51 protein-coding genes and 1 pseudogene (1 of these 52 running past the window's edge) are annotated in these 56,351 nt (G+C 72.5%); 27 read left to right on the top strand and 25 right to left on the bottom strand.

Annotated elements, in window-relative coordinates; all coding sequences use genetic code 11:
- The 4 genes from OG985_RS41025 to OG985_RS41010 form a co-directional block, all read right to left on the bottom strand.
- Positions 1-716, bottom strand: the 5' portion of a protein-coding gene (locus OG985_RS41025) for a DUF1206 domain-containing protein (RefSeq protein ID WP_371673468.1). 124 nt of this gene lie to the left of the window's left edge; the window shows 716 of its 840 coding nt (coding positions 1-716); it begins with the start codon at positions 714-716; its stop codon lies off the left edge, out of view.
- Positions 717-953: 237 nt separating this feature from the next.
- Positions 954-1,187 carry a DUF5133 domain-containing protein gene (locus tag OG985_RS41020; protein ID WP_371673467.1) on the bottom strand — a complete coding sequence of 78 codons (234 nt, stop codon included), beginning with the start codon at positions 1,185-1,187 and terminating at the stop codon, positions 954-956.
- A gap of 20 nt (positions 1,188-1,207) precedes the next feature.
- Positions 1,208-2,068, bottom strand: coding sequence for a SigB/SigF/SigG family RNA polymerase sigma factor (locus tag OG985_RS41015; protein ID WP_371673466.1), 861 nt, complete (start codon positions 2,066-2,068; stop codon positions 1,208-1,210).
- Between the two features lie 223 nt (positions 2,069-2,291).
- Positions 2,292-2,735, bottom strand: a complete 444-nt coding sequence (locus OG985_RS41010; RefSeq protein ID WP_371673465.1) for an ATP-binding protein — start codon at positions 2,733-2,735, stop codon at positions 2,292-2,294.
- A gap of 233 nt (positions 2,736-2,968) precedes the next feature.
- Between OG985_RS41010 and OG985_RS41005 the strand changes: the two genes are divergently transcribed.
- The 3 genes from OG985_RS41005 to OG985_RS40995 all read left to right on the top strand — a co-directional run bounded on the left by OG985_RS41005 (position 2,969) and on the right by OG985_RS40995 (position 5,552).
- Entirely contained in the window at positions 2,969-3,190 is a 222-nt protein-coding gene (locus tag OG985_RS41005) for a hypothetical protein (protein ID WP_371673464.1), read from the top strand.
- A gap of 137 nt (positions 3,191-3,327) precedes the next feature.
- Positions 3,328-4,827: an aminotransferase class I/II-fold pyridoxal phosphate-dependent enzyme gene (locus tag OG985_RS41000; RefSeq protein ID WP_371673462.1), complete on the top strand. Its 1,500-nt coding sequence runs from the start codon at positions 3,328-3,330 to the stop codon at positions 4,825-4,827.
- A gap of 269 nt (positions 4,828-5,096) precedes the next feature.
- Complete coding sequence (locus OG985_RS40995) at positions 5,097-5,552, top strand: cyclic nucleotide-binding domain-containing protein (RefSeq protein WP_371673461.1); 456 nt, start codon at positions 5,097-5,099, stop codon at positions 5,550-5,552.
- Between the two features lie 70 nt (positions 5,553-5,622).
- On the opposite strand, the gene OG985_RS40990 is transcribed toward OG985_RS40995, so the two are convergent.
- Positions 5,623-6,921, bottom strand: coding sequence for an MFS transporter (locus OG985_RS40990; RefSeq protein ID WP_371673460.1), 1,299 nt, complete (start codon positions 6,919-6,921; stop codon positions 5,623-5,625).
- Positions 6,922-7,001: 80 nt separating this feature from the next.
- A complete protein-coding gene (locus OG985_RS40985) occupies positions 7,002-7,724 on the bottom strand; it encodes a TetR/AcrR family transcriptional regulator (protein ID WP_371673459.1) in 723 nt (240 codons plus the stop codon).
- 191 nt (positions 7,725-7,915) lie between these two features.
- Here OG985_RS40985 and OG985_RS40980 point away from each other — a divergent pair, with 191 nt between their 5' ends.
- Entirely contained in the window at positions 7,916-9,136 is a 1,221-nt protein-coding gene (locus OG985_RS40980) for a saccharopine dehydrogenase family protein (RefSeq protein WP_371673458.1), read from the top strand.
- 108 nt (positions 9,137-9,244) lie between these two features.
- A complete protein-coding gene (locus OG985_RS40975) occupies positions 9,245-9,496 on the top strand; it encodes a WhiB family transcriptional regulator (RefSeq protein ID WP_371673457.1) in 252 nt (83 codons plus the stop codon).
- 12 nt (positions 9,497-9,508) lie between these two features.
- On the opposite strand, the gene OG985_RS40970 is transcribed toward OG985_RS40975, so the two are convergent.
- The 5 genes from OG985_RS40970 to OG985_RS40950 all read right to left on the bottom strand — a co-directional run bounded on the left by OG985_RS40970 (position 9,509) and on the right by OG985_RS40950 (position 14,779).
- Positions 9,509-9,958: a DUF6098 family protein gene (locus tag OG985_RS40970; protein ID WP_371673456.1), complete on the bottom strand. Its 450-nt coding sequence runs from the start codon at positions 9,956-9,958 to the stop codon at positions 9,509-9,511.
- Between the two features lie 70 nt (positions 9,959-10,028).
- Positions 10,029-11,861, bottom strand: a complete 1,833-nt coding sequence (locus OG985_RS40965) for an ATP-binding protein (protein WP_371673455.1) — start codon at positions 11,859-11,861, stop codon at positions 10,029-10,031.
- A complete protein-coding gene (locus tag OG985_RS40960) occupies positions 11,858-12,556 on the bottom strand; it encodes a response regulator transcription factor (protein ID WP_371673453.1) in 699 nt (232 codons plus the stop codon). Before OG985_RS40960 ends, OG985_RS40965 begins: the two co-directional genes overlap by 4 nt.
- An 18-nt stretch (positions 12,557-12,574) precedes the next feature.
- Positions 12,575-13,324 carry a L,D-transpeptidase family protein gene (locus OG985_RS40955; protein ID WP_371673452.1) on the bottom strand — a complete coding sequence of 250 codons (750 nt, stop codon included), beginning with the start codon at positions 13,322-13,324 and terminating at the stop codon, positions 12,575-12,577.
- Positions 13,325-13,366: 42 nt separating this feature from the next.
- On the bottom strand, positions 13,367-14,779 hold the full coding sequence (locus OG985_RS40950) for a M1 family metallopeptidase (RefSeq protein ID WP_371673451.1): 1,413 nt from the start codon (positions 14,777-14,779) through the stop codon (positions 13,367-13,369).
- Positions 14,780-14,951: 172 nt separating this feature from the next.
- On the opposite strand from OG985_RS40950, the gene OG985_RS40945 reads away from it, so the two are divergent.
- Positions 14,952-15,302, top strand: a complete 351-nt coding sequence (locus OG985_RS40945) for a DUF488 domain-containing protein (RefSeq protein ID WP_371673450.1) — start codon at positions 14,952-14,954, stop codon at positions 15,300-15,302.
- A 22-nt stretch (positions 15,303-15,324) separates the two neighbouring features.
- Here OG985_RS40945 and OG985_RS40940 read toward each other — a convergent pair whose 3' ends face one another.
- Both OG985_RS40940 and OG985_RS40935 read right to left on the bottom strand, forming a co-directional pair.
- Positions 15,325-16,998, bottom strand: coding sequence for an FAD-binding dehydrogenase (locus OG985_RS40940; protein ID WP_371673449.1), 1,674 nt, complete (start codon positions 16,996-16,998; stop codon positions 15,325-15,327).
- A 17-nt stretch (positions 16,999-17,015) separates the two neighbouring features.
- Positions 17,016-17,642, bottom strand: coding sequence for a TetR/AcrR family transcriptional regulator (locus tag OG985_RS40935; RefSeq protein WP_371673448.1), 627 nt, complete (start codon positions 17,640-17,642; stop codon positions 17,016-17,018).
- Between the two features lie 133 nt (positions 17,643-17,775).
- Here OG985_RS40935 and OG985_RS40930 point away from each other — a divergent pair, with 133 nt between their 5' ends.
- Together OG985_RS40930 and OG985_RS40925 are read left to right on the top strand one after the other, a co-directional pair.
- Entirely contained in the window at positions 17,776-18,402 is a 627-nt protein-coding gene (locus tag OG985_RS40930) for an alpha-ketoglutarate-dependent dioxygenase AlkB (protein WP_371673447.1), read from the top strand.
- 91 nt (positions 18,403-18,493) lie between these two features.
- Positions 18,494-19,102, top strand: a pseudogene (locus OG985_RS40925) (acyltransferase family protein); the annotation flags it as partial.
- On the opposite strand, the gene OG985_RS40920 reads toward OG985_RS40925, so the two are convergent.
- A complete protein-coding gene (locus OG985_RS40920; RefSeq protein ID WP_371673446.1) occupies positions 19,042-19,212 on the bottom strand; it encodes a hypothetical protein in 171 nt (56 codons plus the stop codon). The pseudogene OG985_RS40925 and the gene OG985_RS40920 overlap by 61 nt on opposite strands.
- An 83-nt stretch (positions 19,213-19,295) precedes the next feature.
- On the opposite strand from OG985_RS40920, the gene OG985_RS40915 reads away from it, so the two are divergent.
- Both OG985_RS40915 and OG985_RS40910 read left to right on the top strand, forming a co-directional pair.
- The gene (locus OG985_RS40915) at positions 19,296-20,042 is read left to right on the top strand and encodes an MBL fold metallo-hydrolase (RefSeq protein ID WP_371673445.1); all 747 of its coding nucleotides are present in this window, start codon (positions 19,296-19,298) and stop codon (positions 20,040-20,042) included.
- 28 nt (positions 20,043-20,070) lie between these two features.
- A complete protein-coding gene (locus OG985_RS40910; RefSeq protein WP_371673444.1) occupies positions 20,071-21,306 on the top strand; it encodes a DUF4032 domain-containing protein in 1,236 nt (411 codons plus the stop codon).
- A gap of 19 nt (positions 21,307-21,325) precedes the next feature.
- Here the strand turns inward: OG985_RS40910 and OG985_RS40905 are convergent, their stop codons facing one another.
- The gene (locus tag OG985_RS40905; RefSeq protein WP_371673443.1) at positions 21,326-22,198 is read right to left on the bottom strand and encodes a universal stress protein; all 873 of its coding nucleotides are present in this window, start codon (positions 22,196-22,198) and stop codon (positions 21,326-21,328) included.
- A 58-nt stretch (positions 22,199-22,256) separates the two neighbouring features.
- Between OG985_RS40905 and OG985_RS40900 the strand changes: the two genes are divergently transcribed.
- From OG985_RS40900 to OG985_RS40880, 5 genes are all read left to right on the top strand, one after another.
- Positions 22,257-22,610: a VOC family protein gene (locus OG985_RS40900; protein WP_371673442.1), complete on the top strand. Its 354-nt coding sequence runs from the start codon at positions 22,257-22,259 to the stop codon at positions 22,608-22,610.
- 122 nt (positions 22,611-22,732) lie between these two features.
- Complete coding sequence (locus tag OG985_RS40895; protein WP_371673441.1) at positions 22,733-24,409, top strand: FAD-dependent oxidoreductase; 1,677 nt, start codon at positions 22,733-22,735, stop codon at positions 24,407-24,409.
- Entirely contained in the window at positions 24,406-25,863 is a 1,458-nt protein-coding gene (locus tag OG985_RS40890; RefSeq protein ID WP_371673440.1) for an ATP-binding protein, read from the top strand. The genes OG985_RS40895 and OG985_RS40890 overlap by 4 nt, the downstream gene beginning before the upstream one ends.
- Positions 25,860-26,210 carry a UBP-type zinc finger domain-containing protein gene (locus OG985_RS40885; protein ID WP_371673439.1) on the top strand — a complete coding sequence of 117 codons (351 nt, stop codon included), beginning with the start codon at positions 25,860-25,862 and terminating at the stop codon, positions 26,208-26,210. The genes OG985_RS40890 and OG985_RS40885 overlap by 4 nt, the downstream gene beginning before the upstream one ends.
- 65 nt (positions 26,211-26,275) lie before the next feature.
- The gene (locus OG985_RS40880) at positions 26,276-29,233 is read left to right on the top strand and encodes an AAA family ATPase (RefSeq protein WP_371673438.1); all 2,958 of its coding nucleotides are present in this window, start codon (positions 26,276-26,278) and stop codon (positions 29,231-29,233) included.
- A 27-nt stretch (positions 29,234-29,260) separates the two neighbouring features.
- Here OG985_RS40880 and OG985_RS40875 read toward each other — a convergent pair whose 3' ends face one another.
- From OG985_RS40875 to OG985_RS40855, 5 genes are all read right to left on the bottom strand, one after another.
- On the bottom strand, positions 29,261-30,478 hold the full coding sequence (locus tag OG985_RS40875; RefSeq protein ID WP_371673437.1) for an SGNH/GDSL hydrolase family protein: 1,218 nt from the start codon (positions 30,476-30,478) through the stop codon (positions 29,261-29,263).
- Entirely contained in the window at positions 30,475-32,844 is a 2,370-nt protein-coding gene (locus tag OG985_RS40870; RefSeq protein ID WP_371673436.1) for a glycoside hydrolase N-terminal domain-containing protein, read from the bottom strand. Before OG985_RS40870 ends, OG985_RS40875 begins: the two co-directional genes overlap by 4 nt.
- A gap of 21 nt (positions 32,845-32,865) precedes the next feature.
- Positions 32,866-34,692, bottom strand: a complete 1,827-nt coding sequence (locus OG985_RS40865; RefSeq protein ID WP_371673435.1) for a carbohydrate-binding protein — start codon at positions 34,690-34,692, stop codon at positions 32,866-32,868.
- A gap of 43 nt (positions 34,693-34,735) precedes the next feature.
- Positions 34,736-35,908, bottom strand: coding sequence for an ROK family protein (locus OG985_RS40860; RefSeq protein WP_371673434.1), 1,173 nt, complete (start codon positions 35,906-35,908; stop codon positions 34,736-34,738).
- A 383-nt stretch (positions 35,909-36,291) separates the two neighbouring features.
- On the bottom strand, positions 36,292-38,097 hold the full coding sequence (locus OG985_RS40855) for a M4 family metallopeptidase (protein ID WP_371673433.1): 1,806 nt from the start codon (positions 38,095-38,097) through the stop codon (positions 36,292-36,294).
- A 322-nt stretch (positions 38,098-38,419) separates the two neighbouring features.
- Between OG985_RS40855 and OG985_RS40850 the strand changes: the two genes are divergently transcribed.
- The 7 genes from OG985_RS40850 to OG985_RS40820 all read left to right on the top strand — a co-directional run bounded on the left by OG985_RS40850 (position 38,420) and on the right by OG985_RS40820 (position 47,326).
- Positions 38,420-39,688 (top strand): serine hydrolase domain-containing protein, encoded by a 1,269-nt coding sequence (locus OG985_RS40850; RefSeq protein ID WP_371673432.1) that lies wholly within the window; start codon positions 38,420-38,422, stop codon positions 39,686-39,688.
- A 114-nt stretch (positions 39,689-39,802) separates the two neighbouring features.
- Positions 39,803-41,266 carry a CAP domain-containing protein gene (locus tag OG985_RS40845; protein ID WP_371673431.1) on the top strand — a complete coding sequence of 488 codons (1,464 nt, stop codon included), beginning with the start codon at positions 39,803-39,805 and terminating at the stop codon, positions 41,264-41,266.
- 76 nt (positions 41,267-41,342) lie between these two features.
- Positions 41,343-42,020, top strand: coding sequence for an AIM24 family protein (locus tag OG985_RS40840; protein ID WP_371673430.1), 678 nt, complete (start codon positions 41,343-41,345; stop codon positions 42,018-42,020).
- Positions 42,021-42,235: 215 nt separating this feature from the next.
- Entirely contained in the window at positions 42,236-43,282 is a 1,047-nt protein-coding gene (locus OG985_RS40835) for a tetratricopeptide repeat protein (RefSeq protein ID WP_371673429.1), read from the top strand.
- Positions 43,279-44,316, top strand: coding sequence for a polyprenyl synthetase family protein (locus OG985_RS40830; protein WP_371673428.1), 1,038 nt, complete (start codon positions 43,279-43,281; stop codon positions 44,314-44,316). Before OG985_RS40835 ends, OG985_RS40830 begins: the two co-directional genes overlap by 4 nt.
- An 81-nt stretch (positions 44,317-44,397) precedes the next feature.
- A complete protein-coding gene (locus OG985_RS40825; RefSeq protein ID WP_371673427.1) occupies positions 44,398-45,357 on the top strand; it encodes a threonine/serine dehydratase in 960 nt (319 codons plus the stop codon).
- Positions 45,358-45,688: 331 nt separating this feature from the next.
- Complete coding sequence (locus tag OG985_RS40820; protein WP_371673426.1) at positions 45,689-47,326, top strand: serine/threonine protein kinase; 1,638 nt, start codon at positions 45,689-45,691, stop codon at positions 47,324-47,326.
- Here OG985_RS40820 and OG985_RS40815 read toward each other — a convergent pair.
- Positions 47,318-48,763, bottom strand: coding sequence for a serine hydrolase domain-containing protein (locus OG985_RS40815; RefSeq protein ID WP_371673425.1), 1,446 nt, complete (start codon positions 48,761-48,763; stop codon positions 47,318-47,320). The two genes, OG985_RS40820 and OG985_RS40815, sit on opposite strands and share 9 nt — an antisense overlap.
- A gap of 96 nt (positions 48,764-48,859) precedes the next feature.
- Here OG985_RS40815 and OG985_RS40810 point away from each other — a divergent pair, with 96 nt between their 5' ends.
- The 3 genes from OG985_RS40810 to OG985_RS40800 all read left to right on the top strand — a co-directional run bounded on the left by OG985_RS40810 (position 48,860) and on the right by OG985_RS40800 (position 51,499).
- Positions 48,860-49,831, top strand: coding sequence for an LLM class F420-dependent oxidoreductase (locus OG985_RS40810; protein WP_371673424.1), 972 nt, complete (start codon positions 48,860-48,862; stop codon positions 49,829-49,831).
- A 131-nt stretch (positions 49,832-49,962) separates the two neighbouring features.
- A complete protein-coding gene (locus OG985_RS40805) occupies positions 49,963-50,994 on the top strand; it encodes a hypothetical protein (RefSeq protein WP_371673423.1) in 1,032 nt (343 codons plus the stop codon).
- A gap of 79 nt (positions 50,995-51,073) precedes the next feature.
- On the top strand, positions 51,074-51,499 hold the full coding sequence (locus OG985_RS40800; protein ID WP_371673422.1) for an SsgA family sporulation/cell division regulator: 426 nt from the start codon (positions 51,074-51,076) through the stop codon (positions 51,497-51,499).
- A gap of 116 nt (positions 51,500-51,615) precedes the next feature.
- Here OG985_RS40800 and OG985_RS40795 read toward each other — a convergent pair whose 3' ends face one another.
- Positions 51,616-52,080, bottom strand: a complete 465-nt coding sequence (locus tag OG985_RS40795) for a DUF6328 family protein (RefSeq protein ID WP_371674635.1) — start codon at positions 52,078-52,080, stop codon at positions 51,616-51,618.
- Between the two features lie 190 nt (positions 52,081-52,270).
- Here OG985_RS40795 and OG985_RS40790 point away from each other — a divergent pair, with 190 nt between their 5' ends.
- Entirely contained in the window at positions 52,271-52,696 is a 426-nt protein-coding gene (locus OG985_RS40790; protein WP_371673421.1) for a hypothetical protein, read from the top strand.
- Positions 52,697-52,815: 119 nt separating this feature from the next.
- Positions 52,816-53,163, top strand: coding sequence for a hypothetical protein (locus OG985_RS40785; RefSeq protein ID WP_371673420.1), 348 nt, complete (start codon positions 52,816-52,818; stop codon positions 53,161-53,163).
- Positions 53,164-53,178: 15 nt separating this feature from the next.
- Here the strand turns inward: OG985_RS40785 and OG985_RS40780 are convergent, their stop codons facing one another.
- The 3 genes from OG985_RS40780 to OG985_RS40770 form a co-directional block, all read right to left on the bottom strand.
- The gene (locus OG985_RS40780) at positions 53,179-54,162 is read right to left on the bottom strand and encodes an aldo/keto reductase (RefSeq protein WP_371673419.1); all 984 of its coding nucleotides are present in this window, start codon (positions 54,160-54,162) and stop codon (positions 53,179-53,181) included.
- A 62-nt stretch (positions 54,163-54,224) separates the two neighbouring features.
- Positions 54,225-54,845: a TetR family transcriptional regulator gene (locus OG985_RS40775; RefSeq protein WP_371673418.1), complete on the bottom strand. Its 621-nt coding sequence runs from the start codon at positions 54,843-54,845 to the stop codon at positions 54,225-54,227.
- On the bottom strand, positions 54,842-56,323 hold the full coding sequence (locus OG985_RS40770) for an MFS transporter (protein WP_371673417.1): 1,482 nt from the start codon (positions 56,321-56,323) through the stop codon (positions 54,842-54,844). The genes OG985_RS40775 and OG985_RS40770 overlap by 4 nt, the downstream gene beginning before the upstream one ends.
- Positions 56,324-56,351: the final 28 nt, after the last annotated feature.

Here is a 56,351-nt window from a genome sequence, read left to right as displayed (position 1 = left end):
ACTCCCTTGGCCCGGTCGGGTTCGTAGTCGACGGCGGCGCGCACCGCGAAGACTCCGGCCGCGGCGAACACCGCTCCGCGCGCCACGCCGCCCCCCACGCCGGTCACGTCCACCAGCCGCCGCATCCGCCGGCCCATCTCGCCGAGCTTGAGCTTGTCGTGGTACTTGCGGCGCAGTGCCTGTACGGCGATCCAGATCCCGGCCGCGACGACCGCGAGCCCGCCCGCGCCCACCAGCCACTGCCCGGCGGGCAGCTCCAGGGCCCTGGCCGTGACGTCCCGGGACTGCTCGTCACTCGATCCGCCCCCGCTCTTGCCGGCCCCGGCCGCGAACGACAGCACCGAGTAGGCGACGAAGGCGTAGAAGACGAACCGGACGGCGGCCAGCGCCCGCTTCTGCGGCTTACGGCCGTCCGGCCCGTCGGCGCCGAAGAGGACCTGCGACAGCCGCCACAGGGCCATGCCGGCGAGTCCGACGCCCAGCGCCCACAGCAGTACGGCGCCGAAGGGTTTGTCCGAGATCTCGGCGAGGGCGCCGCCGCGGTCGGCCTGGCGCTTCCCCTCCCCGAAGGCGATCTGCAGGGCGAGCGCACCGACCAACAGGTAGATCACGCCCCGGGCGGTGAATCCCGCCCGTGCCGCGCCCTCCGTGACCGAACCGTTCGCCGCCCTGTGGGCCCGGCTCCGGCCGGTCCGCGCCAATGTCTGCGTGTTCATGTCTGCCTCCCCGAGACCTGATGCCCCGGCTTCGGGACCACACACCCGGCGCGCCCGGCGGGGCGGCCGATCCCCTCTCCGCGTCCGGCGGGTCGGGGTTTCCCGGGCGGACAGCCGTGTGCCCGCGGGTGAGCGATCGGTCGTGCGTGATCGGCTCGCCCGCGGGCACACCCGCGCGCTCTCGCCCGTGCGGTCGCCCCGGCGCGCAGGGGGTGCGCCGGGGCGACCGGGAGGCACTCACTCGGCCAGCGACGCGGATTTCGCGGCGGGGACGGTGGCCGCCTCGATCAGACTGTGTGCCGCTTCCAGGGCCTGGGTGACCTCACGTGTGCCGGTCGACACGCAGAGCGTGTAGGCCAGGTCCCGCGCGCGGGGGCTCGGTTCTCTCGCCGCGCGTGCGGCCTCCTCGGCCCGCAGTGTCTCGTAGTCGTCGACCAGCCGGCGCAGGAAGCCGGGGTGGGGGATCAGCATCGGTCCCGCTCCTTTTCCGCTCACGCGACCGACCGTCCACCGGCGTCGCGGCGGCTGCCGCGCTGACCCAGCACGTCGTCCCGGACCCGGGCGCAGCTGCGGGTGATGAGCCGCGAGACGTGCATCTGGGAGATGCCCAGCTGGTCGGCGATACGGCTCTGGGTCATGTCCTCGAAGAAGCGCATGTAGAGGATGGCCCGCTCGCGTTCGGGCAGTCGGCGCAACCCCTCCTTGGCGGCCTCACGGTCGACCACGGTGTCGAAGGACGCGTCCGAGGCACCCAGGGTGTCGGCGAGGCTGTACCCGTCGTCGTCGGCCGACAGTTCGGCGTCCAGGGACAGCGTGCTGAAACTCTCCAGGGCCTCCATGCCCGCGCCGACCTCTTCCTCGGTGAGGCCCGTGTGGGCGGCGATGTCGGCGACGGAGGGCTCGGGGGTGCCCGGTGTCTGGGTGAGCTCGCGGCGGGCCACCCGGACCTTGTTGCGCAGTTCCTGCACCCGACGGGGCACCCTGAGGGCCCACATCCGGTCCCGGAAGTGCCGCTTGACCTCGCCGGTGATGGTGGGGACGGCGTAGCTCTCGAAGGCGCCCCGGTCCGGTTCGAACCGGTCGATCGCCTTCACCAGACCGAGGGCCGCGACCTGCTTGAGGTCCTCGATGGACTCGCCGCGGTCGCGGAACCGGCCGGCGATCCGGTGGGCCATGGGCAGCCAGGCGGTGACGAGTTCGTCTCGGAGTATGTCCCGCTCCGGCCCGTCCTCGAGTGCGGCCAGACGGGTGAAGAGGGCGATGGTGTCGGGGGCGTCGTCGTGCCGGCGCCTTGTGGGGGGAGCCTGTTCGGCGGGCGCGCCGGACTGGCTTGTCGACATATCGATGAGCATGCGGATTCGCTCCTGAACGGTGGTTTCAGGGGGACTGGCCGCGAGAGCATCGCTGCCCGGATCGCCTGGAGGGCCTCCGGGGCAGCCACACTGCTCCCGCTGGGGCGCCTCCGGTCCGAAGCACGAATCTGCGTCTGCCCCTAACCCGTAGGGGCAAACTCCGCTTCACCACGAAAAATGTTCCGGCGGACACGGCAGACGCCGGGAGGAAGACCCGACGGAGTCAGGGCAGCGGCATGACGGCGGTGATGCGCTTGCCGCCGGAGGGCAGGTCGGTCACCCGGATGTCGTGCGCCAGCCGGCAGACGATGGGCCAGCCACGCCCGCCGGCCCGCCATCGCCCCTGCTGGTCGACCGGCGACACGGCCACCGGCAGCCGGTCGCTGCCGTCACTCACGGAGACGCTGACCCCGGGTCCCACGACATCGACGTGGAAGTCCGTGACACCGCCGCCGTGCAGGATCGCGTTGGTCGTGAGTTCCGAGGTGACGAGGAGGGCGTCCGAAAGGGCGTCAGGGTCACAGGGGACGTGGGTGGCGCGGCAGCGTTCCGTGACGGCCAGCTCCACGGCCCTGCGCGCGTCGGCGGGTTTGCACGGCCCCACGCACCCACAGCGGGCCACGGCCGACGGTTCGCGCGCGGATTCGGTCCTGTGCTTCTCACACATTCCTTCAGCTCCCTGATCGGTATGCGAAGCGGCCCCGGCCACACCGGCGGCGACGGCGTCCGGGCGACGGGCACTCGCGGACACGGCGATCGACTCGCCTCGGCGGGTGTCCCACCTCGGGGAACCCCGCAGGCCTCTCCCTGTGCGGCTGACCTGTCCGCGCACCTTGAAACGTCACTTCACCCAGGTGCTCGCGGGCCATCCGGAAGCGAAATGCGGGTAGGCGGAACCCCATGACCGATGTGGTGGATTCAGACGAGCTGTTGCGGCGCATCCAGCGGGCCAGGGCCTGTGCGCGGGAGGAGGAGCAGGGATGGCGGGCACGGAGTGTCGACCTGCGACCGGACGATCCGGAAGCGGCTCGTGAGGCAGCCGTGCGGACTCTGGCCTACGAGGCCGTGGTACGGGTGCTGGACGAGGTCCTGACCCCGGGCAGTCGCCCGGCCGGGGCCTGACCGGCCGGTCACGCCGGTCGTGCGGCGTGCCGGGCGCGCCCGTGCGCCGGGGGTCCGGTGTGCGGGCGGGTTCGCGGGGGCCGGGGGTCCGGTGTGCGGGCGGGTTCGCGGGGGCCGGTGCAGGGCACCCGGACGCCATGGCTGCTGATCACACACGCGCACCTGTGCTGGAAGCTCTGGACGAGTACCACCGCAAGGGACGGCTGTCGTTCGCGCCGCCCGGTCACAAACAGGCCCGCGGTGCCGACCCCGCGGTGCGGGAGGTGCTCGGCGACGCGGTGTTCCTGGGCGATGTGCTGGCCTCGGGCGGTCTCGACGACCGGCTCACCCGGGGCCGGGTGCTGGAGCGCGCCGAGGAGCTGATGGCCGACGCGGTGCACGCCGAGCACACCTTCTTCACCACGTGCGGGAGCTCCCTGTCCGTCAAGGCGGCGATGCTGGCGGTCGCGGGTCCGCACGAGAAACTGCTGATCGGCCGGGACGCCCACAAGTCCGTCGCGTCCGGTCTGATCCTGTCGGGCATCGAGCCCGTCTGGGTCGAGCCACGGTGGGATCCACGGCTGCATCTCGCCCACGCCCCCTCCGCCCAGGACTTCGAGCGGGCGTTCGAGGCTCATCCCGACGCCAAGGGCGCGCTCATCGTCAGTCCGACGCCGTACGGCAGTTGCGCGAACCTGGAGGCCGTCGCCGAGGTGTGTCACCGGCGGTCGGTGCCGCTGGTGGTGGACGAGGCGTGGGGCGCGCATCTGCCCTTCCACCCCGATCTGCCGTCCTGGGCGATGGACGCGGGCGCCGACATCTGCGTGACCAGCATCCACAAGATGGGCAGCGGTCTGGAGCAGGGTTCCGTCTTCCATCTGCGGGGTGACCTCGTCCCGCCGGAACTTCTGAAGATGCGCGCGGATCTGCTGGGTTCCACCAGCCCGTCGGTGCTGATCTATGCCGGGCTCGACGGCTGGCGCCGGCAGATGGCCCTGCGGGGGCACGAGCTCATGGGCGGCGCGCTGGACCTGGCGGCCCACGTCCGGGCCGCCGTCGAGGAGATCGACGGCATGCACGTCAACGACCGCGAGGACTTCTGCGGGCCGGGACTGGCGGACGACTTCGATCCGTTGCCGGTCGTCATCGACATCAGCGGGCTCGGGCTCACCGGGTTCCAGGCCGCCGACTGGCTGCGCGAACACCGCAACATCGACGCGCACCTGACCGACCACCGCCGGATCGGCGCGCAGATCACCCACGGCGACGACCGGGAGACGGCCGAGGAGTTGCTCGACGCGCTGCGGGACCTCGCACATGCCGCGCCGGAGCTGCCCCCGGCCCCGCGAGTGGACGTGCCGCCGCCGTCCGAACTGCGGCTGCCCCAGGCGCTGCTTCCCCGGGACGCGTTCTTCGGCCCGGCCGAGCACGTGCCGGTGGGCGAGGCGGCCGGTCGGGTCGCGGCGGAGATGATCACGCCGTATCCACCCGGGATCCCCGCCGTCCTGCCTGGTGAGCGGCTCGACGAACCCGTCCTGCGCTATCTGCGCACCGGGCTGGCCGCGGGCATGAACCTGCCCGATCCCACCGATCCGGACCTGGACACGATCAGGGTGGTGGCGTCGGGCTCCGAGTCAAGCCTGTTGCGGACAGAGTGAAACAGGTCACGTGACCGGGTTTTCGGTACACACGACGCCCGTAGATGGTTTACGGTTCATTCATACGTGGCACGGGGTCGACCGTACAGTCCCCCGTTCGCCACCGCATACGGCCCTGGCTGGTCTCCCCCGTCCAGCCAGGGCTTTTTCATGCCCTCGCGACGCACCCTCCCGGCACTTCTGTCCGCCGAGGTGCCCCGGACGTCGCCAGCCGCTGAAATGGGCGTAGGGAAAGCACCGGAACCGATCCCGGCGAGGAGCCCCGCCTCATGACCAAAGCGACGAAACTGCTGACCGTTCTACCACCACCGCAACGACAGCGACTGATGGCGCTCGGCCGGGAGGTCGCCTTCCCCGAGGACACCCGCATCTTCGAGGCCGGAGGCACGGCCGACCGCTTCTGGGTGATCCGCTCGGGCGCGGTCTCCCTCGACCAGCAGGTGACGGCCGTGCAGCGGGTCACGGTCGCCGGCCTGGGCGCGGGCGACCTGCTCGGCTGGTCCTGGCTCTTCCCGCCGTACCGCTGGGACTTCGGCGCGGAGGCCTTCAGCCCGGTGCGCGCCTACGAGTTCGACGCGGCGGCCGTGCGCGCACTGTGCCAGGAGGATCCGCAGCTCGGGATGACGCTGATGCAGAGCGTCGCCGAGATCCTCGCCCACCGGCTGGAGACGACCCGGGGCAAGCTCATGGAGCACTACGCCCTGCACCGGCGCGACACCCGGTAGGGCATGACACGGCTGCGGGCCGGTCCCCGCCGGGCGACCGACGCGGCGGGGCGACAGCGGCGGTGGGAGGTCAGATGCGGTAGCGCCGCAGCGCCGGGACCGTGCAGGCCAGAACCAGCATGAGGACGACGACCAGCAGTCCGCCGCCCGCGACCGCCGGGCGGGCACCGAACGCCGAGCCGGCCGTGCCGTGCAGGACGTCGGCCAGTCGCGGGCCGCCCGCGACCACGACGGTGAAGACGCCCTGCATACGGCCGCGCATCTCGTCGGTGGCGGCGGACAGCAGGATCGCCCCGCGGAAGACCATGGACACCATGTCGGCGACCCCGGCCAGGGCGAGGAACACCACGGCGAGCCACAGGTTCCCGGTCAGCCCGGAGCAGGTGATGGCCAGGCCCCAGGCGACGACCGCGCCGATGACCATCCACCCGTGCCGCCGGGCCCGCGAGAACGTGCCCGAGAGCAGTCCGCCCACCACCGCCCCGATGGGGATGGCCGCGAACAGCAGGCCCAGCGCGAGCCCTTCGCCGTAGGGGGCGAACGTCTGGGCGGCGAGCTGCGGGAACAGGGCACGCGGCATGCCGAAGACCATCGCGATGATGTCGGCGAGGAAGGACAGCAGCAGCACCTTGTGCGCGGCGATGTAGCGGAACCCCGCCACGATCTCCCGCAGCCCCGCGCGCCGGGCGGTCGCGGTGGCCGGAGGCGGGAGCGAGGGCAGCCGGTAGACCGCCCACACCGTGACGCACAGGGCCAGCGCGTCGATGAGGTACAGCTCGGGCAGGCCGATGACGGGGATGAGGACGCCGGCCAGCAGCGGCCCGACCACCTGGCCGGTCTGCATGACGGTCGAGCCGAGGGCGTTCGCGGCGGGCAGTTCGTCGCCGGGAACCAGGCGCGCGATGGAGGCGTTGCGGGCGGGCGCGTTCAGGCCCCAGAACGCCTGCTGCACCGCGAGCAGCAACATCAGCGCGGCCACCGATTCCAGTCCCGTCACGGCCTGCAGCCAGAACAGCAGCGAGGTGACGGCTATGCCGATGTTGGTGACCAGCAGCAGCTTGCGCCGGTCCACGCTGTCGGCCACGGCCCCGCCCCACAGCGCGAACACCACCAGCGGCAGCAGGCCGGCGAGGCTCGCGGCACCGACCCACGCGGAGGAACCGGTGATGTCGTAGATCTGCTTGGGTACGGCGACGGCGGTGAGCTGGCTGCCGACGGCCGTGACGATCGTCGAGGACCACAGCCGGCGGTAGGCCGGGCGGCGCAGCGGACGGGTGTCCATCGCCCAGCGGCGCCATCCGCGCCGGGGCGCCCGCACGTCCGCGGGCGCCGCCTTCTGCGGTTCGGTGCTGCTCTCGCTCGTGTCCACGGACTTCCTGGTTGCTCGTTACATCTATCGCGTCGGTGCCACTATCGCAGCACTTTTCGATCGCCACGGACCGTTTCCGATCACTGAGACGCCGCCCGGGAGACGATCGACTCCAGCTGGGCCGCCGCGCTGTCCAGCAGCATCTCCAGGGCCGTCGGGTAGGCGCTGGTGACCATGCGGCTCGCGAGCAGCGGCGCCGCCTCGGCGATCCGGGGGTGGGTGGCCCGGGGCAGCCGGGCGTACGTCGAGCGCCACATGTCCTCGTCGGCACGCTGCGAGGCCGTCGGCAGGGCCAGCGAGGCGGCGTCGAGGGCGGCGAAGGCCAGCGTCTGGTCGATGAAGGCGTGGTAGATGCGCACCGTGTCCGGCGTGGGAAAGCCGGCCCTGCGCAGTACGTCCAGTACTGCCTCGTCGGCGGCCAGTTCGTGCGAGCGGCCGGTGACCCGGTTCGCGGTCAGCAGCGCCGCCTGGGGGTGGGCGACGTAGGCGGCGTGGATGCGCAGGCCGACGGCGCGCAGGTCCGGGCGCCACCTGCCCGTCGGTCGCCAGCCGGCCAGGGCCTGGCCGATGAGCGCGTCGCCGATGGCGAGGGTCAGGTCGTCCATGCCCCGGAAGTACCGGTAGAGCGTGCTCGGGTCGGCGTCCAGGGCCAGGCCGAGACGCCGGGCGGTGAGCCCGGCACCGCCGTGTTCACGCAGCATGCGCAGCGCGGTCTCCACGATCAGCCCCTCGGACAGCACGGTGCCACCCTTGGTCGGCCGGCGCCGACGCCTCCTGTCCTCGGGCACCACCGGTTTCGCCACCTCGGCCGACCTCCTTCACACCGCCCTGCGGCGTGCCCCGACGCGGGCCCCGCGCGGGCCCGACGCGTGCTCCGTACGGCTGCTCTGTCCGCGCCCTTATGCCAACGCCATTGACCTTACGCGAGGGGGCGGCGTTGTATCTCCGGCCAGGGGCCCCACGTCCTCGACCTCGACTGTCAGGAGTTCCAGTCATGCGCGTACTGCTTGTCGGAGCCGGCGGTGTCGGTACCGCCATCACCCGGATCGCGGCCCGCCGGCCGTTCTTCGACGAGATGGTGGTGGCCGACTACGACCCGGCGCGCGCCGAGGCGGCCGTCGCCGCCCTGGGAGACGCGGGGGCACGCTTTCGTGCCGAGCGCGTGGACGCCGCTGACGAGGCGGCCGTGGCGTCGCTGCTGCGACGGCACGGGTGCGACGTCCTGCTCAACGCCACCGACCCACGGTTCGTGATGCCCCTGTTCGGGGCGGCGCGCACGGCGGGCGCCACCTACCTCGACATGGCGATGTCCCTGTCCCGGCCGCACGCCGAGCGCCCGCACCAGGAGTGCGGCGTCAAACTCGGCGACGCGCAGTTCGCGCAGGCGGCCGACTGGGAGAAGGCGGGCGCGCTGGCCCTGGTCGGCATGGGCGTCGAGCCGGGCCTCTCGGACGTCTTCGCACGGTACGCGGCCGACGAACTCTTCGACGAGATCGAGGAGATCGGCATCCGCGACGGCGCCGACCTGACCGTCGACGGCTACGACTTCGCGCCGTCCTTCAGCATCTGGACCACCATCGAGGAGTGCCTCAACCCGCCGGTGGTCTACGAGGCCGACCGCGGCTGGTTCACCACCGAGCCGTTCAGCGAGCCGGAGGTGTTCGACTTCCCCGAGGGCATCGGCCCGGTGGAGTGCGTGAACGTGGAGCACGAGGAGGTGCTCCTCGTGCCGCGCTGGGTCGACGCGCGCCGGGTCACGTTCAAGTACGGCCTGGGCCGGGAGTTCATCGACACGCTCAGGACGCTGCACCTGCTGGGCCTGGACGGCACCACCCCGGTGACCGTGCCGAGCGCCGCCGGCCCGGTGTCGGTCTCCCCCCGGGACGTCGTCGCCGCCTGTCTGCCCGACCCGGCGACGCTGGGCGAGCGGATGCGCGGAAAGACCTGTGCGGGTACCTGGGTGCGGGGTGTGAAGGACGGGGCGCCGCGCGAGGTGTACCTGTACCACGTGGTCGACAACCAGTGGTCGATGGCGGAGTACGGCTGTCAGGCGGTGGTCTGGCAGACGGCCGTCAACCCGGTCGTCGCCCTCGAACTCCTGGCCACCGGCGTCTGGTCGGGGGCGGGCGTCCTCGGACCGGAGGCGTTCGCGGCGGTGCCCTTCCTGGATCTGCTGACCGAATACGGCTCCCCGTGGGGCATCCGCGAGCAATAAGGGTGCGTTCTTGGGGCGATCCGTTGTTTCACACGCGCATCGACAGGTGACCCGAAAGCGAGTAAGGCATCCCCGAGGGCACGTTCGATTCGATCGCAGGTGACTTTCATGGACAACTGGCGAGAGCACGCCGCGTGCCGCCACGAGGACCCCGACCTCTTCTTCCCCTTCGGCACCACCGGCCCGGCCCTGGTGCAGGTGGAGCAGGCGAAGGCCGTGTGCAGGCGCTGCCCCGTCCAGGAGCAGTGTCTGCAGTGGGCGCTCGACACCGGGCAGACCATCGGCGTCTGGGGCGGGACCAGTGAGAACGAACGCCGAGCGCTCAAGCGGCGGGCGAGCTCCCGGAGGAACTCCGGGTGAGGCCCTCCCCCGTCAGCGGCCCGTGCGGCGCAGCGGGCCCCACGGGTTCCCCTGGCGGTCCACCTCGGCCCGCGCCTCCTCGATGACGTCCGCGGCGATCCAGCCCACGGGCCTGACCTCGACCACCAGCGGCTCGTTGTCGGGCCCGCGGGCCGCCTCCCGGCCCTCCAACACCCAGGGCCGCACACCGGGGCCCTTCTCGTGGGGCAGATGGGCATAGTCGTACAGGCGGCGGGCCACCCACACCTCCACCGGCCGGTCCTGCCACCACTCCTCGATGTCCAGCGGGTTCGCGGACAGGCCCGGCATGGCGACGCCGGTGAGGTCGTCGGTGCTGGAGACCGCGGCGAGGTCGGTCTCCGGGCCGCGCGACCAGCGAACGTACAGGTCCCGGCGCTTGTCGACCAGGTCGGCGAGTTCGGCGAGACTGCGTACGACCGGCAGGCCGTCCGGTGTGCTCATGAGATGACCTCCCTCTTCGTGCTCGCGACCACGGAGTACCCGTGCGGGACGGGAGAAACCGGCTGGGTCCTCAGTCCCCTTTCGGTGCGGGCGTGCCGCGCAGTCTGAGCGTGAACACGCTGCCTGCACCCTGTTCGCTCGCCGCCCGGACGGTTCCGCCGTGGGCTGCGAGCAGGTGGCGCACGATGGGCAGCCCCAGGCCGCTGCCCCCGGTGCGGCGACTGCGGGACTTCTCGGCGCGCCAGAACCGGTCGAAGACGTGCGGGAGATCGTCGGCGGAGATGCCCGCCCCGGTGTCGGTGACCTCCAGGACGACGTCCTCGCCCTCCCGGCGCGCGGTCAGGGTGACCGTGCCGTCGGCGGGGGTGTGCCGCAGGGCGTTGGACACCAGGTTGCCGACCGCCTGGCGCATCCGGACGGGGTCGGCGTCCACCCAGGGAGCCCCCTCCACCGTGGTGCGCAGGGTCACGCCCGCCGCGTCGAACGCGACCCGGTGGGCGGCGGCGACCTGGACCAGGAGTTCGTCGCAGCGGACGGGCTCGCGGTGCAGCCGCAGTGTCCCCGCGTCGGCGTCGGCGAGGTCCTGCAGGTCGTCGATGACCCGCTGGAGCACCAGGGCCTCCTCGTGCAGCGAGCCGAGCAGGGCCGGGTCCGGGTCGACGACACCGTCGCGGGTGACCTCCAGCCAGCCGCGGATGTTGGTGAGCGGGCTGCGCAGTTCGTGCGCGATGTCGCTGACCATGGCCCTGCGCTGGACCTCCAGGCGTTCGCGGCGCTCGGCGAGTTCGTTGAACGCCTCGGCGAGGATGCCGGTCTCGTCCCGGGTCGTGACCGGGACGCGCACGTGCTGTTCGGGGGGCTGCTGGGCCGCCGCGGTCAGCGCGCGCAGGGGCCGTACCAGCCGGGTGGCGACCAGCGTCGTCACGGCGACGGTGACGGCGAGGACGAGGGCCGCGGCGCCGACCACCTTGGCCTTGTTGGCCGGCGACACGTCGAAGCGCGGCGCGATGCTGTCCCCGCCGCCCAGGAACAGTTCGGCGACCGGGGCGACATAGGGGTCGAGCTGGGCCCGGCGCGCGCTGTCGGCGCAGGCCTGCGCCTCCCGCGCGCCGACGGAGTCGCCCTCCTTGAGGAACTTGGTCAGGACGTAGCGGGTCCCGAGGGAGGAGTCGGTCACATCGACTCCGATGTACATCGGTGCACCGCCGCTGAGTCCCTGGCGCTTCAGGCACGCCCGCGCACGCCGGGCGAGGTCGGTGAGGGCGGTCTCCTCAGTGGGGGTCGGGGTGTTGAGTTTCCCGTCGGCGCACTCCTCGGGCACGTAGCCGGCGGCGATCGTGGTGTCCACGTCGTCGACGGTCGGACGGCCGCTCGGCGTCCGGTTGATGACGGTCTCGATACCGTTGCGCGCGAAACACGACCGCCGGGCCCTGGCCAGGGCGTCCAGCTCCGCGCGCTCTCGGACCGTCAGCCGGTACGGGCCCACCACCCGCGGGTCGATGCCGCTGCGCTGGGCCCCGCGCTCGGTGTAGGTGTCGGTGCGCAGCGGGTCGACGGTGGCGGAGGCACGCTGCGGCAGGGACGTGCCGCGCGGGGCGGAGTCGGCGACCAGCGTCCGGTCGACCGTGGTGAGGGCGATGCGCCGGCCGGTCTTCGCGGACAGCGCCCGCACGGTCCGCTCGACCCCCTTCCAGTCCCCGTGCGTCGCGGCGTAGCCGCTCAGCCGGGCGAGCACGTCCATGTCGTCGGCGAGGACCTGCACCTGCTCCTCCCGCAGGGCACGGGTGGTGGTCTCCACCGCCAGCCAGGCCGTCGCCGCCACCGAGCACACGGCGATCAGGGCCGAGGCGATCAGCAGCCGCACCAGCAGGCTCTTGCGCAGCGGCACGCCCCGGCGGCTCACGCGCGGCCGCCACTGAGCTTGTAGCCGACGCCGAACACGGTCAGCAGCCGGGCCGGTCTGCGCGGGTCCGGCTCGATCTTGCGGCGCAGGTTCATGATGTGGACGTCGACGGCCCGTTCGGTGGAGGCCCGGTCGGTGCCGCGGGTGCACTCCAGCAACTGCCGCCGTGAGAAGACCCGTTCGGGTTCGGCGGTCATGGCGAGCAGGATCTCGAACTCGGCGGGGGTGCACTCCACCGGCCGCCCGTCGCACCGCACTTCGTGCCGTTCGGGGTCGACGGCGAGCCCGGCCGCGCGTACGACGGGATCGTCCGGGCGGTCGGCGGTGGCCCGCCCGCTGCGCCGCAGGACGGTACGGATACGGGCCATCAGCTCACGCGGGCTGTACGGCTTGGTCATGTAGTCGTCCGCGCCGAGTTCCAGGCCCAGCAGGACGTCGTCCTCGGCGCCGCGGGCGGTGAGCATCAGGACGGGGGTGTCGCCGTCCCGGCGCAGCACGCGGCACACCCCGAAGCCGTCGATCACCGGCAGCATCAGGTCGAGCACGACCAGGTCCGGCCGCGACCGCCGGACCTCGTCCAGCGCGGCCCGCCCGTCGTGGACCACGGTCACGGTGTGCCCCTCTGCCAGCAGGGACCGCCGGATCAACTCGGCCTGCATCTCGTCGTCCTCGGCGACCAGCACGTATGCGCACACTCCGCGGATCCTAGGCGCTCACCGCGAGAGGGACGTGGCGTCCCCCATGACCACGACGGGATGCCGGCCCGGGTCCAGCGCCAGCAGCAGTTCCCTCATGTGGTCCTGGGCGACGGCCACGCAACCGTGCGTGGGGCCGCCGTGGTCGACGTGGAACCATATGCCGCCGCCGCGCCCCGCGCCGAGGGGGCGGGTCCAGTCGAGGGGCGTCGTACCGGGCCGCCGGTTGTAGTTGATGGCGATCACGTAGTCGAAGGAACCGGCCAGGGGCTCGCCCTCGAAGCCGGTGCCGGGTGAGGTGAAGGCGGGCCCGCGGTCGTACGTCAGCCGGGTCCCGGGATCGCGGAGCAGCCCCCCGGCGTCGGTGAGGGTGTAGACGCCGATGGGGGTGCGCAGGTCGCCGGCGAGATGCCGGGCGCTCCAGCCCTTCAGGGCGTTGTGCGCGGGCCACTTCGGCCCGGCCTGCCAGCCCGCCGCGGTGCGCTCGTACAGGACGACGGTGGAGAGCGGGGAGTTCTTGCCGCGGCCGGTCACCACGACGGCCTGGCGGGAGCGGGAGGGCACCTTCGCGAGGGTGTCGGGTCCCAGGCCGGGCAGTTGCCTCGGGGCCGCTTCGACCGACGCCTCGGGCGTGGCCGCGGGCGTACTCGCCCGGACCGGGGCGGTGGAGTCCGCCGCCGGGCCCGGGACGGCCGCGGCGCCACCGCCGCATCCCGTGAGGAGCAGGGACGCGGCGAGCAGCGCGACGCGGGGTGTGCGTGTGATCATGAGTCGACCTTGACCGACGCATGTGAGGAACTCGTCAGGTTCTCACGGGGTGTTCGGCTTCCCCGCAGAGTACAGCCAGGTCTGGAACAGGCTGTCGAGGTCCTGGCCCGACTCGCGTTCGGCGAGGCGCACGAACTGCGCGGTCGTCCCGTGGCCGCCCCGGTGGGCGGTCGCCCAGGAGCGCAGGATGCGGTAGAACACCTGGTCGCCGACGGCCGTGCGCAGCTCGTGCAGGGCCATCGCGCCGCGCGCGTAGACCGGGGTGCCGAAGATGTTCGCGCCGCTGCCGGGGTCGCCGGGCGGGAACGCCCACAGGTCGTCGGCGGCCGGACGCGCGTAGAGCGCGTCGAAGGACTTCTGCGCGCTGTCGCCGCCGTGCTGCTCGCTGTAGAGCCACTCGGCGTAGGTCGCGAAGCCCTCGTTGAGCCAGATGTCCTTCCAGGAGGTGAGCGAGACGGAGTCGCCGAACCACTGGTGGGCGCTCTCGTGGACGAGGGTGCTCAGGTCGGGCGCCGAGTCGTAGACGGGACGCGTCTGGGTCTCCAGCGCGTACCCGACGTCCGGGGCCCGGTCCACGATCGAGCCGGCGGCGCGGAACGGGTAGGGCCCGAAGATCCTGCTCTCCCACTTCAGGACGGAGGGCAGCTTCTTCAGCACGGGGGCGGCGGCAGCCGCCTCCCGCGGGTCGACGGCGTTGTAGACCTGGACGCCGTCGGCCGTGGTGTACCGCTCGACCTTGAACTTCCCGACGGTCGCCGTGGCCAGGTAGGCGGCCATGGGTTCCCGCTGGCGCCAGCGGAACGTCGTCTCACCGTGCGCGGTCCTCGACCCGAGGTAGACGCCGTTGGCGACCGCGGTGCGTCCCTTGGGGACGGTGAGGGTGAAGTCGTACGACGACTTGTCCAGCGGGTGGTTGTTCGCCGGGAACCAGGTCATCGCGCCCTGCGGTTCACCGGCGACGAAGGCTCCGTCGTCGGTGGGGATCCAGCCGTCGAGCGAGCCGTCCGGGTCGGTGACCGGCTTGGGCGTGCCCTTGTACGTGACGGTGACCTTGAAGACCTGGCCCTTGTGCAGGGTGTGGCGCGGGGTGACGACGAGTTCCTGGCCCGAACGCCGGTACTCGGCGACGGTCCGGCCGACCTTGAGCCCGGTGATCTTCAGGCCCTTGAAGTCGAGGTCGAAGCGCGTCAGTTTCCGGGTGGCGCGGGCGGTGAGGACCGCCTTGCCGTCGAGGTGCCTGCTCGCCGGGTCGTAGTCGAGGGTCAGGCCGTAGTGCTCGACGTGGTAGCCGCCGTTGCCGGCGAGCGGGAAGTACGGGTCACCGACGCCGGAGGTGCCGATGGTGCCCGCCGCGGCGGGTCCGGCGGCCGCGAGCAGCGCCGCCAGGGCGACGGGGACGGTGACGATCACAGCCTCACGGCGGAGGACTGCGGTACGTCTGCGGGCCTGGGTCACATGCGCTCCTGGGTATGGGGGGTGGACAACCGCCTCAGCGTAGGGGCCGACCGGCTCGAAATCCCCCTCGAACAGGTCAAGTCGCGTCGCGTCGTCCGCCGTGCGCCGCCCTCTCCCGGCCCCGGCAGTACGCTCCCGGCACACCGCCGGTCCTCGCAGAAAGGCCCCGCCCGTGAACGTGCGCGTGCGTCGCGTCTACGAACCGCCCGAGCCGGACGACGGGGTGCGCGTCCTGGTCGACCGGCTGTGGCCACGCGGCCTGGCGAAGGACGCGGCGCGTGTCGACGAGTGGCCCAAGGCCCTCACGCCGTCGGCCGAGTTGCGCCGCTGGTACCACACGGGCGAGGGGTCCTACGAGGAGTTCGCCCGCCGCTACGAGGCGGAGTTGGCCGCCCCCGAGGCGGCCGAACCCCTGGACCGGCTGCGCGCGTTGACCGACGAGGGGGCCGTGACGCTGCTGACCTCCGTCAAGACGCCCGAGCGGAGTCACGCGTCGGTGCTGGCCCGTCTCCTGCGGGCGTGAGGAGACGGACCGCCCGGCACGGTCAGGCGATCTGCCGGGCCGCGGCCCGGCCGGCCGCCCGGCCGGAGAAGAGGCAGCCGCCGAGGAAGGTGCCCTCGAGCGCGTTGTAGCCGTGGACGCCGCCGCCACCGAAGCCGGCCACCTCGCCGGCCGCGTACAGGCCCTCGACGGGGTGCCCGTCGGCGCCCAGGGCGCGGGAGTCCAGGTCGGTCTGGATGCCGCCGAGCGTCTTGCGGGTGAGGACGTGCAGCTTGACGCCGATCAGCGGGCCGGCCGCCGGGTCGAGGATGCGGTGCGGGGTGGCGACCCGGCCGAGGCGGTCGCCGATGTAGCGGCGGGCGTTGCGGATGCCCTGGACCTGCGAGTCCTTGCTGTAGGCGTTGGCGATCTGCAGGTCGCGGGCCTCTATCTGGCGCCGCACCTCGGCCGCGTCGAGCAGCGGCTTGTCCGTCAACCCGTTCATCTTCTCGACGAGTTGCTCCAGGTCGGGGGCGGTCACGAAGTCCGCGCCCTTGCGCAGGAACGCGTCGACCGGTCCCGGCGCGCCCTTGCCGAGCACCCGCTCCTTGAGGAATCCCGCGCGGTCCTTGGCGGTGATGTCCGGGTTCTGCTCGGAGCCCGACAGGGCGAACTCCTTCTCGATGATCTTCTGGGTGAGGATGAACCACGAGTGGTCGTGGCCGGCGATGTCCTCGGTGGTGCGCAGGTGCTTCAGGGTGCCCAGCGTGTCGTAGCCGGGCAGGCAGGGGTCGGGCAGCCGGCGGCCCAGGGCGTCGAACCACAGCGAGGACGGGCCGGGCAGGATGCGGATGCCGTGGCCGGGCCAGATCGGGTCCCAGTTCTGCAGGCCCTCGGTGTAGTGCCACATGCGGTCGCGGTTGACCAGCCGCACGCCGGCGTCCGCGCTGATGTCCAGCATCCGCCCGTCGACGTACGCCGGGACGCCGGTGACCATCTCGGCGGGCGCGGTGCCCAGCCGCTCGGGCCAGTAGCGGCGGACGATGTCGTGGTTGGCGCCGATGCCGCCGGTGGTGACGACGACGGCCTGAGCGGTGAGCTCGAAGTCGCCGACGCGGTCGCGGTTGGAGGAGACGCCCCGTGCCGAGCCGTCCTCGGCCAGCAGGGTGCCGCGCACCCCGCGGGCCACGCCGCCCTCGACGACGAGTTCGTCGACCTGGTGGCGGTGGTGGAAGGTGAGCAGTCCGTCGCGCGCGGCCTGCTGGGCGTAGCCGACGAACGGCTCCACGACACCCGTGCCGGTGCCCCAGGCAACATGGAAGCGGGGTACGGAGTTGCCGTGTCCGTGCGCCCGCAGGTCGCCGCGCTCGGCCCAGCCGACCGTGGGCAGGAAGGAAATGCCGTGCCCGCTGAGCCAGGAGCGCTTCTCCCCCGCCGCGAACTCGACGTAGGCGCGTGCCCAGCGCACCGCCCACGCGTCCTCGTCGTCGACCCGGTCGAACTGGGCGCTGCCCCGCCAGTCGTTCCAGGCCAGGTCGAAGGAGTCCTTGATGCCGAGGCGGCGCTGTTCCGGGGTGTCGACGAGGAACAGTCCGCCGAAGGACCAGAACGCCTGTCCGCCGAGGTTGGCGGCGTTCTCCTGGTCCACCAGTGCGACCTTCCGGCCGCGGCTGGTCAGTTCGTGTGCGGCGACCAGACCCGCGAGGCCGGCTCCGACGACGATGACGTCCGCATCCATGGCGACCGTTCCCTTCTTCATCCGGGGTTGCCACTGCCGTCGGTCAGCAGCGCGGTGAGCAGCTGACCGAGCCAGGCGCGAGCGTGCTCGACGTCCTTGTCCAGCAGCAGTTGGGTGGTGACCCCGTCGTACGCGGCGACCACGGCGCGGGCGGCGCCGTCGACGTCGCCGAGGACGGCGGGCAGTTCGGTGTGGCCACGGGCCCGGGCGAGCCGGTCCGCGATCGCCTGTCGCAGCTTTTCCCGGTGCTCCAGCAGGGTCTGCGCCACGCCCGCGTCCCGGGCCGCGTGCACCAGGAAGTCCGTCTTGACCAGGAGCCAGTCCAGGTCGAGCAGGAGCACCTCGGTGACCCGGTCGACCGCGGCGGGCACGTCGAGTCCGGGACCGTCGAGGGCGAGAGCGTCGGCCACCTGCCGGGCGATCAGTTCGGCCCGGTCCCGGTAGAGGGCGAAGAACAGCTCGTCCAGGCTGTCGAAGTTGGAGTAGAAGGCGCCCCTGCTGTAGCCGGCGGCCTCGCAGACCTCCTCGATCGAGACGCGGCCGAAGCCCTTGGCCGCGAACACCTCGAACGCGGCGTCCAGCAGTCTGGCGCGGGTGTGGACGCGGCGCCTGGTCACGCGCCGGGCCGAGTCGTGCACCACCATCTGCCGTCCTCCCGTTCGATACGTGAATGTATCCGATACGCCAACGTATCCAAAGGTCCGGGGCGAGGGCAGTTCGGCCCGCCTCACGCATTCGACATGGAACAAACATTCGAATGAGGAGTACGCTGGCGTCATGACCAGGCACCTCCAGGGCTCCCTCTTCGACCAGACCGACGAGCTGCGGCTCGGCTCCCTCGACGGGACGCACCGGACCGGCCTCGGCCGCGGCGCCTGGATCGACGTACTGCCCGGGTGGCTCGGCGGCTCCGACGCGCTGTTCGAGCAGCTGGCCGCCGAGGTCCCGTGGCGGGCGGAGCGCCGCACGATGTACGACCACGTCGTCGACGTACCCCGGCTGCTCTCCTTCTACGGCGCGGACGACCCGCTGCCGCACCCCGTACTGGAGGAGGCACGCGAAGCGCTGTCGGCGCACTACGCCGAGGAACTGGGCGAACCGTTCACCACGGCCGGGCTGTGCTACTACCGGGACGGCCGCGACAGTGTGGCCTGGCACGGCGACCGGATCGGGCGGAGCGCGCGCCAGGACACGATGGTCGCGATCCTCTCCGTCGGCGCGCCCCGCGACCTGCTGCTGCGTCCCACGGGCGGCGGCGACACGGTCCGGCACCCGCTCGGACACGGCGACCTGATCGTGATGGGCGGCTCCTGCCAGCGGACCTGGGAGCACTCCGTCCCCAAGAGCACGCGCGCCGCGGGGCCGCGCATCAGCATCCAGTTCCGCCCGCACGGCGTGCGCTGAGACAGCAGGGCGGCTGCCTCGGGCGCGCGCGGGGGCTGCCTCCGGCGGACGGTGCCGGAGGCAGCCCTTCCTCGGCAACTTCCCGTTCGTCGTGCAGGGGGAGCCCTTCGAGACGGGGCACCTGTGGTTCGTCGTCCTCCTCCTCGCCTTCTGCCCGCTTCTCGCCCCGGTCGCGGCGCCCGTGGCGAAAGCGGCGCGGCGGGCCGGCGACGCGATGGCACGCCGGCCCGTCCTGCTCCTGCTGCCCGCCCTTCCGCTCGCCGCGATCGACGCGTTCCTCGGCATGGAGGAGAACTACGCGGGCTGGAACCGCTGGGCCTACCTGCTGTTCTTCGTCCACGGCTACGCACTGGCCGACGACGAGCGGATCCGCGCCGGGACGCGCCGCCTCGCCGTGCCGGTCGGCGTGCTCGGACTGATCCTGTTCGCGGGCACCGCGCCCGGGTTCACGGCCCTGGACGCCCCGTTCACGGAACGGACCGCGTTCGCCCTGTGCACACGCGCCCTGTTCGGGGCCGCCGGCTGGTGCTGGGTGATGGCGATCCTCGGGCTGCTCGACCGGTCCCGCGAACCGCACGGACCCCGTTCCCGCACCCCCGGGCCTCTCCTCGCCTGCTTCGCGGTCGCCACCCTGCCGCTCTACGTGCTGCACCAGCCGGTCGTGGTCGGCTTCGCGTACGCGGTGGTGGGGTGGTCCGCGCCCATGGCCGTCAAGTACGCGGTGATCGTGGCGGCGTCGCTCGCGGTGATCCTCCTGGTCCACGAGTACGCGGTGCGCCGGACGCCGGTCACCCGCTTCCTGTTCGGCATGCGACCGCACCCGCCGACCCCGCCCCGTTCCTGGTCTGCTTTGCTGGGTCCGTCGGGCTGGGACCTCACGAGTCGGGACGATCATGCAGACGGATGTGCGGCAAGTGGCCGACGGCACCTACCTGGTGCACGGCAGCAACACCAACTGGGTGATCCTCACCGAGGGCGACGCCGTCACGCTGGTCGACACCGGTTACCCGGGCGACCGGGAGCGGGTGCTCGCCTCCCTTGCGGCGGTGGGGAGTTCACCCGAGGCGGTTTCGGCCGTGCTCGTCACCCACGCCCACAACGACCACCTGGGCTCGGCCGAGTACCTGCGCGCCGCCTACGGCACGCCCGTGTACCTGCACGAGGCCGAAGTCCCGCACGCCCGGCGCGAGTTCCTGCACCAGGTCTCCGTCGGAACCGTCCTGAGGAACGGCTGGCGGCCCGGTGTGCTGCCGTGGGCGTTGCACGCGATCCGCTCGGGCGGCACGACCGAGGTCCCGGTGACCGCTCCCGAGCCCCTCCCCTCGGCCGGCCCGCTCGACCTGCCGGGCCGGCCCGTGCCGGTCCCCACACCCGGTCACACCGACGGGCACTGCGCGTTCCACCTCCCGGGCACCGGAGTGGTGATCTCGGGCGACGCCCTGGTCAGCGGCCACCCCACGTCCCGGACGAAGGGCCCGCAGCTGCTGCCCGACATGTTCCACCACGAGCGTGCCCGCGCGGTGGCCTCACTGACGGCGTTCGAGGACCTGGACGGCGACATCCTGCTGCCGGGGCACGGCCCCGTGCACCGGGGCTCCGTACGGGAGGCGGCGGCACTGGCCCGGGAGCGGGCCGTCTGAGAGCCGGCACAGGCTCTAAGGTCGGGCCATGGCCCTGCAGATCAACGCGACCAACCCGGAGCACCCGGCGCTCCTCCTCGAACTGCCCTGGCACCTCCCCCTCGAGGAGTGGCCCGAGGAGTACCTCGTCCCGCTGCCCCGCGGTATCTCCCGCCACGTGGTGCGCTACGCCCGCGCCGGCGACGAGGTGATCGCCGTCAAGGAGCTCGCCGAGCGGCCCGCGCTGCGCGAGTACGAGCTGCTGCGCGACCTGGACCGGCTCGGCATCCCCGCCGTCGACCCGCTGGCCGTGGTCACCGGCCGGGCCGCCGGCGACGGTGAGCCGCTGGAGCCGGTGCTGATCACCCGGCACCTGGGCGGCTCGATGCCGTACCGCTCGATGTTCGAGACGACCATGCGCCCGGCGACCATGCACCGTCTCATGGACGCCCTGGCCGTGCTCCTGGTCCGGCTGCACCTGGCCGGATTCGCCTGGGGCGACTGCTCGCTGTCCAACACCCTCTTCCGACGCGACGCGGGCGCGTACGCCGCCTATCTCGTGGACGCGGAGACCGGCGACCTGCATCCCCAGCTCAGCACCGGACAGCGCGAGTACGACCTCGACCTCGCCCGCGTGAACATCAGCGGCGAGCTCCTCGACCTGGAGGCGTCCGGGGCGCTGCACCCCTCGGTGGACCCCATCGAGTTCGGCACGGAGATCTGCGCACGCTACGGGGCCCTGTGGCAGGAACTGACCCGCGTCTCCGTCTACCCGGCCGGCAAGTACCACTACATCGAGCGCCGCATCCGGCGCCTCAACGAGCTCGGCTTCGACGTCGCCGAGATGCAGATCGAGCACTCGTCGAACGGCGACACCGTCACCTTCGTGCCAAAAGTCGTCGACGCGGGCCACCACCAGCGCCAGCTGCTGCGCCTGACCGGCCTGGACACCGAGGAGAACCAGGCCCGGCGGCTGCTGAACGACCTGGAGAGCTGGATGGCCACCCAGGACGACTACGCCCCGGGCGACCCTCTCGCGGCCCGCCCGGAGGTACTGGCCCACCGCTGGGTGCGGGACGTGTTCCGCCCCACCGTGCGCGCCGTGCCGCTGGAGCTGCGCGGCTCCATGGACTCGGCGGAGATCTACCACGAGCTCCTGGAGCACCGCTGGTACCTGTCGGAGCGGGCCCAGCACGACATCGCGCTCGACGCGGTCGTCGAGGACTACCTCCGGAACATCCTGCCCAAGGCGCGCGAGACGCTGGTGCCCACGACACCCGAGTGACCCGCTCGCGCGCGGCGGGTCAGCCGTGCGGAACCACGGCGACCGGGCAGCCCGCGTGGTGCAGCACGCCGTGCGCCACCGAACCGATCCGGGCTCCGACGGCGGTGCGGTGGGCGCGCCGGCCGACGACCATCAGCTGGGCCCGTCCGGCCAGCGACAGCAGCACCTGTCCGGCACTGCCCATCTCCACGTGCTCGACCACCGCGACGTCCGGGAAGCGCTCCCGCCACGGCCGCAACGCCTCCTCCAGCGCCTTCTTCTCGTACGGCTCCAGGCCGCCGGCCTCGTCGAGGAGCTTCAGGGAGCCCGGGCTGTAGGCGAACACCGGGGGCAGGGTCCAGGCCCGCACCGCCCGGACGGTCGCGCCCCGCGCGGCGGCCGTCTCGAAGGCGAACCGCAGGGCCTCGGCGCTATCGTCCGGCTCACCCTGCTGGCCGACGACGATCTCCCGGCCGGACGCCTCGGCGGCCGGCTCGTCCCCGGCCCGCACCAGGACGACGGGCCGGCCCGCCTCGGCGATCACCTGCTGTCCGACGGAGCCGAGCAGGAAACCGACGACCGGTCCGTGGCCGCGCGAGCCGAGCACCAGGACCTCCGCCTCCGCCGCCGCGGCGACCAGCGCCTCGACGGGGCTGCCCTCGAGGACGTCGGTGGAGACCTCGAGCCCGCGATGGTGTCCGGTGACGGTGCCTGCGGCCTCGGCCAGCATGTCCCGCACCCAACCGGCCTCCGTGTCCGGATCCGCCGCTCCGATCGCCTCGTACGGCTCGAACTGCCAGGCGTGCACCACCCGCAGCGCGAGCCCGCGGCGGACCGCCTCCCGGGCCGCCCAGGCCAGCGCGGCCAGGCTCTCCTCGGTTCCGTCGACCCCTGCCGTGATCCGGCGCGTCATGCGGTGCCCTCCCTGTAACGGTCACTTCGTACGGACCAGTCTTCACTACGCTGGAGACATGACCTTGGAGTGGGAGCAGCTTGTCGTGGACGCCGCCGACCCGCACGCCCTGGGGCGCTGGTGGGCCGAGGCGCTCGGGTGGGTGGTGGTGGGAGACCTCCCCGACGAGTTCGAGATCCGGCCCGCGCCGGACCGGCTGCCGGGCCTGCTGTTCGTACCCGTCCCGGAGGCGAAGACCGTCAAGAACCGCCTCCACCTCGACTTCCGGCCCGTCGACCAGGAGGCGGAGGTCGCCCGCCTGCTCGCCCTCGGCGCCCGCCGCGTGGACATCGGCCAGGGCGAGCAGCCCTGGGTGGTCCTCGCGGATCCCGAGGGCAACGAGTTCTGCGTGCTGAGGCCGCGCCGCGGCTGAGGCCCGGGCCCCCTCCGCCATGTCCGAGCGAAGCGGGACGATCGAACATACGATGGGCGGGAACCGGCGCGGTGGGGACGGGGACGCCGTGCCGAGCATCCGAACACTCGGGGTGGAGACGTATGGCACAGGCCGCGGACGCAGCGCGGACCGTCATCATGACCGTTGACGACGACCCGGGAGTCTCCCGTGCCGTCGCCCGGGACCTGCGGCGGCGCTACGGCGAGTCGTACCGGATCGTGCGCGCGGAGTCCGGCGAGTCCGCGCTGGAGGCGTTGCGCGAGCTCAAGCTGCGCGGCGATCTCGTGGCCGTGCTCCTGGCCGACTACCGGATGCCCCAGATGAACGGCATCGAGTTCCTCGAGCAGGCCCTGGACGTGTACCCGGGCGCGCGGCGGGTCCTGCTGACCGCGTACGCGGACACGAACGCGGCGATCGACGCGATCAACGTCGTCGACCTCGATCACTACCTGCTCAAGCCCTGGGACCCGCCCGAGGAGAAGCTCTACCCGGTCCTGGACGACCTGCTGGAGGCGTGGCGCGCCAGCGACCACCGGTCCGTGCCCAGCACGAAGGTGGTCGGGCACCGCTGGTCGGCGCGCTCCTCGGACGTACGGGAGTTCCTGGCCCGCAACCAGGTGCCGTACCGCTGGTACTCCGCCGACGAGCCGGAGGGCCGGCGGCTGCTGGCGGCCGCGGGAGCGGACGGGCAGCGGCTGCCGCTGGTGATCACTCCGGACGGCTCCCCCCTCGTCGAGCCGGAGGCACCCGAGCTGGCCGCCCGGGTGGGGCTGGCGACCACACCGACGGCCGACTTCTACGACCTGGTCGTCATCGGCGGCGGCCCGGCCGGACTCGGCGCGGCGGTGTACGGGGCGTCCGAGGGGCTGCGGACCGTGCTCGTGGAGCGGTCGGCGACGGGCGGGCAGGCGGGGCAGAGCTCGCGGATCGAGAACTACCTCGGCTTCCCGGACGGCGTCTCGGGCGCCCAGCTCACCGACCGGGCCCGGCGGCAGGCCGGGAAGTTCGGCGCCGAGATCCTCACCGCGCGCGAGGTGACCGGCCTGGAGGCCAACGGGGCGGCCCGCACCGTGCGCTTCTCCGACGGCTCGGCGATCGCCGCGCACAGCGTGATCCTGGCGACCGGCGTGTCCTACCGGCAGCTGGACGCGCCGGGCGCGGACGACCTGTCCGGCTGCGGGGTCTACTACGGCTCGGCGCTCACGGAGGCGGCCGCCTGCCAGGGCCACGACGTGTACATCGTGGGCGGCGCCAACTCCGCGGGGCAGGCGGCGATGTACCTGTCCAGGGGCGCCAAGTCGGTGACCCTGCTGGTGCGCGGGCCCTCGCTGGCCGCGTCGATGTCGCACTACCTGATCCAGCAGATCAGCGAGGCGCCCAACATCTCGGTGCGCTGCGGCACCGTGGTGGACGCCGTGCACGGCCCCGACCACCTGGAGCAGCTGACCCTGCGCGACGTGGAGAGCGGTCACACCGAACTCGTCGACGCGCAGTGGGTGTTCGTGTTCATCGGCGCGGCCCCGCTGACGGACTGGCTGGACGGCACGGTGCTGCGGGACGACAACGGGTTCATCCTCGCGGGGCCCGACCTCACCCCCGACGGACGACCTCCCGGGGACTGGGAGCTGGACCGGCCGCCGTACCACCTGGAGACCAACATTCCCGGCGTGTTCGTCGCGGGGGACGCCCGCGCGGAGTCCGCCAAGCGGGTCGCGTCCGCCGTCGGAGAGGGAGCCATGGCCGTGATGCTCGTCCACCGTTATCTGGAGCAGTCGTGAGCGGGCGGTGCGTGCCGTGCAGCCCGCAGGAGATCGGGGCGCTGTTCCTGTTCGAGAAGCTGTCCTCGGAGCAACTCGGCCGGCTGTGCAGCGAAGGGCGGGTGGAGCTGTTCGAGCCCGGGCCGGTCTATACCGAGGGTGAGCCCGCGACCTGCTTCTTCGTCATGATCGAGGGCACGGTCGTGCTGTCCCGCCGGGTCGGCGCCGACGACGTGGAGGTCTCCCGGACCTCCCAGAGCGGGGTGTACGCGGGGGCCATGCAGGCGTATCTCGGTGACCGGGTGCGGCAGGTCTACAACAACTCGATGCGGGTGACGGAACCGACCCGGTTCTTCGTGCTGCCCTCGGACATCTTCGCGAGCATCATGCAGGAGTGGTTCCCGATGGCGGTGCATCTGCTGGAGGGACTCTTCTTCGGTTCGAAGAGCACCCAGCGGGCCATCGGGCAGCGCGAACGGCTGCTGGCGCTCGGCTCCTTGTCGGCCGGCCTCACGCACGAGCTCAACAACCCCGCGGCGGCGGCCGTCCGGGCCACCGCCACCCTGCGGGAGCGGGTGGGCAAGATGCGGCACAAACTCGCCGTCATCTCCTCCGGCCCCTTCCCCCGGGAGGCGCTGGCCAACCTGATCGAGATCCAGGAACGCACCGCCGAACGCGTGGCGAAGGCACCCGTGCTGACCCCGCTGGAGGCCTCGGACCGGGAGGACGCGGTCGGCGACTGGCTCGACGACCACGACATCCCCGAGGGCTGGCGGATCGCCCCCACCTTCGTGCAGGCCGGGCTCGACCTGGACTGGCTGGACCAGGTCGCGGCGGCCGTGGACCCGGAGATCCTCCCGAGCGCCATCGGCTGGCTCAACTACACCGTCGAGACCGAGCTGTTGATGGACGAGATCGAGGACTCCACCACCCGCATCTCGCACCTCGTCGACGCCGCCAAGCAGTACTCCCAGCTCGACCGCGCCCCCTACCAGAACGCCGACGTCCACGATCTCCTCGACAGCACCCTGCTGATGCTCTCGGGCAAGACCGGATCACGGATCAAGGTCGTCAAGGAGTACGACCGCACGCTCCCGAAGATCCCGGCCTACCCGGCGGAGCTCAACCAGGTGTGGACTAACCTGATCGACAACGCGGTCTCCGCCATCAACAGCACCGACGGGGAAGGGACGTTGACCGTGCGGACGGCGCTCGTCGGCGAGCAGCTCCTGGTGGAGTTCCGCGACACCGGCCCCGGGGTGCCGGCGGAGATCCGCGGCCGGATCTTCGACCCCTTCTTCACCACCAAGCCGGTGGGCGAGGGCACCGGGCTGGGCCTGGACATCTCCTGGCGGATCGTCGTGAACAAGCACCACGGCACGCTCCAGGTCGAGTCCGAGCCGGGCGACACCCGGTTCCAGGTCCTCCTTCCCCTCACCGCAGCCGAGAACGACCCGCCCGAGGAGCCCGCATGACCAGCGACACCGGAATCGACCCGAGCGTCCCGCCGAGCGGCACCGGCTGCGTCGAGTGCGACGCGGACGGCGGGTGGTGGTTCCACCTGCGGCGCTGCGCGACCTGCGGCCACATCGGCTGTTGCGACTCCTCCCCCGCCAAGCACGCCACCGCCCACTTCGCGGCCACGGGTCATCCGGTGGTCCGCAGCTTCGAACCGGGCGAGGAATGGTTCTGGGACTACGCGACCTCCGAGATGTACGAGTCGGGCCCCGACCTCGCGCCGCCCGTCAGCCACCCCGCGGAGCAGCCGGCGCCGGGCCCGGCGGGACGGGTGCCGGCGGACTGGGCGCAGACTCTGCGCTGAGCCGGCCGGCGGGCCGGGCCCCTGGCCGCAGAACCGATGTCCGTACCGCGTGCCAGGATGGCTGTGTGTCACCGACCTCATTCACCGCACCGCTCATCGGCCGGCAGGACGAACTCGCTCACCTGGCCGGTGTGCTGGAGCGTGCCCGGGGTGGCGAGGCGCGCGCCGTCCTGATCGCCGGGGACGCCGGGGTCGGCAAGACCCGGATGCTGGACGAGGCGGCCGGACAGGCGGCCCGTGCGGGCATGACCGTGCTCACCGGGCACTGCGTCGACCTGGGGGACGTCGGCCTGCCGTATCTGCCGTTCACCGAGATCCTCGGCGTGCTCGCCGTCGAGGAGCGCTTCGCGGACGCCTTCGCCGCGCATCCGGTGGTGGACCGCCTGCTGGGCGCGGGCACCGACGCCGGACGGGACGTGGGCGGTCGGCTGCGGCTGTTCGAGGGCATGGCCGGGCTGCTGGCCGACCTGGCGGACGTCGCGCCGCTGCTCCTCGTCCTGGAGGACCTGCACTGGGCCGACCAGTCGTCCCGGGATCTACTGCGGTTCCTGCTCAGCCGGGGCATCCTCCAGCGGCCGGCGGGCGGGGCGCCCACCCACCGGCTCGCGGTGCTCGCCTCCTACCGCGCGGACGATCTGCACCGCCGGCACCCGCTGCGTCCGCTGCTGGCCGAGCTGGTGCGGCTGCCCGCCGTCGAGCGGCTCGAGCTGCGGCCCATGGGCGACGCCGAGGTGACCCGGCTGGTGCGGGCCTTGGAGGACCGTCCGCTGCCGGACACCACGGTCCGGCGGATCGTCGAGCGCGCCGAGGGCAACGCCTTCTACGCGGAGGAACTGCTCGCGGCGACGGACCCGGAGGCCGGCGGGGTGCCCAGCGGCCTGGCCGACGTCCTGCTGATCCGCTTCGAGCAGCTGTCCGACACCGCCCAGCAGGTGGTGCGCACCGCCGCCGTCGCCGGTCGCCGCGTCGAGCACGACCTGCTGCGGGACGCGGTACGCCTGCCCGAGGACGAACTGGAGACGGCGCTGCGCGAGACCCTGGGACGGCAACTGCTGGTGCCGGGGCACGACGACACGTACTCCTTCCGCCACGCCCTGGCCCGCGAGGCGGTGTACGCCGATCTGCTGCCGGGCGAACGGGCCCGGCTGCACGGCGCGTTCGCCCGGCTGCTCGACGGGCGCGGCAACCGCGCGGAGAGCGCGGCGGAACGTGCCCACCACTACCGCGAGAGCCACGACCTGACCGAGGCACTCGCCGCCTCCCTGGAGGCCGCCGACCACGCCCAGCGGGTCGGTGCGCCCGCCGAGGAGCTACGGCACCTGGAGTCGGCCCTCGACCTGTGGGCGGCAGTGGATCCGTCCGCGCGCCCGGCGGGCGCCGACAGCGTGACGCTCAGGCTGCGCGCCTCGGCCGCGGCCGCGCACGCCGGGGAGGCGCACCGCGCGGTGTCCCTGACCCGCTCCGCGCTCGCCGGCATCGGCCGGGACACGGACTCCGAGCTCGCCGCCCGGGTCCGGTACACGCTCGCCGGCAACCTGATGAGCGTCGACAGCCAGTCGGCTGCGTTCGCCTACAGCAGCGAGGCGCTCGCGATGATCCCCGCCGAACCTCCCTCCCGGACCTGGGTGTGGGCCGCGGCCACGCACGTCCTGGCGGCGCGCCAGGTCGGTGACAACGAGACCGCGCTGCGGGTCGCCCGGCAGGCCCTGAGCGTCGCCGAACAGCTGGGAATCACGGACGCCCAGGCGGACCTGCTCATCTCCCTGGCCCGTATCGAGGAGGGCGGCCGCCGCACTCCGGAGGGACTCCGGGGGCTGCGCGAGGCCAGGGAACTGGCCCGGAGCGCGGGCAACGCGCCGGTGGAGATGCGCGCCCTGTTCAGCATCGCGATCGGCTCCTTCGAGGCCGGTGACCTGGACGCCTGTCTGCCCTGGCTGACCGAGGGGCTGGACCGGGCCCGCCGCGCCGGTCTGCTGTCCTCGCCGTACCCGCTGGAGATGCGGTACCTGCGGCTGCTCGTGCTGTACACCCTGGGCCGCTGGGACGAGTGCCTGCGCGCCGCCGCCTCCGACGCCGAGGTACTGCCCGCGGCCGCCGGGTACACGGCCGGGCCCGCGCTGTCCGTCGCTCTCGCGCGCGGCGACGGCACCGCCGAGGACCGCGCCCGCACGCTGCTGGAGGGCCGGTTCGACTGGATGGGCACGCTGGTCGCGGGCATCGTGCTGACCGATGCCGCGGCGCTGCGGGGTGACGCGGAGGCGGCCGTGGAGCGGATGCGGTCGACCGTCGCCGCGCTCACCGACGACGCGGGCACACCGCCCGATGTCACGGTCCGGCTGGCCGCGCTCGCCCTGTCCGCGGTCGCCGACCGGGCCGCCGAACTGCGTTCCGGCGGCGACGAGGCGGGGGCCCGCCGCTGGGCGGAGACGGCGACCGGCCTGGTGGCGTCGGCGCGGGACGCCGCCTCGCACGGCGGTGACGGCAACGTCCAGGGCCCGGAGGGACAGGCGTGGCTGGCGCGCGCCGAGGCGGAGTGGACGCGGACGGTGTCGGGGCCGGACGCGGAAGCCTGGGCGAGGGCCGTCACCGCCTTCGACTACGGCGAGGACTACGAGCGGGCGCGCTGCCGACTGCGGTTCGCCGAGGCGCTGTTGACGGCGGAGCGCCGCGAGGAGGCGGCCGCCGAGGCGGGCGCGGCGCGGGACACGGCGGTCCGGCTGGGCGCCACTCCCCTGCTGGAGCGGGCCGACGCCCTGATCCGCCGCGGCCGCCTGGCACCCGCCGGTCCGTCCGCCGAGGACCGCGCCCCCGCGCTCACCGCCCGCGAGCAGGACGTGCTGCGGCTCCTCGCCCGGGGCCGCAGCAACCGGCAGATCGGCGAGGAGTTGTTCATCAGCGGCAAGACGGCGAGCGTGCACGTGTCCAACATCCTCGCCAAGGTGGGTGCCGCGAGCCGCACGGAGGCGGTCGCGATCGCCTACCGGGACGGGCTGATCGCACCGGAGTCGGCGACCTCTCCGTGACCCGGCCGGTCCGTCGGTCAGCCCTCGTCAGCGGTCGGCGCGGTGTGCTGTGCCGCAGTCGAGGCTCGTGAGGTCGACGGCGTCGGCCATCGCCTGCATTCCCTTGTCATTGGGGTGCAGATGATCGCCGCCGTCGAAGACGGGCAGGATCCGCTCGGGGTCATAGGGGCTGCGCAGGATGTGGTCGAAGTCGGTGACGGCGTCGAACTCCCCGCCGCTTCTGATGAATTCGTTGACGTCCCGGCGTACCGCCTCGCCGGCCGGGTCCCATTCGGACCAGCCCTTGAAGGGGCCGACGGTCGCGCCGACGACACACTTGCCGGCCGCGTGCGCCCGCTCGGCGATCTCCCGGTAGCCGGCGATCAGGTCCTGGGCGGTGACACCGGTGTGTGCCTTGATGTCGTTGACGCCCTCGAAGAGGAACACGGTGCGTACGCCGGGCTGGGACAGGACGTCCCGGTCGAGCCGGCTCAGCGCGCTCTGTCCGGCGCCGTCGGCCAGCACCTTGTTGCCGGAGATGCCTTCGTTCGCGACCCCCTTGAGGTCGGTGTCCGCCTGCCGGAGCCGGCGCGCGAGGTAGTCGGGCCAGCGCCGGTCGAGGTCGGTGCTGGACTGCCAGCCGTCCGTGATGGAGTCGCCGAGCGCGACGACCGCCCGCGTGCCTGTGTCGGCCCGTACCGAGACGGCGTCCAGGTAGAACCAGGAGCCGACGGTCCCCGTCCACCGGGCGCCGTCGTTTTCGGCGGTGTGGTCGCCCTGTGCCGTGTACGAGGTCTGCATGGCCATCCCGTGGCCGGTGGCCGGGCCCGCCGCGTCCGGTGAGTGGATGCTGACGACCAGGTCGGCCGCCGCGGCCCATCGTCCGGGCAGCGGGTCGCTGTAGACCGTCCGGCCGGCCGGAACGGTGACCGAGCGCGCCCCGCCGAAGGTCAGCCGCCGGTTGCTGCCGCGGACCAGTGCGGCACCCTCCCGCCGGAGTCCGGCGTACACGCTGTCGAACGTCACGGGGCGGTCGCCGAAGGCGTTGGAGAGCCGGATGCGCAGGTCGCTGCCGGCGACGCTGGTGCGCACGACCATGCGGTAGCCGCGGTCGGCGACGCCCTCGCCCAGACGGTCCGCGCTCGCTCCCCAGGTGATCACACCGTCCGGCGGACCCTCCGCGGCCGGAGCAGGGGTGGCCTGCAGGACGGCCGCCGTCAGGGCGACGGCGAGCAGTCGGCACGCGCGTGCCCGGCCGCCGCTCACCGGTCGAGGTCCTTCAGGGTGACCGACGTGCCGGGCCGCAGGGTCACGGTGCGGGAGGCAGACCCGAACGCGACGGTCGTGGTCCGGCCGCCCACGCTGCGGATCCGGGCCTCGGTCGGTTTCCCGTCCTTCCAGCGCAGGTCCACGACGAAGCCTCCGCGTACGCCGGCCCCGCTGAGGCTGCCGGCCGCGGACCAGGCGTCGGGAAGGGCCGGCAGCAGCTCCAGATGGCCCGGCCGGGAGTACACGAGCATCTCGATCACCGCTGCCGGGGTCCCGAAGTTGGCGTCGATCTGGAAGATGCCACGGCCCTGTTCGACCTGGTAGATGTCGAAGAGGTTGAAGGCGGTGCCGTTGCTTCCGCCGCTGGACGGGCGGAGGTTGTTGACGACCAGCCGGTACGCGTTCTCCGCGTTCTTGAGGCGGGCCCAGCACAGGCCGCGCCACGCGTTCGCCCAGCCGAAGCTCTCCGTGCCGCGCGCGGTGAGCAGGGCGGTGGCGCCCTCGACGACGTCCTGGGGAGTGGAGCCGTCGGGGCGGATGCGGTCGCCTGGGAAGAGACCGACCAGCGGCGACAGGTGACGGTGGGTGGTCTCGCCGAGGTTGTCCGGCGACATCCACTCCTCCAGCCAGCCGGTCTTCGGGCTCACCCGAGGCAGGTACAGCCGCTTGCGCAGAGCGGCGATGGTGGCGGCGTACCCGGTGTCCCGCTTCAGCCGGGCCGACGCGGTGCAGTAGCTGCCGAAGAGCGCCCACACCAGTTCCTGGGCGTAGGTGATGCCCTTGGCGTCGAGCGGCCCGTGCTCGGGCGACCAGTCGCTGTCGGCGACGAGCACCTCCTTCGAGGTGCCGGGGAGGGTGGTGGTGAGCAGCCGCGCCTCCCAGAACTCGCAGGCGCCCTTGAGCAGCGGGTAGATCCTCTCCAGATGGGTGTGCGACTGCGTGTACTCGTAGTGCTCCCACAGGCCGGCGCACAGCCAGGCGTTGCCTGCGGGATGCCACCACCAGCCGCCTCCCCCGTACGGGTTGGTGGAGATGGCGACGGTCCAGCCGGCGATCCTGCCGGTGGAGTTGCGGTAGCGGTTGCGCGGGTCGTTGAAGTGGGTGCGGGTGAGTTCGGTCCACGACGGGAGTTGGGCGAGGCAGTAGTCGGTGAGCGCGTCGAAGCACGTCGACAGGCCCGCCCGGTCCGCCATCCAGTAGTTCATCTGGATGTTGATGTCGGTGTGGTAGTCGCCCATCCAGTCGGGGTCGTTGCCGTCGAGCCACAGTCCCTGGAGGTTCAGCGGGAGGCTGCCGCGTGATCCGGAGATCATCAGGTAGCGGCCGAACTGTACGTAGGCCGCCTCCAGTTCGGGATCGGCCTCGCCGTCCCGGGCCCGTGCCTTCAGCCGCTCCCAGGTGTCCAGGGAGCGCTGCCCGGCGGACGAGGTGCCGAGCGAGATGTCGAACTGCCCGAACAGGGCGCGGTGGTCGGCGACATGGGTGCGCAGCAGGGTGTCCGCCGGGTGGGCGGCCGCGTCCCGGACCTTGGCGCGGGCCAGGCGCTCGGGGTCGAGGTTGGGGTCACGGTAGCCCTTGGCCGCGTCGGGCGCGTAGTCGGTGCCACCGCTCACCACCACGGTGAGGTCCCGGCATCCGGAGAAGGCGATGTGCGAGCCGCTGACGGTGACGTGGCCGCCGGTGCCGTGGGCGGTGACGGCGGCGCCGTAGGTCAGGCCGTTGGGGAAGGCCGCGCCGAACGAGAGCCGTTCGGAGGTGGTTTCGCCATGGGTGCCGTCCAGGGTGACGGTGCCGGTGTAGCGGCCGCCGCCGCTCTGGGTGAAGTGCAGGACGATCACGTCGTCGGGGCGGCTGGCGAAGATCGTCCGCCGGTAGGTCACCCCGGAGCGGACGTACGACGTGGTCACCAGGCCCTGGGCGAGGTCGAGGGTGCGGCGGTAACCGGAGACGGCGGACAGGTCGTGGTCGGGGAGGTCGACGGAGAGGCGGCCGAGCAGGGTGAACGAACCGAAGTCGCCGCGGCCGTAGGGGAACTGGCCGTCGGCGTCGAGTGTGTCGTTGAGGCCGCCGGTCCACATCGTGGCGTCGGTGAGCAGGAGGCGTTCGCGGCCGGGGTCGTTGCCCGCGAGGGCGCCGAGGCGGCCGTTGCCGACGGGCAGCCCCTGTTCGATCATCGAGTGGTCGTCGGCGGGCGCCTGCCACCACAGCTCGTTTCGTGAACTGCTCGAGATGGCGGGCGAGTCGAGCGGCCGCCGGGGCGCGGCCGACGCGGTGAAGGCGGGCAGGGCGGTGAGGGCGCCGGTGGCCGCGGCCAGAGCGAGCAGGTCACGTCTGGGCAGCAGGTCTGAGGGGTCGAGTTCCATGGCGGGCTCCTGGAGGATCGTTCAGGACGACTTGGGTACGTCGATCCGGTCGATGTCCGGCGCGTAGCCCGAACCGCTGTCGATGGTGATCGTGTTGGTGCCCGCCTTGAGCGTGACGGGGACGCTGACCGTGCCGGTGGTCCCCCAGTCCCCCGTGGAGGGGAACGTGTGGCGGGTGGCGCCGCCGCCGTTGGCGAGGACGTCGGCCGACCGGGCGTCGCCGCTGATGTAGGCGACCTTCACCTGGTAGGTGCCCGCCTTGTCGACGACGACCTTGTTGAAGGTGAGCTTGCCGCCGAGGTAGAGGTTGCCGACCTTGTGGCCGTCGGAGCAGGCGGAGCAGTCGGCCACCGAGGCGTTCCCGGCGAGGGTGTTGGCGGCGGACTCGGCCTCGTACCCGGTCCAGGTGAGCGCACCGCCGCGCGGCGTGACGGTGAACAGACGGGAGCCGTGGGCGGGCAGGGCCTGGGTCACCTTGTTGTCGTGGTTGCCGAGGTTCTCGTGGTTCCACAGGTCCCGCACGGCCGCCTTGCCGGTGAAGCCGAGGGAGGCCCAGGAGGCGGTGACGGCGGCGGGCGCGTCGGCGAGGTTGAACAGGGCGACGGTGTAGGTGCCGTCGGGGTTCTTCGCGGCCCACACCTGCTGGGCGTCGGAGGGGGTGACGGGGCGTGCGGGCGGTGTGTCGCCCTGGTTGACGGCGATGACCTCGCGGTTGGTCAGCAGGGACAGGCCGTAGGAGTCGAGGCGGGTGAGGTCGTCGCCGGTGTACAGGGGGGACTTGGCGATGGCCCACAGGGTGGTGTAGCTCTGCCGCTCGGCCTTGGTGAGGCCGTCCATGTCGCCGTTGCCCACGTCGAGGGAGTCGAGGTCGTTCCAGCCTCCGGGGCCGGCGTGACGGGTCCAGGCCGGGGCGTCGTCCCAGCGGTCGTCGACGGAGTTCTCCCAGCTGACCAGAGTGTTGCAGTAGCACTCGACGTCGGTGTCGATGCGCCAGCCGTTGGAGTACTTCTTCCAGTCGGCGGCGTGTCCGATGTCGAGGGACCAGGACACCTCGAGGTGGACGGGGCGGCCGGTGGCGGCGATCGCCCGGTGCCACGCGGCCACGTCGGCAACGTTGTCGTACTGGTCACCGCTCTTGCCGGAGCCGGGGCCCACACCGTCGAGTTTGAGGAAGTCGTAGCCCCAGCCGGCTATCAACTGCGCCTGGGAATCGATGTACTTCTGGGCGCAGGGGCGGGAGAAGTCGAGCTTGTACGAGCTGTCCCAGCCGTTGGTGGTGCGCAGGTCGCCGTAGACGATGTCGGCGGTGGTGCAGCCGTCGGCCCCCAGGACGGGGACCTTTCCGCCGCCGTACGCCTCCTTCTCCAGGCCGGCGGGCAGGTAGATGCCGGCCTTGAGGCCCTTGGCGTGGATGTGGTCGGCGACGGCCTTCATGCCGCTCGGGAAACGGACCGGGTCGGCCTGCTGGCGTGCGTACCGGTCGAATCCCGGCTTCCACGTCTTGTCGCGCCACCAGCCGGCGTCGATGTTGACGTACTCGTAGCCGAAGTTCTTCAGCTTGGCGGCGAGGGCGTCGGTCTGCTTGAGGACGTTCGCCTCGGTGAGGTAGCTGTAGTCGCCGTCCGGGTTGAGGCCGGGGTACTTCGAGGACTGCATGCTCCAGCTCGACCAGCCCATGAAGGGCTTCGCCGCGAGAGCGGCAGCGGCGGTCCGGGCGGGGGTCCCGGTGGGGCCGGTGGTCTCGGCGTGCGCCGCGGGAACGGCCGTGGCGACGCCTGCGGTGAGGGCCAGGACCACCACGGCTCTCAGGGCGCGTGCGGGCATGACGGAGTACGAGGGTGACCGCATGGGTCGTACCTCCCGGGGTCGGTCGTGCGGGGTGGGTTGCCGGTCAGTGGTCTGCGGTGATGAAGGACTGGATCGCGGTGGCCGCGGCCCCGCGCGCCCACTCCTCGAAGGGCAGTGGGCGGGTCTGGACGTCGCACTCGGCGGCGGAGCCGAAGGCGGCCGCGGCGAACGCGTCGCGGATCTGCTCGGCGAAGAGGTCGTAGGCGGCCAGGCCCTCGCCGGAGATGATCACGCGTTCGGGCCCGAGGAGGTTGGCCACGGTGGCGATGCCGCGGCCGATCGCCTCGCCCGCCCGCGCGTAGACCGCGCGCGCCGCGGCGAGCCCGTCGTGGGCCAGTGCCACGGCCTGGGCGGTGTCGGTGACCTCGATGCCCGTGGCCTCGCGGATCTGCCGGACGATCGCGGCGTCTCCCGCGACGGCCTCCACGCAGCCGCGGTTGCCGCAGTGACAGAGCGGGCCGGCCGGGTCGACGGTCACATGGCCGATCTCACCGGCCACTCCGTGCGCCCCGTGGACCACCCGCCCGTGCACCACGAGGCCGCAGCCGATGCCCGCGCCGACCGTGACCACGGCGAAGTCGGACAGCCCCGCGCCCGCGCCGAACCACTGCTCGGCGACGGTGAGGGCCCGCACGTCGTTGTCGACGGTGACGGGCAGTCCCGTGGTCATGCCGGCGAGTTCGGCGAGGGGGACGTCGCGCCACTCCAGGAACGGGGAGTAGCGGACGACCCCGTCGCCGCGGTCCACGTCGCCGGAGACGGCGATGCCGAGGCCCTGCACCCGGACGCCGAACCCGTCGGCCTCGGTGAGGAGTTCCCCCACCAGGTCCGCGGTGAAGCGGAGGACCGTCCTCGGGTCGCGGGCGGGCAACGGCACGTGGCGGGCGACGCGGATGCGGCAGCACAGGTCGGTCAGCACGCCGATGATCTCGTCGCCGGTGACCTTGATCCCGAGGAACAGGGCCCGTCCGCCGTCGACCCGGACCAGGTTCGCGGGCCGTCCGAGCGCGGGGCGGGCGTCCTCGTCCACGTCCTCCACCAGGTAACCGGCCTCGATCAGGGGCCGGACCGCCTTGGTGACGGCGGCCGGGGACAGTCCGGTCCGTCGGGCCACCTCCAGGCGGGTGAGGGGGCCCTGGGACAGGACGGTGGTGAAGATCTGCGAGGCGGCCGGCGTGTTCGCCGGGAACGTCTCCGCACGGGGGGTCGAGCGCATGCCGGGAAACCTAGGGGTGTTCTTTTCCGTCGTCAATAAAAGAAGCAGGATTCGCGGAAAGCCGGTTGTCAGCGCGGGGCGGCACAATCCCCCCATGACGACGGTCGGTTGGCACGAGCTGACCCACGCCTACGGCAGCGCCGAGGACATACCTCTTCTCTTCGCCCGGCTCGGCGGCACCGAGGACGACGCGGTGTGGTCCGAACTGTGGGGATCGCTGCGCCATCGGGGATCGGTGTACGACGCGAGCTGGGCGGCGATGCCCGTCCTGCGATGCCGTGTTCACCGTGTCCGACGAGGTGGCCGAGCAGGGGGTGTGAGTGCGAGAAGCCGGGCGCCCCGCCACTGGGCGGGACACCCGGCTCACTTCTGCCGGTACGAGGTCAGCGCTGTGCGGCCGGCCTGTTGGCGGAGGTCACGTTGACGGCGGCCCAGGACCGGTTCACCGCCTTGTACTCCGGGCTGTTCGTCCCGTAGAGGGCCTTCGCCGCCTTCAGCGTCGCCACCCGCGCGTCGTGGAAGTCGGTCGAGGAGACCATGTACCGGGTCAGGGCCCGGTAGTAGATCTTCGTGGCCTTGGCGCGCCCGATCCCCGTCACCGGCAGACCGTCGTAGGTCGGCGAGTCGTAGGTGACACTGCCGATCCTCTTCCGGCCACTGCCTTCGGCGAGGAGGTAGTAGGCGTGCGAGGAGACACCGGAACCGGCGTGCACCTCGGCGTCGTACGTCGACGGGTCCCAGTAGTCGATCGTGCCTTCGAGCACGTCGAGCGAGGGGTGGTCGAGACGGCGCAGGAACTTCTGGTCGAGCCCGAGCTTCTCGCCCACGAGGTAGTTCGGCGGGTTCTTCGGGTTGTTGGCGCTGAACTCGACGTTGGAGCCGAAGATGTCGGCCAGCGACTCGTTCAGGGAGCCGGCCTCGCCGTACTGGTTGCCGTTCGCGTCGACGCGGGTGGGCTCCAGCTTGGCGGTGGCGTCCACGACTCCGTGGGTGAGTTCGTGGCCGGTGACGTCGAGGACGACCAGCGGCTTCTTGAACATGTCGCCGTCGCCGTCGCCGTACAGCATGCAGCCGCAGTAGGAGTCCCAGAACGCGTTGGCCACCTCCGTGCCGAAGTGGACCATGGCGCGGGCGCCCTTGCTGTTGTTCTTGATGCCCTTGCGCCCGAACGTCTTCTTGTAGAAGTCCAGGGTCTTGGCCACCCCGTACTGCGCGTCGGCGGCGGCGCTGACGCGGCTGGAGACAGCGCCGTTGCCCCACTTGTTGGTGGTGTTGGTGAACTTCTTGCCCCGCCCGAAGTCCTCCAGGTACTGCCCCTTGGCGTCACGCGTCTCGGTGCCCCAGCGGGTGGTGTCCTTGAGGAGGAAGCTCCTGCGCGCGGTCTGGGTGGTGCTCAGCGAGACCTTGCCGGCGAACAGGGAGTTTCCGGTGCCCGTGGCCTTGACCGGGTAGTGCACGGCGGCCGCCGAGGAGTACGCGGCGAGTCCGTCGGACTGCTGGGCGAGGCCGGTGGCGGGGTCGAGCGTCTCGCCGCGCTCGCGCAGGGTTTCGAGGAGCTGGGGCGAGAGGAACTCGTCGTTGTCGGGCGCGTTGCTGCGCACCTTGCCGGTGAGGGCGTCGATGACGACGGTCCGGGAACCGCCGGCCTCGGTGGTCGCGCTGTCGCTGACCCGGACCTGGTAGGCGAGGGCGGAGGCGCCGTCACGGGCGTCGACGACGAGTTCGGCGGTGCCCGCGTCCCCCTTGGCGACGGTCGCCGCCTTGGTCTCCGCCTGGCGGGCCGTCAGCTTGGCCGCGGCCGCGGCGGGCGCGACGGAGTGGTCGGCCGCCCGGGTGACACCCGCGTACGCCGACTGCCGGGTGAGGTGGACGACGAGGTCGCCGCCGAGGACGGGCATGCCCTGGTGGGTCCGGACGAACCGGACGTGCCGTGTGCCCTCCGGGTCGATCATCACGTCCTGGGCGCGCAGTTCGTCGCCCTGGGTGACACCGGTCGCGGAAGCGTGGGCGAAGGCGGCGGCGCGGGCCGCCTCGACGACGGACGCGGCGGATCCGTCGGCGGCACCGGCGGAGGCCGAGGCCTGGTCCGCCCCCGTGGCCGGGTCCGCGAAGGCCGTGCCCGCAAGGCCCGTGGCGGCCGTCGTCACGGCGACGGCGACCGCCAGGCCGCGTATGTGGGCTCTACGCACTGATGAGGGTCCTTCGTTCAGAGGCGGTCGGGAACGCCGGCCACCCCGGGGCGTGGCGCGGTCAGGCGCCACGGAGGCTGGTCGGGCCCCCGGAACGGAACCCTTACGGACGAGTCATGTACATGTAAAGCCTTAATAGTCTTTTGCCGACCATCCAGGGCAATACTTTGCAAATCTCCGCCATTCGGTGATCAACAAGTGACCAACTGTGCGTCGACTGTGGAGATGTGACGGGGTGCGAGAAGGTTGCCCGGCACGGATGTGACGCATCTCGCATCACGGATGTGCGGACGTGGACGCCCAGAGACAGGAGAAGACCCGGATGGCATCAGCAACGGTGCGCGGCGGGGCCGTGGCAGGGGCGCTCGCGCTGTCCCTCCTCGCGGCTCCCGCGCAGGCCTCGCCGCACACGGCCGGCACCCCCACGGTCCTGGCCTCGGCGGCCGCGCTGCCGCAGCCTGACCTCACGGGCCTGCGCGGCACCCTGCGGACCGCGCTCGGCCAGGGCGCGCCCGGGGCGATGGCGCGGATCGAGGACCGCGGCACGGTCGATCGGGTGACCGTGGGCGTCGCCGATCTCAGGACCCGACGCGCCCTCGACAACGCCGACCGCTTCCGCATCGGCAGCATCACCAAGACCATGTCGGCCGTGGTGCTGCTCCAACTGGTCGACGAGCGGAAGCTGAAGCTCGACACGTCGGTCAACCACTACCTGCCGGGTCTGCTGCCGGACGACCGGATCACGGTGCGGCACGTGCTGGGCCATCGCAGCGGCCTCTACGACTACACGAACGACATGTTCGCCAGTTCGGTCTCCGGCTTCGAGGCGGTCCGCACCAAGGTCTTCACCTACCGGCAACTGGTGAACCGCTCGCTGCGGCACGCGCGGACCGGCCCGCCCGGCGCGGCCTACTCCTACTCCAACACCAACTTCGTGGTCGCCGGGCTGCTCATCGAGAAGCTGACCGGTCACTCCGTCGCCACCGAGTACACGAACCGGGTCATCAAGCCCCTGCAGCTCAAAGACACCTTCTACGTACACCCGAACACGAAGATCCCGGGCCGCCACACGAACGGCTACCTCACACCGGACCGGTCGGGTGCGGCACTGGTCGACGCCACCGAGCAGACGGTGTCGTGGGCCCAGAGCGCGGGCGCGGTCATCTCCAGCACGCGCGACCTCGACACCTTCCTCTCCGCGCTGCTCGGCGGCCGGCTGACCTCGGCCACGCAGCTCGCCCAGATGCGGCGCTGGCTGCCGGCGGGCACCAACCAGGCGTACGGGCTCGGTCTTCGGCGGCGCGACCTGTCGTGCGGTGTCTCCGTGTACGGCCACACAGGCGCCGTCCAGGGCTACTACTCGTACGCGTTCACCTCGAAGGACGGCCGGCGCAGCCTCGCCGCGGTCGCCAACACCTCCAACAACGGCCCGGTGCACAACACGATGCTGCGCACCCTGGAGTCCGCGTTCTGCGGCAAGCCCACGGCGGCGCGGAGCGGGGCGAGGAGCGGGGCCGGTAGCGGCACGGGCACCGGCACCGGGCCGGCCGAGCGGCCCGAGGACGTCGTCGCCGGCACCTCCGGCGACTGAACGGCGCGAGAGCCCCGCGCCCGCGGCCGGACGGGGGCGGGGAACCACCACGCCCTGGTGGACGTTGTTCGGGCACCCGCAGCGGGTCCCGAGCCACGACACCAGGGCGGCGCCATGAGCGAGTTGGTCCCCGGGGGCAACCTGCCCCTGCCGGACGGCGCCGTGACCGTCCGGGTGCCCGGCCCGTTCGACGTGTCCGCACTCATCACGGACGAGAGCGGCAGGGTCCGGGGCGACGGCGACTTCGTGTTCTACAACCAGCCGGCGGCTCCCGGCGCCCGTCTGCGGGGCGACACACTGACCGTCGATCCGCAGGCGCTGCGCGCCGGGGCCGCCCGGGTCACCGTGGTGGTCAGCCCCGCCGAGCCCGGCACTCCCCTGGACCGGCTACCCGCGCCCACGCTGCACGTGAGCGGAGCGGGTGGCCGTCCGCTGGCCCGGTTCGCCCCGCCGCGCCCCCGGCAGGAGACGGTGCTGCTGCTCGCGGAGATCTACCGGCGCGGCGACGGCTGGAAGCTGCGGGCACTGGGGCAGGGGTACGCCGACGGACTGGCCGGCCTCGCCCGCGACTTCGGGGTGGACGTCACCGACGACACGAGCCCGTCGGCCGCGCCCGCGGGCGCCCCGAACGCCTCCCTCCGTCCGGCCGGCTCCGCGGGGACGGTTGGCTCCCCCGGCCCGGTCGGCCCGGTCGGCTCGGCCGGCCCAGTCGGCTCGGCCGGCCCAGTCGGCTCGGCCGGCCCGGGCAGCTCCCCCGGCCCGGTCCGCTCCCCCAGCCCGGGCGGCTCCCCCGGCTCCGTCGCCCCGGACGCCTTCCTCGGTCCGGTCAACTCCGCCCGGGCCGCGGCCGGTTCGCCGCCGGTCACGCTCGACGCGCGTCTGGGCGCCGCGGCCCGGGACCACGCCTCGGCGATGGCCGCGGCAGGACGACTCTCGGCCGAGGGACCCGACGGCGTCTCGGTGCACCAGCGGGTGACCGCCGCCGGATACGCCTACCTCACGATCGGCGAACACCTGGTCTCCGGGCCGCGCACGCCCACCGAGTTCGTGGCGTACTGCCTGCGCACCAAGCAGCCCCGGCGCACCCTGCACGACCCGGCCTTCATCCACGCCGGTGTGGCGTCCGTGACCGACGGCCGCTCCGGCGACACGTACTGGACCGCACTGTGGGCCGGACCGCTCACCCCCGGCGGATTGGCGCGGACCGAGGCGGACGTGGTCGGCCTCACCAACCGGGAGCGCGCCGGCGCCGGACTGCCACCGCTCACGGTCGATCCCCGGCTGGCCGTCGCCGCGCGGGCGCACAGCATGGACATGGTGGCCCGCGCCTTCTACTCGCACACCTCGCCCGACGGTGCCGAGCCCTGGGACCGGGCCGCCGCCGCGGGCTGCACCCGTCGCACCATCGGCGAGAACATCGCCTGCGGCCAGCGCTCCCCCGCCGAGGTCGTCGAGGGGTGGATGAACAGCCCCGGCCACCGCGCCAACATCCTCAAGCCCGACTTCACCCACATCGGCGTCGGCTTCGCGGGCGGCGGCAACGCGGGCACCTACTGGACCCAGTTGTTCGGCGCCTGACCCGCCCGGCCCGAGGTGAGAGCCGATCCGGCACGCGATCTTGGCGGAACGAATCCCTCCGGGAAAGGATGCCCGCATGAAGGGTGACCTGTTTTCCAGCGAGCACATGGTGCAGCCGGCCACGGAGCCGGGCATGAGGGTCGAGAACGCCAAGTGCATCAGGTACACGGTGCACGGCGAGATGCTGGCCCGCCAGGGCGCGATGATCGCCTATCGCGGCAACCTCCAGTTCGAGCGCAAGGGCCAGGGCGTGGGCGGGATGCTCAAGCGCGCGATGACCGGTGAGGGGCTGCCGCTGATGACGGTGCGCGGACAGGGCGAGGCCTGGTTCGCGCACGAGGCGCAGAACTGTTTCGTCGTCGAGGTCGATCCCGGCGACGAGTTCACGGTCAACGGCCGCAACGTCCTGTGCTTCGACGCCTCGTTGTCGTACCGGATAGCGACCGTGAAGGGGGCCGGCATCGCCGGTGGCGGTCTGTTCAACAGCGTGTTCACCGGGCAGGGCGGGCTCGGCCTGGTGTGCGAGGGAAACCCGCTGGTCATCCCGGTCGCGCCGCAGTACCCGGTGTACGTCGACACGGATGCCGTGGTGGGCTGGAGCGCCGGCCTCGACACCTCGCTGCACCGCTCGCAGTCCATCGGGTCGATGCTGCGCGGCGGTTCCGGCGAGGCGGTGCAGCTGATGCTCCAGGGCAGCGGATACGTGGTCGTCCGGCCGAGCGAGGCGACGCCGCAGAAGGCACAGCAGCACTGAACTCCCGCGCGGGCACCCGCTCTCGGTCCCGGTCCCGGTCCCGGTCCCACGGAGTGATCTGCGCCTCACGGGCAACCCGCCCGGCTCAGCCGACGTCTTGATCGGCAACAGGGGACGCCCCGGCCCTTCGGGGCCGGGGTCTGTTTTCGACGCACTATACACATCATGTATACACAGAGCGTATACATGAGGGTGTACGGGACCGAAAGGGATTCATGTACGGCAAGGCATTCGCCCCGGAGTACCAGGGCGCCCTCACCGCGCTGTCCGTCAACTCCTCGCTGACCGACGTACTGGCCGCCGGCAGCGAACAGTTGCGGGCGGCCGAGCGGGCGGGGCAGCACGGCGAGGCGGCACGCTCCGGGCTCGCGGTCGCGGAGGCGCACCGCCGGCTGGGCCAGGTGGGGGACGCGGAGCGCGCCTGGAAGGCGAGTTACCGCTCCGCCCGCGAGGCCGGGGACAGCGCGGCGATGGCCTGGGCGTTGTGGAGCGGCGGCACGCTGGCCCGACAGCGCGGGGCCTTCCCGCTGGCCCGGCGCCTGTTGCGGCTCGCGGCGGAACTCGGTGAACACGGCGGGGACGTCGTCGTCCGCGGCTACTCGCTCGCCGGGCTGGCGGAGACCGGCCGTATCCAGGGCGACTACGAAGCCGTCGGCAGGCTGCACGAACAACTCCTCGCGGAGGCCCGCCGGCGCGGCGAGGCCCGGCACACGGTGTGGGCGCTGGAGGGTATCGCGCAGATGCACCGCAACACCGGTGCGTACGACTCCGCGTACGACCTGTTCGAGGAGGCCGCCCAGATAGCCGAGCGGGCAGACGACCGGCGCGGCCACGCCTGGGCCCTGCGCGGACTCGCCGACGTGGTCTCGGTGCGCGACGGGGACACCCCGCGGGCGCTCGCCCTGCTGTCCGAGGCGGAGGCCACCTGCCGCGAGATGCGCCTGTCCAGCGCGCTCGCGTACAACCACAAGATGCGCGGCAACGTCCTCTACCGCTCCGGCCGTTACACCGAGGCCCGCGACTGGTACGAGACGGCGCTCACCGGATTCCGCGCCATGAGCGAGCCGCGCGGGGAGGCCCTGGCCCGGCTCGGACTGGCCAAGTCCCTGGCGCGGCTGGGCCGCGACCGGTCCGAGACGGCGACCGAACTGGCTGACCTGGCAACCGTGTTGGAGCGGATCGGACTACGGCACGCGCGGGCGATGGTGGCCCGGGCGCAACGCGAGTTCGGCATCGACGCGGACGCGGAGGTCGTACGGTGACGACGTTCCCCTCGGTGGCCCACGCCCCGCTCGGCACTCCCCAGGTCCTGGACCGCTGCCGCACGGTGGTGGGACCCGCCCTGCGGGAGGCGGTCGGACGGCTGCATCCGTGGGTGGGCGAGATGGCGGCGTACTCGTTCGGCTGGTGCGAGGTGGGCGGCGCTCCCGTCACCGCGTCCGGAGGCAAGGGCGTACGGCAGGCGCTCGCCCTGCTCGGGGCCGAGGCGGCGGGCGCGCCCGGACGGGCAGGAGTGCCGGCGGCGGTCGCCGTGGAACTCGTGCACACCTTCTCCCTGCTGCACGACGACATCATGGACGGCGATCCGGCCCGGCGCCGCCGCCCCACCGTCTGGAAGGCGTACGGAACCGGCCCGGCGGTCCTCGCCGGCGACGGCCTGTTCGCGCTCGCCGTCGAGACGCTGGCCGAGACGGGAGCGGGCGGCGAAGCCGTGCGCCTGCTGTCCGCGGCGCTGGGCGACCTGGTGCGCGGACAGGCGGACGACCTGCTGTTCGCCTCGCGTGACTGGACGGGTCCGGGGCGGGTGCGGCTCGCGGAGTATCGCGAGATGGCCGAGCACAAGACGGGCGCGCTGCTGGGCTGCGCGGCCGCGCTGGGCGCCCTGCTCGGCGGGGCGCCGCCCGCCACGGTGGCCGCCCTGGACCGCGCCGGCCGGCACCTCGGGATCGCCTTCCAGATCGTCGACGACATGCTGGGCATCTGGGGCGACCCCGCCGTCACCGGCAAGCCCGTGCACGCCGATCTGCGCGAGGGCAAGAAGACGTACCCGGTCCTGGCCGCACTCGGCTCCCCGACCCCCGCGGCCGGCCGGCTCGCCGCGCTCCTGGAGCGCGCCGGGGATCCCGCCGAGGCGGCCGCGCTGGTGTCGGAGGCGGGTGGCCGGTCGGCGGCGACGGCCGAGGCACGTCACCACGTCGGGGCCGGTGAGGCGGCACTCGCCGGGGTGCCGCTGGCGGCGCCGGCCGCCGACGAGCTGCGGGCGATACTGGAATTCCTGGTGCGGCGCGACCTGTAGGAGGCCTCCTTGACCTGCGCCGCCTCCCGCGTCAGGGTGCGAAGCGGCGGGGACCCCGCCCGCTGCGAAAGGGTGACTGTTGTGATCGAGATGTCGGACGTCGAAGCCGCGGCGGAGAAAATCGCCGGACATGTGGTGCGCACGCCGACCGTGCCGAGCCCCGGTCTGTCCACGCTGCTCGGCGTCCCGGTGACCGCGAAACTCGAATTGCTGCAACGCACCGGTTCGTTCAAGGCGCGTGGCGCGACCGCCAAACTGCTGTCGCTCGGCGAGGCGGAGCGGGCCGCCGGTGTGGTGGCGGTCAGTGGCGGCAACCACGGGATCGCGCTGGCGGTGATGGCGGCCGCTCTGGACGTGAAGGCCACGGTGGTCATGCCGCGTTCGGCGCCCGCCCGGTCCATCGAGCTCGCCCAGGACGCCGGCGCGTCGGTGCACCTGACCGACGGCATGCCGAGCGCGTTCGCGTTGGTGAACCGCCTGCGGGACGAGGGCCTGACCCTGGTCCACCCGTTCGACGACCCCGTGGTGGTGGCCGGACAGGGCACCGTCGGGCTGGAGTTCGCCGAGGACGCCGGGGACCTCACCGACGTCCTGGTCAGCATCGGGGGCGGCGGGCTGATCGCCGGTGTCGCGGTCGCGCTGCGGGCCCGGCGGCCGGACGTGCGGATCTGGGGTGTGGAGACCGAGGGCGCCCAGGCCATGTCCGAGGCCCTGACCAGGGGCGGTCCGGTGCCGGTCGAGCTGTCGTCGATCGTGACCACCCTGAGTGCCCCGGCCGTCTCGCAGCTCACCTACGACCATGTGTCCGCACTGGTCACCGACGTGCTGGTGGTCCCGGACCGGGAGGCCGTGCGAGGCACTCTGGACCTCGCCGAGCACGCCAAGGTGTGGACCGAGCCGGCCGCGGGCTGTCTGCTGCCCGCCGCCCGGCAGGTCGTGGACCGGGTCGGCGAGGGGGTGCGGCTCGGACTCGTCGTGTGCGGAGGCAACGCGACGACCGGTGATGTCATCGCGTGGTCGGAGCGGTTCGGTCTGCGCTGACGTCCCGGGGTGCCCAATTCCCGCCAGGGCCACTTGATTTCCGCCCGCCGGTTTTCCCGGCCGCCGCTTCCTGTTTACCGGTGGTTACCACCAGGTCGGGGCAGGAAATCGGCTGTCACCGGTATGCGCGCGGGAATTGCGGCGCCCAGGGGACACCGTCGTGAGCTCGAACGACGGTGCCGCGGCCGCCCGTTGGCTCCTTTCTTTCGCACGCATGCTCGCAGGGGCCGCCAAAAGCAAAGAAGCCCGTAGTAGTTGGGGATTCATTGAACGCACCCCGTGACGCGCGTCGTACCTATGGGAAAGGTGAGAGCCAGCGGTTCAGCGAGGGATGACCATGGTCAAGGCGCACGTCTCCACACACGAGTTGGTTGCCGGAAGGTACCGGCTCGGGGAGGTCCTGCACCGTGAAACGAACCGCGTCTGCTGGTCCGGCCAGGACGTCGGAACCGGGCGGCCCCTTCTCCTCACGCAGATCGGTCTCCCACCGGACCCGGACGGGGAGACCTCGCGCCGGGCCACGGCACGCGTCATCCGCACCTCGGAGGCCATGGGGCTGCTGTGCCCCGGCCGGGTCGCCGAGGTCGTCGACGTCGTGGTGGAGGCCGGCAGCCTGTGGACGGTCGGCGAGTGCGTCGACGGCGTCCCGCTCGGTGAACTCCTGGCCCAGCAGGGCACCTTCAACTACGTGCGGGCAGCACGTATCGGTCTTGAGCTGCTGGACGTACTGGAGGCGGGACACGGTGAGGGCATCACCCACGGCGAGCTGAGCCCGGGCCAGGTCCATGTGCGCGAGCGCGGCCCCGTCGTGGTCAGCGGCTTCGGGCTGGCGGGGGCGACGCTCGTCCCGCGGGTCACCGCACCGTCGTACGCCTCCCCCGAACAGGCGCGTGACGAACGGATCGGGCCGGCCGCCGACCTGTGGGCGCTGGGCGCGATCCTCTACACGATGGTCGAGGGCCGACCGCCCTTCCGGGACCGCGACCGGCCCGAGGCCACGCTGCGCGGGGTGGACCGGCTTCCGCTGCGTACGCCGGTGCGCGCCGGGCCGCTCACCCAGGTCGTGCAGGGGCTGCTGCGCAAGGACTCCCGGGAGCGGCTGACTCGTCCGGTGGTCCGCGAGGCCCTCGTCCGGGTGCTCAACGAGGACCCCGACACGGCCCTGCAGACCATGCGGTACCCCCGCCTGCGCGGCGGCATCCACGCCTTCGGCCCGGGCTGGAACCGGCGCGCGATGGTCGCCGGAACCGCCCTCGCGGTGGTGACCGTCGCCGTCGCCGTCCTCGCCGTGACCCGGCAGTTGCCCGGAACCGAGACCTCCGCCTCCGACACCGCACCGCGCCCGTCCGCGACCGGGTCCGGTGAGCGCACCGAGGGCCGGACGACCGACCCGTCCGCGGCGACGACACCGACCGCCTCCGCCTCCGTCGCCGCCCCCTCGACCCCGGCCACCCGCTCCCCCTCTGCCCCCGCCTCCTCGCCGGCCGCCACCGCTTCCGCCCTGCCGGCCGGCTTCCGCCGGTACGACGCGCCCGAGGGCTTCTCCGTGGCCCTTCCCGCCGGATGGGAGCGGCTGAACACGACCCGGGCGGCGGACGGCGCGTACCGCGTGGTCTTCGGCGGGGCCGACGACCCGCGCACACTCGCCGTCACCTACAGCGAACAGGCGGGCCCGGACCCGGTCGTCGTCTGGCGGGACGACGTCGAGCCGGAGCTGAAGCAGGAGGACGGCTACCGCCGGATCGGCGGGATCCGATCGACGACCTACCAGGGCTACAAGGCCGCCGACATGGAGTGGCTCAGCGACTTCGACGGCACCCGCGTGCGTACCTTCGGCCGGGGCTTCCTCCTCGGCGGCGGCCGCAGCTTCTCGCTGCGCTGGACGACCCCGGCCGCGGACTGGGAGGACGGCGCCAACCGCGCGGCGCTCGACGCCTTCCTGCGGACGTTCCGGGAGTCGTCAGACTGAGCCCCGGGGCGCACCCATCGCGCGAAGCGGGCGGGTGTCCAGCGGTACCGTCCGCCACCGCGCCGTGAAGGTCCGGTCCGCGAGCGAACACGTCACCACGAGACGGTGGGGCGTCTCGAGGAACACCACCTCGGCGACGAGGGTGTCGGGATCGGTCCATCCCCCGCTCAGCGCGGTGGGCACCGGCTCGTCGCCGACGCTCCAGCCGTCGCCGCCGAGCCGCAGGTCCAGGCGGTGGCCGCCCTCGGTGAGCGTCAGCCGCCAGCCGTCCGCCAGTGGCGTGACGTCGACCGCCGTCAGGCCGGGCCGTTCCGCGCAGACACCGCCGTACGGCGTGAACGCGGCGCCGGACCACTCCTCGGTCCGCTCCGGTGGCGCGGGTTTGCCCGGGGCCGGCGGCAGCGCGAGCCGGGCCAGCCGCTCGCCCAAAGCAGCGTCCTCCGGCCGCGGTGCGGCGAGCGGGCCCGGTCCGAAGGCGGGCAGCAGGTGCTCCCACACCAGGTTGAGGACCTCCTGCATCTCCTCGGTCGCCGCGGTCAGCGCGATCACCGCGTCCTGTTCGGGCAGCACGAGGCAGAACTGGCCGTACGCGCCGTCGCCCCGGAAGCCGTGCCGGGACATCCAGAACTGGAAGCCGTACCCCTGCTGCCAGTCGGACGGCGCACCGCCCGTCCCGCCGTCGGCGTTCGCGACGTGCATCCGCGTGGCCTCGGCCACCCATCCCTCGGGCAGCAGCCGTTCGCCGTCCCACACCCCGTCCCGCAGATACAGCTGACCCAGCCGGGCGATCGCGTCGGTTGCGGCGTGCAGCCCGCTGAAGCCCAGTTCACGGCCGCGCCGGTCGCGCTGCCACGCCACCTCGCCGATGCCGAGCGGGTCCAGCAGCCGCGGCCGCAGGTAGTCGGTCAACGACTGGCCGGTGACGCGCTGGACGATCGCGGCGAGCGTGTACGTCGTGGGCTGGTTGTAGGCGAAGACGGTGCCCGGATCACGATCCGGCGGCACCAGGAGGAACCCGCGGACCAGTTCCTCCCGGTCGGTCTCGCGCGCCCGGTCGAGGGTCTCGGCGAGGTGGCCGCTGGACATCGACGCCACGTGCCGCACGAGCACGGCGCGGCTGCGCGGGTCGGTGACGTCGGCCTCGAACTCCGGGAAGTAGGAGATGACCGGGTCGTCGAAGCGGATCAGCCCCTCCGCGGCGGCGAGTCCGGCGGCCGTGGCCGTGAAACTCTTGCTGAGCGAGTACAGGTGGTGCGGGCGCTCGGCGCTGTACGGCGCCCACCAGCCGGACGCCACGAGGTGACCGTGCCGCAGGACCATCAGGCTGTGCGGCTCGATGGCCGGGTCGGCTTCGAGAGCGTCGAGGAAGGCGTGGACACCGGACGCGTCGACGCCCTGGGCGGCGGGAGTGCTGGAGGGCAGCGGGTGGACACTCATACGGCACATCCTCTCCCGCCGCCCGGACGGTGATCGAGGGGGCATCGGGACGCCGGAGACCGGTTTTCGTCCCCGGCGACCGGGGACTCGCCGGTTATGGTGCAATTCGGATACACGATGATGACCGAGCAGGCCGGCCCCCGTGACCTCGTCGACCACGTGGTGCGCGCGGAGGAGGCAGGCTACGACTTCTCGGTGACCTCGGACCACTACTTCCCGTGGCTGCGCTCCCAGGGCCACTCGCCGTACGCGTGGAGTGTGCTGGGGGCGGCCGCCCAGGCGACCTCGCGCATTCCGCTGATGACGTACGTCACCTGTCCCAGCTTCCGCTACCACCCAGCAGTGGTGGCGCAGAAGGCGGCGACGATGCAGCTGCTCTCCGAGGGACGCTTCCGCCTTGGCCTGGGCGCGGGCGAGAACCTCAACGAGCATGTGGTGGGCGGCGGCTGGCCGTCCGCCGACGTGCGGCACGAGAGGCTGGAAGAGGCGGTGGAGATCATCCGGGGGCTGTTCGAGGGCGGTCACGTCAACCACCGCGGGAAGCACTTCGACGTGGAGTCGGCCCGGCTGTGGGACCTGCCGGACCAGCCGCCGCCGATCGGCATCGCCGTCTCCGGGGAGCAGTCCTGCGCTCTCGCGGGCCGACTGGCGGACCTGGTCATCGCCACCGAGCCCAAGTCCGGACTGCTGGAGGCCTTCGACCGCAACGGCGGCGAGGGCAAGCCGCGCGTGGGGCAGCTGCCGGTCTGCTACGACCCCGACCGGGACACGGCGGTGAAGCGCGCGCACTCCCAGTTCCGCTGGTTCGGCAACGGCTGGAAGGTGAACTCCGAACTGCCGCACCCGGACGCGTTCGAGTCGGCGACGCAGTTCGTCACCCCCGATGACGTCGCCGACTCGATCCCGTGCGGCGACGACCCGGAGGACTTCGTGGAGGCCGTACGCCCGTACGCCGAGGCCGGCTTCACGGAGATCGCCCTGGTGCAGATCGGCGGCGAGTCGCAGTCGGCGTACCTGGAGTGGGCGGCCAAGACGCTGCTGCCGGCCCTGCACGACGCGCTCGACTGAACGGACGCGCGACCGCTGCGGCCGTCGCGCCGTCAGGGTCTCACCGAAGGGCGCAATAGGCTGCCGGTCGGTACGTGTGCGGTCCCCGCACATGTGCTGTCCGAGCCCGGTCCTGCCCAGGAGAGTCACCCGTGACCCTAGCGATCTCCCCGTCCGAGACGTCCCCCGCGCCCCTGTCCGACCTCGTGGCGCGGGACGCGCGCGAGTTCGGCACCTACGCGCGGACCGGAGGATGGGCCTTCGGCCTCATGGTGGCCCGCAGCGTCCGGCCCGGCGGGCAGGGCGCGGACGAGACGCCGAAGGTGTCCGCGAAGGAGTTCGCCGAGCTCGCCGGGTGCTCCGCCGAGCGCGTCATGCGCTACTACAAGGCCTGGGACCGGGCCGCCGACGACGGCATGGTCCCGCACTTCGAGGCGCTGGCGCCGGGCCAGGAGGTGGAACTGCCGGACGCCGACGTGTGGCTGGGCTACTACGTCTCCCGCTCCAGCGCCGGCTCCGAGCGCGGCACCGCCATCGCCGAGGCCGCGGAGGCCGAGGGCATCCGGCCGACGAAGGCGCTGGAGGTCGCCGAGAACCCCACCGCGCTGCGTGCCGCCATCCTCGCCGACCCCTCCACCGCCCGGGCGGCCCGCCAGGCGCTCCTTGACCGCGTCCGGGAGGACCCGGAGCTGCAGGCCGAACTGGCCCGGGACGTCGTACGCACCGACGACCTGAAGAAGGCCGTCGCCACCGAGAGCAGGGCGGCCGACCGGATCGGATACGTCCGCCAGATCGCCGAGTCCGGTCAGGTCAGAACTCCGGCGGGGCAGACCATCGACGCCCCCACCGACCTCCGCGAGGAGGCCGAACGCCACCTGTCGCTGCTCGACGAGCTCGACGACGGCGAGGACTGCGGGCCGTGGGCCGGTGAGGCCTACGACACCATGAAGTCCCTCGTCGCCGACGTGGTGGAGGCCGACCCCGACCTGCGGGTCCAGGAACGGCGGACGAAGTTCTACAGCAGCCTGCAGAAGGCGACGAAGGTCTTCGAGGAGCTGACCTTCGACGACGCCGAGGACTTCTACGAGGACGACATGGTCCAGCGCCTGGAGGATCTCCAGCAGGCGATCTCCACCTGCATCACGGCACTGCGCGGGGCGCGGGAGAATCACCCGGAGGGCTGAGCATCTTGTGCGTGGAGGGGGTACTAGAGGTCTCTACGTCCGAACGTGCTCCACGTCCGTCCCCCTCGGAGGCCCCCTCGTGAACTCCTTCGCGCACAAATCCCTGGTGGTGCAGCTCCAGGCAGGCGCCACGGACCGTTTTCCGGTGCTCGCCCACCTGAGCTACGACGCCGACGACCCGTTCGCCGTCACCGTGGTGTTCAGCCACGACGGCCGGGTCCTCGCGCAGTGGCGGCTGGACCGGGAGATGCTCGGGGACGGGCTGCTCCGGCCGGTCGGCGTGGGCGACGTGCGGATGCGTCCGGTGTCCACCGGCACGTGGGAGGAGCTGCGGATGGAGTTCTTCGGTGACGCCCGGGCCGACGGGGAGCGCCACCACGCCGTGGTGTTCGCCTGGGCGCCGGGCATCGCCGCGTTCCTGCGGCAGACCCACAGGATCGTCGCCCCGGGCCAGGAGGAGGTCCGGGTGGACGACTTCCTCGCGACGGTCATCGCCGGGGGCTGACGAGGGGCACGCCGGGCGCCGACGCTCCTGGAGCCGCCCGCCGTCGACGTGTGCGCGGGGCGTCGCGACTGTCGGCCCTACGTAGGGCCGACAGTCGCGACGCCCCGCCGCGTCACTCACTTCGTCGTGTGCCGGCGCCGCGTCCACAGCGGCACCACGAACCAGCACACCAGGTACCAGACGACCACCCCGGTGACCAGATAGGGCACGTATCCGTCGTGGGTCGCCACACGGAGGATCAGCAGGAGCGAGGAGGTCATGGTGGCGAGCAGCAGCACCAGGCCGACGAAGGTCATCCGGGACGCCCACTCGACCGCCTGCGGTTTGACGCGCCGCCCCGACACCAGGCGGTGCAGGGAGACCGGTCCGATGAGGGCGCCGGTGGTGCAGGCTCCGAGCACGACCGTCACGATGTAGATGTTCTTGTCCGTCTGCGTCAGCTGCGTGTACCGCGGTGTGAAGACGACGGTGAGCAGGAAGCCGAACAGGATCTGCACACCGGTCTGGGCGACCCTGATCTCCTGGATGAGCTCGACCCACTTCCGGTCGGCTCTCTCCTCCTCGGTCTCGTCGCGCCCCATGTTGTTCTCTGCGCCCGTACCACCCGTACCGCCCGCACCGGCTGACAAGGTTCCTCCCGCGGTGATCAGTTCCCGTGCTTCTCTGCCACCCGTGTGCCCAGTTTTGCGCGTCCTTTGCCCGCTCGTCTCCGCGTACCGGCCCGGGTGTCAGAACGTGTTTGCCGTCGGGTCGAACGGCAATGCGGTTCCCATGAAGGAAACGGAGAAGGAAACGAACGAGAAGGCGACGACCTCCCGGGTGGCGGCCAAGGCGGAGCGGACGGCTGACAAGGCGACGGCTCCGGCCTCGCGGGCGGCACGGACGGTCGCGAACAAGACGGATGACGCCGTGTCGACCGCGAAGGCGGGCGCGGAGCGCACCGCCGATGCGGCGAGCAGGGCGGCGACCAGCGCCGTCAAGGGCGTCGAGGTCGGTCGCCAGGCGATCGTCTCGGCCTCGGGCCAGGTGGCGGCCGGCGCGAAGACGGCCTGGACGGTGCTGGCGCACCGCAAGCTCGTCGCCGCCGGCGTCGGAGCGGGTCTGACCGTGCTGAGCGCCGCGTCCTTCGCGGTGGGCCGCCGTACCGAGCGGCACACGCACGGACCCGTCACCCGGCTCACGGGCGGACGGTTCTGAGGACCTGCCGCCGTTTCAGCGATCACCGGACGGTTACACGAAGGCCATGTCCCACGGGCCCGGCGCCCCGACCGCGGGGTGCCGGGCCCGTCGCCGATCACGGAGGAGTCCCGTTGACCATGTCCGGCACCGAGCTCACAGTCACCCTCAGCGGCGGCAGCGCCGCCGACGCACGCGCGGTCGTCCAGGCCTTGGAGCCCACCTTCGGAGCCGCGGACGAGCGGCCCGGCGACGACGGCGCCACGGTCCACACGGCCACGTTCGAACACGAGGCCGCCGACCGGCCCTCCGACGGCGCCTCGGCAGACGCGGCTCGGCTGTCCGCGCCGGTGACCGTCACCGTGCAGGGCACGCCGGAGGCCGTCGAGAAGGCGAGCGCCACCCTCTCCCGCACCTTCACGACGCGGGACCAGGGAGCCGCCTCCGGCGACCAGGAGCAGGAACGCGAACTGCTCCTGGAGCCGTGAGCGAGCGGCGCGGGACTACCAGCGGTTCTCCACCTGCTCCTTGATCCGCCGGTCGTAGAGGTCACGGATCGCGTCGAGCGTGTCCTGCGACAGCTCCGGCAGCTTGGCGGCCGCCGCGTTGGCGCGGGCCTGCTCCGGTGAGCGGGCCCCCGGAATCACGGTGGTGACGCCGGGCTGCTGGACCACCCAGCGCAGCGCGAGCTGGGCGGGGGTGTACCCCTCGGGGGCGAGCGCCGCGAACTCGGCGGCCGCCTCGACGCCCGTCGCGAAGTCGACGCCGGAGAAGGTCTCGCCCTGGTCGAAGGACTCGCCGTGCCGGTTGTACGTGCGGTGGTCGTTCGCGGCGAACACCGTGTCCTTGGTGTACTTGCCCGACAGCAGGCCCGAGGCCAGCGGCACCCGGGCGATGATCCCGACGCCGGCCTCCCGGGCGGCGGGCAGCACCTCCCGCAGCGGCTTCATGCGGAACGGGTTGAGGATGATCTGCACGCTCGCCACGTTCGGCCGGGCGATCGCGGTCAGTGCCTGGGCGGAGGTCTCGACACTGACGCCGTAGGCGGCGATGCGCTCCTCCTCGACCAGGGTGTCGAGGGCGTCGAACACCTCGTCCGTGGCGTACACGGGCGTCGGCGGGCAGTGCAACTGCACCAGGTCGATGCGGTCGACGCCGAGGTTGCGCCGGGACCGGTCGTTCCAGGCGCGGAAGTTGTCCAGTACGTAGTTCTCCGGGATCTGGTCGACCCGGCGGCCCATCTTCGAGGCGACCAGCACATGCAGGTCGGGCCGGCCGCTCAGGAACGCGGCGATGGTCTGCTCGCTGCGCCCGTCGCCGTACACGTCGGCCGTGTCGAAGAAGGTCACCCCCGACTCGGCCGCCGCCTCCAGCACCGACAGGGCTTCCTTGTCGTCGACGTCTCCCCAGTCGGCCCCCAGCTGCCAGGTGCCGAGGCCGACGACGGATGCGTGCTGCTGGGACCTACCGAAAGTGCGCTCGTCCATGGCGTCAGTCTGTCATCCGGCTCCGCCGGGCGCGGACCGAGGGACGGCGCGAGGACCGCAGCTCAGGGCGTCAGGTGTGCCTGCACGCCGGGCGCGTACCGGTCCACCATGTCGTCGATCGCACCCTCGCGCACATGCACGCCGCGTGCCACCCCGTACATCACGCCCAGGCCGACCAGCATCGCGACGGCGAGTTCGGCCCGCAGACCCGCGTCGGGACCGGTGAGGCGCCGGGCGAGGCGGTCGACCACCTGGGCGCGGAAGTTGACCCGCAGGATGTCGCCATGCTCGCCGTGCAGCGGGGCGAAGGCGATCCGCAGCAGCGGGTCGGCGCCGCGCTCGCGCTGGCTGACCAGCACGTGCCGGACCATGTGCCGGCCGAGTTCGCCGAGGGGCGCCTCCAGCAGGGCGTCCGCGTCCGTGTCGAAGGACATGACGCGGGCGAGGAGGGCGTCCTTGTTGCCGAAGTACTTCAGGATCAGCGGCGGGCTCACCCCGGCGCGTTCGGCGATCGCCTTGAGCGTGACGTCGGTGTGGGCGTGCCGGGCCAGGAAGTAGCGGGCCGCCTTCTGGATGGCCGCCTTGGTCGCCTCGGCGTCCCGGCGTGCGGACGCGGACGCCCCGGCGGACTCGGAGGAGGTTGCGGTCGCGGGCGCGGTGGGTCGGGAGCTCACGGCACTCATGCTCCCTCCAACGCCTCGTCCCGGGCACCCCGGGTGCGGCCACCGGCCCGCCGGGTGCCGCCGGGCGAGGGGCGGTCGCCGGGGATCGTCAGTGCCGTGGCGGACGCCAGCAGGGCGACCGCGCCGGCGATGCCGAAGGCCAGCAGGTAGCCGTGGAGGGTGGGCACGAGTGTGTCGCCGAGCAGGCTGGTGTGGTGGACCAGTACCGCGGCGACGACCGCGCTCGAGGTGGCCTGGCCGATCGTGCGCATCAGGACGTTGACACCGTTGGCGGAGGCGGTCTGCCCGGCCGGGACGGCGTGCAGGATCAGGGTGGGCAGCGCCGAGTACGCCAGGGTGGTGCCGGTGCCCACGACCGCGGCCCCCAGGATGATCATCCAGAGGTCGCGGCTGTCCACGATGCGCACCACGTAGCCGAGTCCGATGACCAGCGCCCCGGTGGCCAGGGTGACGCGGGGACCGCGGGAGGCCGACATACGGGCCGAGACCGGCGAGAACAGGAGCATGATCAGGCCACCCGGCAGCAGCACCAGGCCGGTGGCGACGATCGACAGCCCGAGCCCGTATCCGGTGGCCTCGGGCGCCTGCACCAGCTGCGCCGTGACCAGCGAGTTGGCGTAGAAGGCGAACCCGGTCAGCAGCGCGGCGACATGGGACAGTCCGACGCTGGGACGCGAGACCAGCCGTAGATCCACCAGCGGGCGTTCGGTCCGCAACTGGTGCCACCACCACAGGCCCAGCGTCACCACGCAGCCGAGGAACAGGGCGAGGACCCTCGGACTGGTCCACCCCCACAGCCCGCCCTGGGACACACCGAGCAGCAGGCACACCAGGCCGGCCGCCAGGCCGAGGGCGCCCGGCACGTCGAAGCGGCCCGGCTCGCGCACGGGGGACTCCCGCACCGCCCACCACACCGACGTCACACCCAGGGCGCCGAGTCCGGCGGTCACCCAGAACATGGTGTGCCAGTCGGCGTACTGCACGATCAACGCCGCCAGCGGCAGCCCCAGCGCGGCGCCGATGCCGACCGTCGAGCTCATCAGCGCCACCGCGCTGCCCCGGCGCTCCGGCGGGAGTTCGTCCCGCAGGATGCTGATGGACAGCGGTACCACGGCGGAGGCGGCGCCCGAGAGCGCGCGGGCCGCGATGAGCACGCGGATGTCGGAGGACAGGGCGCACATCACCGAGCCGACGACCATCAGCGCGAGCGCCGCGAGCAGCACCCGGCGTTTGCCGTACATGTCACCGGCCCGCCCGAGGACCGGGGTCAGGACGGCCCCGGACAGCAGCGTCGCCGTGACCGTCCACGAGACGGCGCCGGCAGAGGCGCCGGTGAGCCTCGGCAGGTCCGGGAGCAGCGGCACCACGACGGTCTGGTTGACGGCCATGAGGATGCCGCCGAAGGCCAGGACCGGCACGGTGAGCCGCTTGCGCGGGCTCGCACCGGTCAGGACGGGTATCGCGGCTGGCTGGTCCATCGACACTCCGGCGCAGAGAAAAAAATCG

Source organism: Streptomyces sp. NBC_00289, from assembly GCF_041435115.1.
GTDB lineage: Bacteria > Actinomycetota > Actinomycetes > Streptomycetales > Streptomycetaceae > Streptomyces.
The sequence above is the reverse complement of the archived record's forward strand: the minus strand, read 5'-3'. Positions and strand labels throughout refer to the sequence as shown.

Bases quoted from the DNA above. Each gene is read 5' to 3' on its own strand.
- OG985_RS41020 (WP_371673467.1), bottom strand. From the start codon at position 1,187: ATGCTGATCCCCCACCCCGGCTTCCTGCGCCGGCTGGTCGACGACTAC.
- OG985_RS41015 (WP_371673466.1), bottom strand. From the start codon at position 2,068: ATGCTCATCGATATGTCGACAAGCCAGTCCGGCGCGCCCGCCGAACAG.
- OG985_RS41010 (WP_371673465.1), bottom strand. From the start codon at position 2,735: ATGTGTGAGAAGCACAGGACCGAATCCGCGCGCGAACCGTCGGCCGTG.
- OG985_RS41005 (WP_371673464.1), top strand. From the start codon at position 2,969: ATGACCGATGTGGTGGATTCAGACGAGCTGTTGCGGCGCATCCAGCGG.
- OG985_RS41000 (WP_371673462.1), top strand. From the start codon at position 3,328: ATGGCTGCTGATCACACACGCGCACCTGTGCTGGAAGCTCTGGACGAG.
- OG985_RS40995 (WP_371673461.1), top strand. From the start codon at position 5,097: ATGACCAAAGCGACGAAACTGCTGACCGTTCTACCACCACCGCAACGA.
- OG985_RS40980 (WP_371673458.1), top strand. From the start codon at position 7,916: ATGCGCGTACTGCTTGTCGGAGCCGGCGGTGTCGGTACCGCCATCACC.
- OG985_RS40975 (WP_371673457.1), top strand. From the start codon at position 9,245: ATGGACAACTGGCGAGAGCACGCCGCGTGCCGCCACGAGGACCCCGAC.
- OG985_RS40970 (WP_371673456.1), bottom strand. From the start codon at position 9,958: ATGAGCACACCGGACGGCCTGCCGGTCGTACGCAGTCTCGCCGAACTC.
- OG985_RS40955 (WP_371673452.1), bottom strand. From the start codon at position 13,324: ATGATCACACGCACACCCCGCGTCGCGCTGCTCGCCGCGTCCCTGCTC.
- OG985_RS40940 (WP_371673449.1), bottom strand. From the start codon at position 16,998: ATGGATGCGGACGTCATCGTCGTCGGAGCCGGCCTCGCGGGTCTGGTC.
- OG985_RS40935 (WP_371673448.1), bottom strand. From the start codon at position 17,642: ATGGTGGTGCACGACTCGGCCCGGCGCGTGACCAGGCGCCGCGTCCAC.
- OG985_RS40930 (WP_371673447.1), top strand. From the start codon at position 17,776: ATGACCAGGCACCTCCAGGGCTCCCTCTTCGACCAGACCGACGAGCTG.
- OG985_RS40920 (WP_371673446.1), bottom strand. From the start codon at position 19,212: ATGCCGAACAGGAAGCGGGTGACCGGCGTCCGGCGCACCGCGTACTCG.
- OG985_RS40915 (WP_371673445.1), top strand. From the start codon at position 19,296: ATGCAGACGGATGTGCGGCAAGTGGCCGACGGCACCTACCTGGTGCAC.
- OG985_RS40910 (WP_371673444.1), top strand. From the start codon at position 20,071: ATGGCCCTGCAGATCAACGCGACCAACCCGGAGCACCCGGCGCTCCTC.
- OG985_RS40905 (WP_371673443.1), bottom strand. From the start codon at position 22,198: ATGACGCGCCGGATCACGGCAGGGGTCGACGGAACCGAGGAGAGCCTG.
- OG985_RS40900 (WP_371673442.1), top strand. From the start codon at position 22,257: ATGACCTTGGAGTGGGAGCAGCTTGTCGTGGACGCCGCCGACCCGCAC.
- OG985_RS40895 (WP_371673441.1), top strand. From the start codon at position 22,733: ATGGCACAGGCCGCGGACGCAGCGCGGACCGTCATCATGACCGTTGAC.
- OG985_RS40885 (WP_371673439.1), top strand. From the start codon at position 25,860: ATGACCAGCGACACCGGAATCGACCCGAGCGTCCCGCCGAGCGGCACC.
- OG985_RS40870 (WP_371673436.1), bottom strand. From the start codon at position 32,844: ATGGAACTCGACCCCTCAGACCTGCTGCCCAGACGTGACCTGCTCGCT.
- OG985_RS40865 (WP_371673435.1), bottom strand. From the start codon at position 34,692: ATGCGGTCACCCTCGTACTCCGTCATGCCCGCACGCGCCCTGAGAGCC.
- OG985_RS40860 (WP_371673434.1), bottom strand. From the start codon at position 35,908: ATGCGCTCGACCCCCCGTGCGGAGACGTTCCCGGCGAACACGCCGGCC.
- OG985_RS40850 (WP_371673432.1), top strand. From the start codon at position 38,420: ATGGCATCAGCAACGGTGCGCGGCGGGGCCGTGGCAGGGGCGCTCGCG.
- OG985_RS40845 (WP_371673431.1), top strand. From the start codon at position 39,803: ATGAGCGAGTTGGTCCCCGGGGGCAACCTGCCCCTGCCGGACGGCGCC.
- OG985_RS40840 (WP_371673430.1), top strand. From the start codon at position 41,343: ATGAAGGGTGACCTGTTTTCCAGCGAGCACATGGTGCAGCCGGCCACG.
- OG985_RS40835 (WP_371673429.1), top strand. From the start codon at position 42,236: ATGTACGGCAAGGCATTCGCCCCGGAGTACCAGGGCGCCCTCACCGCG.
- OG985_RS40820 (WP_371673426.1), top strand. From the start codon at position 45,689: ATGACCATGGTCAAGGCGCACGTCTCCACACACGAGTTGGTTGCCGGA.
- OG985_RS40815 (WP_371673425.1), bottom strand. From the start codon at position 48,763: ATGAGTGTCCACCCGCTGCCCTCCAGCACTCCCGCCGCCCAGGGCGTC.
- OG985_RS40810 (WP_371673424.1), top strand. From the start codon at position 48,860: ATGGTGCAATTCGGATACACGATGATGACCGAGCAGGCCGGCCCCCGT.
- OG985_RS40795 (WP_371674635.1), bottom strand. From the start codon at position 52,080: ATGGGGCGCGACGAGACCGAGGAGGAGAGAGCCGACCGGAAGTGGGTC.
- OG985_RS40790 (WP_371673421.1), top strand. From the start codon at position 52,271: ATGAAGGAAACGGAGAAGGAAACGAACGAGAAGGCGACGACCTCCCGG.
- OG985_RS40785 (WP_371673420.1), top strand. From the start codon at position 52,816: ATGTCCGGCACCGAGCTCACAGTCACCCTCAGCGGCGGCAGCGCCGCC.
- OG985_RS40780 (WP_371673419.1), bottom strand. From the start codon at position 54,162: ATGGACGAGCGCACTTTCGGTAGGTCCCAGCAGCACGCATCCGTCGTC.
- OG985_RS40775 (WP_371673418.1), bottom strand. From the start codon at position 54,845: ATGAGTGCCGTGAGCTCCCGACCCACCGCGCCCGCGACCGCAACCTCC.
- OG985_RS40770 (WP_371673417.1), bottom strand. From the start codon at position 56,323: ATGGACCAGCCAGCCGCGATACCCGTCCTGACCGGTGCGAGCCCGCGC.